The 57,671-nt window shown below is 68.3% G+C and carries 42 protein-coding genes and 1 pseudogene (2 of these 43 running past the window's edge); 28 read left to right on the top strand and 15 right to left on the bottom strand.

Annotation, left to right across the window (positions count from 1 at the left end):
• The 4 genes from FS787_RS17535 to FS787_RS17520 form a co-directional block, all read left to right on the top strand.
• Window positions 1-552 carry the end of an acyl-CoA carboxylase subunit beta gene (locus FS787_RS17535; RefSeq protein ID WP_144674453.1) on the top strand. 1,032 nt of this gene lie to the left of the window's left edge, so 552 of the gene's 1,584 nt are visible here — the last part of the coding sequence; its start codon lies beyond the left edge, outside the window; the stop codon is at window positions 550-552.
• Window positions 549-785 (top strand): acyl-CoA carboxylase subunit epsilon, encoded by a 237-nt coding sequence (locus tag FS787_RS17530; protein ID WP_144674451.1) that lies wholly within the window; start codon window positions 549-551, stop codon window positions 783-785. Before FS787_RS17535 ends, FS787_RS17530 begins: the two co-directional genes overlap by 4 nt.
• Before the next feature lie 68 nt (window positions 786-853).
• Window positions 854-2,548, top strand: a complete 1,695-nt coding sequence (locus tag FS787_RS17525; RefSeq protein ID WP_186329235.1) for a DUF885 domain-containing protein — start codon at window positions 854-856, stop codon at window positions 2,546-2,548.
• 433 nt (window positions 2,549-2,981) lie between these two features.
• On the top strand, window positions 2,982-4,448 hold the full coding sequence (locus FS787_RS17520) for a dicarboxylate/amino acid:cation symporter (protein ID WP_144674449.1): 1,467 nt from the start codon (window positions 2,982-2,984) through the stop codon (window positions 4,446-4,448).
• A gap of 122 nt (window positions 4,449-4,570) precedes the next feature.
• On the opposite strand, the gene FS787_RS17515 is transcribed toward FS787_RS17520, so the two are convergent.
• A complete protein-coding gene (locus FS787_RS17515; protein WP_144674447.1) occupies window positions 4,571-5,137 on the bottom strand; it encodes a hypothetical protein in 567 nt (188 codons plus the stop codon).
• 224 nt (window positions 5,138-5,361) lie between these two features.
• Here FS787_RS17515 and FS787_RS17510 point away from each other — a divergent pair, with 224 nt between their 5' ends.
• Genes FS787_RS17510 through FS787_RS17500 form a run of 3 tightly spaced genes read left to right on the top strand, consistent with a single transcriptional unit; the run spans window position 5,362 to window position 9,082 of the window.
• Window positions 5,362-5,754, top strand: coding sequence for a YbjQ family protein (locus tag FS787_RS17510; protein ID WP_144674445.1), 393 nt, complete (start codon window positions 5,362-5,364; stop codon window positions 5,752-5,754).
• Between the two features lie 27 nt (window positions 5,755-5,781).
• On the top strand, window positions 5,782-6,537 hold the full coding sequence (locus FS787_RS17505; protein WP_186329234.1) for a TetR/AcrR family transcriptional regulator: 756 nt from the start codon (window positions 5,782-5,784) through the stop codon (window positions 6,535-6,537).
• A gap of 1 nt (window position 6,538) precedes the next feature.
• The gene (locus tag FS787_RS17500) at window positions 6,539-9,082 is read left to right on the top strand and encodes an MMPL family transporter (RefSeq protein ID WP_144674443.1); all 2,544 of its coding nucleotides are present in this window, start codon (window positions 6,539-6,541) and stop codon (window positions 9,080-9,082) included.
• 126 nt (window positions 9,083-9,208) lie between these two features.
• Here the strand turns inward: FS787_RS17500 and FS787_RS17495 are convergent, their stop codons facing one another.
• Entirely contained in the window at window positions 9,209-10,690 is a 1,482-nt protein-coding gene (locus FS787_RS17495; RefSeq protein ID WP_144674520.1) for an HNH endonuclease signature motif containing protein, read from the bottom strand.
• 563 nt (window positions 10,691-11,253) lie between these two features.
• On the opposite strand from FS787_RS17495, the gene FS787_RS17490 reads away from it, so the two are divergent.
• The 3 genes from FS787_RS17490 to FS787_RS17480 all read left to right on the top strand — a co-directional run bounded on the left by FS787_RS17490 (window position 11,254) and on the right by FS787_RS17480 (window position 14,722).
• Window positions 11,254-11,931, top strand: a complete 678-nt coding sequence (locus tag FS787_RS17490; protein ID WP_144674441.1) for a nucleoside triphosphate pyrophosphatase — start codon at window positions 11,254-11,256, stop codon at window positions 11,929-11,931.
• 157 nt (window positions 11,932-12,088) lie between these two features.
• Complete coding sequence (locus tag FS787_RS17485; protein ID WP_144674518.1) at window positions 12,089-13,909, top strand: biotin carboxylase N-terminal domain-containing protein; 1,821 nt, start codon at window positions 12,089-12,091, stop codon at window positions 13,907-13,909.
• Between the two features lie 81 nt (window positions 13,910-13,990).
• Window positions 13,991-14,722: a glutamine amidotransferase gene (locus FS787_RS17480; protein WP_144674439.1), complete on the top strand. Its 732-nt coding sequence runs from the start codon at window positions 13,991-13,993 to the stop codon at window positions 14,720-14,722.
• 276 nt (window positions 14,723-14,998) lie between these two features.
• On the opposite strand, the gene FS787_RS17475 is transcribed toward FS787_RS17480, so the two are convergent.
• Entirely contained in the window at window positions 14,999-16,411 is a 1,413-nt protein-coding gene (locus tag FS787_RS17475) for an MFS transporter (RefSeq protein WP_144674437.1), read from the bottom strand.
• 335 nt (window positions 16,412-16,746) lie between these two features.
• On the opposite strand from FS787_RS17475, the gene FS787_RS17470 reads away from it, so the two are divergent.
• Genes FS787_RS17470 through FS787_RS17460 form a run of 3 tightly spaced genes read left to right on the top strand, consistent with a single transcriptional unit; the run spans window position 16,747 to window position 21,957 of the window.
• Window positions 16,747-18,135: an MFS transporter gene (locus FS787_RS17470; RefSeq protein ID WP_260982631.1), complete on the top strand. Its 1,389-nt coding sequence runs from the start codon at window positions 16,747-16,749 to the stop codon at window positions 18,133-18,135.
• Window position 18,136: 1 nt separating this feature from the next.
• The gene (locus FS787_RS17465; protein WP_144674433.1) at window positions 18,137-20,404 is read left to right on the top strand and encodes a molybdopterin oxidoreductase family protein; all 2,268 of its coding nucleotides are present in this window, start codon (window positions 18,137-18,139) and stop codon (window positions 20,402-20,404) included.
• Window positions 20,401-21,957: an FAD-dependent oxidoreductase gene (locus FS787_RS17460; protein ID WP_144674431.1), complete on the top strand. Its 1,557-nt coding sequence runs from the start codon at window positions 20,401-20,403 to the stop codon at window positions 21,955-21,957. The genes FS787_RS17465 and FS787_RS17460 overlap by 4 nt, the downstream gene beginning before the upstream one ends.
• Window positions 21,958-22,042: 85 nt before the next feature.
• Here FS787_RS17460 and FS787_RS17455 read toward each other — a convergent pair whose 3' ends face one another.
• Window positions 22,043-23,098 carry a DNA polymerase IV gene (locus tag FS787_RS17455; RefSeq protein WP_144674516.1) on the bottom strand — a complete coding sequence of 352 codons (1,056 nt, stop codon included), beginning with the start codon at window positions 23,096-23,098 and terminating at the stop codon, window positions 22,043-22,045.
• A 152-nt stretch (window positions 23,099-23,250) separates the two neighbouring features.
• On the opposite strand from FS787_RS17455, the gene FS787_RS17450 reads away from it, so the two are divergent.
• The 3 genes from FS787_RS17450 to FS787_RS17440 all read left to right on the top strand — a co-directional run bounded on the left by FS787_RS17450 (window position 23,251) and on the right by FS787_RS17440 (window position 24,941).
• Window positions 23,251-23,445: a DNA-binding protein gene (locus tag FS787_RS17450; RefSeq protein ID WP_144674429.1), complete on the top strand. Its 195-nt coding sequence runs from the start codon at window positions 23,251-23,253 to the stop codon at window positions 23,443-23,445.
• Between the two features lie 92 nt (window positions 23,446-23,537).
• Window positions 23,538-24,170, top strand: a complete 633-nt coding sequence (locus tag FS787_RS17445) for a hypothetical protein (protein ID WP_144674427.1) — start codon at window positions 23,538-23,540, stop codon at window positions 24,168-24,170.
• A 66-nt stretch (window positions 24,171-24,236) separates the two neighbouring features.
• Window positions 24,237-24,941 carry a hypothetical protein gene (locus FS787_RS17440; protein ID WP_144674425.1) on the top strand — a complete coding sequence of 235 codons (705 nt, stop codon included), beginning with the start codon at window positions 24,237-24,239 and terminating at the stop codon, window positions 24,939-24,941.
• Between the two features lie 34 nt (window positions 24,942-24,975).
• Here the strand turns inward: FS787_RS17440 and FS787_RS17435 are convergent, their stop codons facing one another.
• The gene (locus FS787_RS17435; RefSeq protein WP_144674423.1) at window positions 24,976-25,521 is read right to left on the bottom strand and encodes a flavodoxin domain-containing protein; all 546 of its coding nucleotides are present in this window, start codon (window positions 25,519-25,521) and stop codon (window positions 24,976-24,978) included.
• A 266-nt stretch (window positions 25,522-25,787) separates the two neighbouring features.
• Here FS787_RS17435 and FS787_RS17430 point away from each other — a divergent pair, with 266 nt between their 5' ends.
• Window positions 25,788-26,633 carry a right-handed parallel beta-helix repeat-containing protein gene (locus FS787_RS17430; RefSeq protein WP_144674421.1) on the top strand — a complete coding sequence of 282 codons (846 nt, stop codon included), beginning with the start codon at window positions 25,788-25,790 and terminating at the stop codon, window positions 26,631-26,633.
• Window positions 26,634-26,726: 93 nt separating this feature from the next.
• On the opposite strand, the gene FS787_RS17425 is transcribed toward FS787_RS17430, so the two are convergent.
• Window positions 26,727-28,142 (bottom strand): NAD(P)H-quinone dehydrogenase, encoded by a 1,416-nt coding sequence (locus FS787_RS17425; RefSeq protein ID WP_144674419.1) that lies wholly within the window; start codon window positions 28,140-28,142, stop codon window positions 26,727-26,729.
• 164 nt (window positions 28,143-28,306) lie between these two features.
• Here FS787_RS17425 and FS787_RS17420 point away from each other — a divergent pair, with 164 nt between their 5' ends.
• Window positions 28,307-29,125 (top strand): purine-nucleoside phosphorylase, encoded by an 819-nt coding sequence (locus tag FS787_RS17420; protein ID WP_144674417.1) that lies wholly within the window; start codon window positions 28,307-28,309, stop codon window positions 29,123-29,125.
• A gap of 86 nt (window positions 29,126-29,211) precedes the next feature.
• On the opposite strand, the gene FS787_RS17415 is transcribed toward FS787_RS17420, so the two are convergent.
• Complete coding sequence (locus FS787_RS17415) at window positions 29,212-29,688, bottom strand: Rrf2 family transcriptional regulator (RefSeq protein WP_260982626.1); 477 nt, start codon at window positions 29,686-29,688, stop codon at window positions 29,212-29,214.
• A gap of 137 nt (window positions 29,689-29,825) precedes the next feature.
• Here FS787_RS17415 and FS787_RS17410 point away from each other — a divergent pair, with 137 nt between their 5' ends.
• Window positions 29,826-31,580 (top strand): phospho-sugar mutase, encoded by a 1,755-nt coding sequence (locus FS787_RS17410; RefSeq protein WP_144674413.1) that lies wholly within the window; start codon window positions 29,826-29,828, stop codon window positions 31,578-31,580.
• Between the two features lie 30 nt (window positions 31,581-31,610).
• On the opposite strand, the gene nirD is transcribed toward FS787_RS17410, so the two are convergent.
• On the bottom strand, window positions 31,611-31,988 hold the full coding sequence (nirD, locus tag FS787_RS17405) for a nitrite reductase small subunit NirD (RefSeq protein ID WP_144674411.1): 378 nt from the start codon (window positions 31,986-31,988) through the stop codon (window positions 31,611-31,613).
• A 270-nt stretch (window positions 31,989-32,258) separates the two neighbouring features.
• Here nirD and nirB point away from each other — a divergent pair, with 270 nt between their 5' ends.
• The 6 genes from nirB to FS787_RS17375 all read left to right on the top strand — a co-directional run bounded on the left by nirB (window position 32,259) and on the right by FS787_RS17375 (window position 39,286).
• Complete coding sequence (gene nirB, locus FS787_RS17400; RefSeq protein WP_144674408.1) at window positions 32,259-34,955, top strand: nitrite reductase large subunit NirB; 2,697 nt, start codon at window positions 32,259-32,261, stop codon at window positions 34,953-34,955.
• 2 nt (window positions 34,956-34,957) lie between these two features.
• Window positions 34,958-35,992, top strand: coding sequence for a uroporphyrinogen-III C-methyltransferase (cobA, locus tag FS787_RS17395; RefSeq protein ID WP_144674406.1), 1,035 nt, complete (start codon window positions 34,958-34,960; stop codon window positions 35,990-35,992).
• Between the two features lie 77 nt (window positions 35,993-36,069).
• Entirely contained in the window at window positions 36,070-37,176 is a 1,107-nt protein-coding gene (locus FS787_RS17390) for a uroporphyrinogen-III synthase (RefSeq protein ID WP_144674514.1), read from the top strand.
• Between the two features lie 149 nt (window positions 37,177-37,325).
• Window positions 37,326-38,195, top strand: coding sequence for an FAD-dependent oxidoreductase (locus FS787_RS17385; protein WP_144674404.1), 870 nt, complete (start codon window positions 37,326-37,328; stop codon window positions 38,193-38,195).
• An 86-nt stretch (window positions 38,196-38,281) separates the two neighbouring features.
• Entirely contained in the window at window positions 38,282-39,001 is a 720-nt protein-coding gene (gene deoC / locus FS787_RS17380) for a deoxyribose-phosphate aldolase (protein ID WP_144674402.1), read from the top strand.
• A 54-nt stretch (window positions 39,002-39,055) separates the two neighbouring features.
• Window positions 39,056-39,286: a hypothetical protein gene (locus tag FS787_RS17375; RefSeq protein ID WP_144674400.1), complete on the top strand. Its 231-nt coding sequence runs from the start codon at window positions 39,056-39,058 to the stop codon at window positions 39,284-39,286.
• A 72-nt stretch (window positions 39,287-39,358) separates the two neighbouring features.
• On the opposite strand, the gene FS787_RS17370 is transcribed toward FS787_RS17375, so the two are convergent.
• The 3 genes from FS787_RS17370 to FS787_RS17360 all read right to left on the bottom strand — a co-directional run bounded on the left by FS787_RS17370 (window position 39,359) and on the right by FS787_RS17360 (window position 48,984).
• Window positions 39,359-40,189: a metal-dependent hydrolase gene (locus tag FS787_RS17370; RefSeq protein WP_144674398.1), complete on the bottom strand. Its 831-nt coding sequence runs from the start codon at window positions 40,187-40,189 to the stop codon at window positions 39,359-39,361.
• Between the two features lie 6 nt (window positions 40,190-40,195).
• The gene (gene mfd / locus FS787_RS17365; RefSeq protein ID WP_144674396.1) at window positions 40,196-43,894 is read right to left on the bottom strand and encodes a transcription-repair coupling factor; all 3,699 of its coding nucleotides are present in this window, start codon (window positions 43,892-43,894) and stop codon (window positions 40,196-40,198) included.
• A 167-nt stretch (window positions 43,895-44,061) separates the two neighbouring features.
• Complete coding sequence (locus FS787_RS17360; RefSeq protein WP_260982625.1) at window positions 44,062-48,984, bottom strand: peroxidase family protein; 4,923 nt, start codon at window positions 48,982-48,984, stop codon at window positions 44,062-44,064.
• A 466-nt stretch (window positions 48,985-49,450) separates the two neighbouring features.
• Here FS787_RS17360 and FS787_RS17355 point away from each other — a divergent pair, with 466 nt between their 5' ends.
• The 3 genes and pseudogenes from FS787_RS17355 to FS787_RS17345 all read left to right on the top strand — a co-directional run bounded on the left by FS787_RS17355 (window position 49,451) and on the right by FS787_RS17345 (window position 51,727).
• Window positions 49,451-50,947 (top strand): SDR family oxidoreductase, encoded by a 1,497-nt coding sequence (locus FS787_RS17355; protein ID WP_144674392.1) that lies wholly within the window; start codon window positions 49,451-49,453, stop codon window positions 50,945-50,947.
• Between the two features lie 49 nt (window positions 50,948-50,996).
• Entirely contained in the window at window positions 50,997-51,494 is a 498-nt protein-coding gene (locus FS787_RS17350; RefSeq protein WP_144674390.1) for a DUF2505 domain-containing protein, read from the top strand.
• A gap of 3 nt (window positions 51,495-51,497) precedes the next feature.
• Window positions 51,498-51,727 (top strand): annotated as a pseudogene (locus tag FS787_RS17345) (SCO4848 family membrane protein).
• Between the two features lie 124 nt (window positions 51,728-51,851).
• Here the strand turns inward: FS787_RS17345 and sufU are convergent.
• The 4 genes from sufU to FS787_RS17325 all read right to left on the bottom strand — a co-directional run.
• Complete coding sequence (gene sufU / locus FS787_RS17340; protein WP_144674388.1) at window positions 51,852-52,322, bottom strand: Fe-S cluster assembly sulfur transfer protein SufU; 471 nt, start codon at window positions 52,320-52,322, stop codon at window positions 51,852-51,854.
• A 12-nt stretch (window positions 52,323-52,334) separates the two neighbouring features.
• Complete coding sequence (locus FS787_RS17335) at window positions 52,335-53,639, bottom strand: SufS family cysteine desulfurase (RefSeq protein WP_395940367.1); 1,305 nt, start codon at window positions 53,637-53,639, stop codon at window positions 52,335-52,337.
• A gap of 105 nt (window positions 53,640-53,744) precedes the next feature.
• Entirely contained in the window at window positions 53,745-56,438 is a 2,694-nt protein-coding gene (locus FS787_RS17330; RefSeq protein WP_144674384.1) for a LuxR family transcriptional regulator, read from the bottom strand.
• Window positions 56,439-56,498: 60 nt separating this feature from the next.
• Window positions 56,499-57,671 carry the final stretch of a LuxR C-terminal-related transcriptional regulator gene (locus FS787_RS17325; RefSeq protein WP_144674381.1) on the bottom strand. Its footprint extends 1,563 nt past the window's final position, so the window shows 1,173 of its 2,736 coding nt (coding positions 1,564-2,736); its start codon lies off the right edge, out of view; its stop codon occupies window positions 56,499-56,501.

The following is a 57,671-nucleotide window of genomic DNA, read 5'->3' as shown; positions in this document are numbered from 1 at the left end:
GCCGCCTCAGAGAAGGCTGCCCGCTTTGTCCGGCACTGCGACGCCTTTAACATTCCGATCATCACGCTTGTGGACGTCCCGGGCTTCCTGCCGGGCAAGGACCAGGAGTTCCAGGGCATCATCCGCCGCGGCGCGAAGCTCCTCTACGCCTACGCCGAGGCCACCGTGCCGAAGCTGACCGTTATCACCCGCAAGGCCTACGGCGGAGCGTACATCGTGATGGGCTCCAAGAAGCTGGGCGCGGACCTCAACCTGGCCTGGCCCACCGCCCAGATCGGCGTGATGGGCGCGCAGGGCGCGGTCAACATCCTGTACCGCCGCGAGCTCGCCGCGGTGGCGGAGACCGGCGGCGACGTCGAGGCCAAACGTTCCGAGGTCATCCGGCAGTACGAGGAAGAACTGCTCAACCCGTACCAGGCCGCGCAGCTCGGCTATGTGGACGCGGTCATCGCCCCGTCCGAGACCCGGGTGCAGATCATCAAGGGCCTGCGTGCCCTGCGGGACAAGCGGGCCAGCCTGCCCGCCAAGAAGCACGGGAACATCCCGCTGTGACGCCCGGAACCGAGCCCGCCGAAACCGCGCCGGCGGAGCAGCCCCTGATCGCCGTTGCCAAGGGCGACCCGACGCCGGAAGAGCTCGCGGCGCTGGCCGCCGTCGTCCTCTCGCTGGACAGCGGCGCAGCGCCGGCACCGGAAAAGCCCGGCGCCCGGCACTGGATCCGCCGTCAGCAGCTGCAGCTCGCGCCAAGGCCGGGTCCCGGCTCGTGGAAGCGCAGCCGGGGTTAAGACAAACTCGCGGGCGAAAAGTTCAGCAACCCTTTCATAACGGCGGCAGCCCGGCTAGTGTCTTTCGGGTGACTATCGAAACCACTGAAAACACATCAGCCGTGCGCCCGCAGACCGCTATCGATGCCGTCGCCGACGCCTTCACGGACACCCTCATCCGGCTTAACCCGAGCTTCGCCACCGAACTCGGCCTCCCCGGACATGAGACCGAATACCAGGACTTCTCCCCCGCCGGGCACCGGGAGTTCGCTGCCGCCGCGCGGGAGGCCCTCGCCGCGCTGGACGGACTGGAGCCGGTGGACGACGTCGACGCCGTCACCCTGGACGCCATGCGCGAGCGCCTGGGCCTGCAGCTGGAACTCCACGAATCCGGCTGGGACCTCGGCGAGCTGAACAACATCGCCTCGCCCGCCCAGGAGATCCGGGCGATCTTCGACCTGATGCCGACGGACACCGCCGAACAGTGGGACCACATTGCGGGGCGTGCGCACAACGTCCCCGCCGCGCTGGACGGTTACATCGAATCACTGCGCTCCGCGAAGGAGGACGGCAAGGTGGCCGCCGCGCGGCAGGTGAAAATCGTCATCGAGCAGACCACCAAGCACGCCGCCGAGGACGGGTTCTTCGCGAAGCTGGCCGCAGGCGCCAAGACCGCGGACGGACCGCTGCCCGAGGACGTGCAGTCCAGGCTCGACGCCGGCGCTGCCGCCGCCAGGGTGGCCTACTCCCGGCTGGCCGGATTCCTGGAGTCCGAGCTGCTGCCCGTGGCCCCCGAGAAGGACGCAGTCGGCCGCGAGCGCTACTCGCTGGCCTCCCGCGCCTTCCTCGGCGCCACGGTGGACCTCGAGGAAACGTACGCCTGGGGCGTGCAGGAACTCGACCGCCTGATCGCCGAGCAGGAGCGGGTGGCCGAGGAGATCCGGCCCGGTGCCACGATCGAGGAAGCCAAGGAGGTCCTGAACAACGACCCCGCGCGGCAGCTCAAGGGCACCGACGCCCTCCAGGCGTGGATGCAGGAGCTCTCGGACAAGGCCGTGGCGGACCTCGCGGGCGTCCACTTCGACATCCCGGACGTCATGAAGACCCTGGAGTGCAAGATTGCCCCGACCGACGAGGGCGGCATCTACTACACCGGCCCCTCGGACGACTTCAGCCGTCCGGGCCGCATGTGGTGGTCCGTACCGCCGGGAGAAGACACCTTCACCACTTGGGCCGAAACCACCACGGTCTACCACGAGGGCGTCCCCGGCCACCACCTTCAGGTCGCCACCGCCACCTACCGCCGCGAACTGCTCAACAAGTGGCGCCGGAACGTCTGCTGGACCTCCGGGCACGGCGAAGGCTGGGCGCTCTACGCCGAGAAGCTCATGCAGGAGCTGGGCTACCTCAAGGATCCGGGCGACCACATGGGCATGCTGGACATGCAGCGGATGCGCGCGGCCCGCGTGGTGTTCGACATCGGCGTCCACCTGGAACTCGAGGTTCCCGCGCGCTGGGGGTCCGGCACCTGGACCCCGGACAAGGGCTACGAGTTCCTGAAGCAGAACCTGGCCATCAGCGAGGGCCAGCTCAACTTCGAGTTCACCCGCTACCTCGGCTGGCCGGGCCAGGCGCCGTCGTACAAGGTGGGCCAGCGGCTCTGGGAGCAGATCCGCGCCGAGCTCGAATCCCGCCCGGGCTTCGACCTCAAGGCCTTCCACACGAAGGCCCTCAACATCGGCTCCGTAGGCCTCGACACCCTGAAGCGCGCGCTCCTGGGGTAGGTCGGGTCCCGTGTGGTGCAGCGGCACGGCCGCCTTCCTCCGCGTGCTCGCTCGTTCTCCCCACCGTCTCCCTAGCCTCGCAAGCTCGGCCAGGGAACCCTGACGGCGTGGGCCCTCGCTTAGACGCACGCTTCCGGAAGACTGCCGCGCCGCTGCTTGCTGCTCCCCGAGCCGTTCGCGGTGCCGGATGCCCATCCCCGGGGACATGCGCGAGTTGGCAGTTCGCGGCAGTGTTCTTCGGAAACATTGCCAGAACTGCCGACTCGGCGCGGACCGGGGAGACAATCGCCACACCGGAGGCTGGAATAACTTCACAAACGGGTGGTTTTGCGGCGTGGTTCCGGGGATCCGGATGTCGGGACCGAATGCTGGCCGCGTAACATTTCTCAACATCCTTTCGTCGTGATAGTTGCACTGGTCCTAGCGTGATCCGGTGACCACTCAGACAAGCACCCCCGCACCTGCCGGAAAGACCGGCATCCAGTTGCCCAAATGGGCCGGCTCGTTCGGCTTCCAGATCATTGCCGCCCTGATCGTGGGCCTGGGCCTTGGCCTCGTGGCCAAGTACACGGGCAGCACCAAGGCGGACCCGAACGCCCTCGGCGCCACCCTGCAGACCATCGGCTCGAGCTACGTCTCGCTGCTGCAGACCGCCGTTGTGCCCCTTATCTTCACCGCCGTGGTCAGTTCCATCTCCAACCTGCGCGCCGTCTCCAACGCCGCCCGGCTGGCCTGGAACACGCTGCTCTGGTTCGCCATCACCGCGCTGATCTCCGTGCTGATCGGCATCGGGCTGGGCGTGCTCCTGCAGCCCGGCGCCAACACCGGCCTCACCGGCGAAGGCGAGGCACCGTCCAAGGTGGGCAGCTGGTGGGCGTTCCTGACAGGCCTGTTCCCGAAGAACTTCCTGGGCCTCGGCGCCAGCACCACGATCACGGAGGACGTCGCCACCACCACGGTGAGCTTCAACGTCCTGCAGATCCTGGTGATCGCCGTCGCCGTCGGCATTGCCGCGCTGAAGGTGGGCAAGGCGGCCGAGCCGTTCCTGAACCTCAATGCCTCCGCCCTCGCCGTGATCCAGAAGGTCCTCTGGTGGATCATCCGGATCGCCCCGATCGGCACGGTCGGCCTGATCGGCAACGCCGTGGCGATCTACGGCTGGGACACCATCGGTTCCCTTGGCAAGTTCACGTTCGCCATCTACGTGGGCCTGGCCCTGGTGCTGTTCGTGGTCTACCCGGTCCTGGTCCGCACCCACGGCCTGTCCGTCCGGCAGTACTTCTCCGGCGTCTGGCCGGCCGTGCAGCTGGCCTTTGTCTCCCGGTCCTCGGTGGGCACCCTGCCGCTGACCCAGCGCGTGACCGAACGCAGCCTGGGCGTCCCCCGCGGCTACGCCTCCTTCGCCGTCCCGCTCGGCGCCACCACCAAGATGGACGGCTGCGCCGCGATCTACCCGGCCATCTCCGCGATCTTCGTGGCCCAGTTCTTCGGCATCCAGCTCGACTTCACCCAGTACCTGCTGATCGCCCTCGTATCCGTGCTGGGCTCGGCCGCGACCGCCGGCACCACCGGCGCCGTCGTGATGCTAACCCTGACGCTCTCCACGCTGGGGCTGCCGCTGGCCGGCGTCGGGCTGCTTCTGGCGATCGATCCGATCCTGGACATGGGACGCACCGCGGTCAACGTGGCCGGGCAGGCCCTGATCCCCACCATCGTGGCCAAGCGCCAGGGCATCCTGGACGAGTCGCTGTACAACGCGCCGCGCAACGGTGACCCGTTCAGCGACGAAGTCGACGGTACAGTCGACGCCGACACGACAGTCGCCGGCTCGGCCGACGGCGGTTCTTCCGGCACCGCAGCGTCGCCGGAAGGCCGCGAACTGGCCGACGCCAAGGCCTGACCGCCGCTCCAAGCCACCACAGAAGAAGTCCCCGGGAAGCTCCCGGGGACTTCTTCTGTTAGGAAGCGCCGTTGAGACGGGTCGCCTGCCAGCCGGGGGCCCGGACGGCGGCCCGATAGGTCCTAGTGTCCGCCGCCCCCAATGACCCCCTTCTCCACGGCCTTGTTGACGGCGTCAGCCTCGGCCTGGGTCAGGGTGCCGTCGGTGACAGCCTTGTCCAGCTTGGTCTTCAACGCCGCGGCGCGGTCAGCCTGGGCGGCGGTCCGCAGTTCCTCCAGCGCCGCGGTGACCTTGGATTCCTCAATTCCCAGCGACTCCGCCAGCGACTTGGCGAGGGCCGCGTCCCGCGCTGCGCGGTCCGGCTTGGTGCCCTCGGCGGGCGGTGTGGTGGGCTTGTTGGCTTCGCGGAAGGCCTGCAGCGCCTCTGTCACTTTGGCCTCCTCCACGCCAAGTTTGGCGGCCAGTTCGGCAGCTTGGGCGCCGCCGCGGTCCCCGCCCCTGCCGTGGCCATGGCCATGGCCGCGCATTCCGTCGGCGCCGGAGGTTCCGGGCGCCGCCTCTGCCGAGGCGCTGGGGGTCGGCGTCGGAGTGGTGGTGGCGGCGGAAGCCATCCCGGTGACTCCAAGCCCGGCGCCGAGGGCCAAGGCCCCGGCCGAAATGGCGAGCGTCATTCTATTGGTGCTTGACATGTGCTGTCTCCTGGTTCGGCCGTGCTGCCACGGCTCGTAGCGGTGATTGTCTCGTTCAAGACGTGATTCCAGTCTGCGCGGGCCGCTTCAGCGGGAGCTGTTCGGAAGCTTTCATGTTCCTGTGAAGGTTCCGGAGCCTCCCGTGCACCTGGTTCGGAAGACTTTCCCCGGCTTATTCGCCGGTTTACGGCTCCGGACGGCCCCGGACTGGGTACGCTCGGGTCATGCTGATCGTGACCTCCGATGACATCCCCGGCCACAGGATCGACGCCGTGTTCGGCGAAGTGATGGGTTTGACCGTCCGCGCCCGCGATATCGGGGGCCAGGTCATGGCGGGCTTCCGCTCGATCGGCGGCGGGGAACTGCCCGAAATGACCCGCATGCTCTATGAAAGCCGGCAGGAGGTCATGGCCCGGATGGTCAAAGAGGCGGAGCAGCGCGGGGCCAACGCCATCGTGGCCATGCGCTTCGACAATTCGCAGCTGGGAACCACCTGGACCGAGGTCTGCGCGTACGGCACGGCCGTCTTCGCCATCCCCCTCCCGGAAGGAGAGCCGGGCGCCACCGGGCAGTCCGTTTTCCTGACGACGCCCGACGCCGATAAAAAGTTGCCCTGAGTGCAAACATGCACGTAGTGTAATTGCGTGTCCGCATCCCCGTCTCCCAGCACAACCGCGCCGCCGGCATCCCCCGCGCCCGCTGAACCACCGTCAGTACTGTCGCGCCGTGAGCTGAACAAAGCGGCCACCCGCCAGGCCATCACCGACGCCGCCTTGGCGCTGCTCCGGTCCAACGGCCCCGGGAACTTCACGGTGGAGGACATTGCCGACGCCGCCGGCATCTCCCGCCGCACCTTCTTCAACTACTTCGGCAGCACCGAAGCGGCCATCGCCGCCGTCACTTTCGGCTTCCTGGACAAGGCACTCCAGCAATTCCGGCTGCGTCCCGCCGGAGAACCGTTTATGGAATCGGCCCGCGCCGCCCTCGTGGAGCTCGCAGACCCCATGACAGTGGCTCCGCTGGCCGAGCTGTACAGCCTGGGCCAGGCCAATCCGCAACTCAGCCGGTCCGAGCTGGAAGCCTGGGACCACTGCACCGTGCAGATCATCAGCGCGGCCCGCGAGCGTACCCGCGGGGCTGCCGGCGTCGAGCTCGATGAGCTGTACCTCCGAGCCCTGGCCGGTTCCGTGATCTCGTGCGGCAAAGCCGCCATGGACGTCTGGTTCTCCCGGTGCGGCGGATCCCTCACGCCGGAGTCCCTGTCCAGCCTGCGCCAACTCCTGATCGATTCCATGACCCTGCTGGGCTCCGGGTTCGCCCGCCCTGACACCACTCCGGCAGCAGCCACGCCGGCTGCGACCCCGGCCGACACCTCCGCCCCTTCCCCAGATCGGCACTGACATGGCCCTATTGCTCTACCGTCTCGGCAAGTTCTCTTACCGCCACCGCTGGTTGGTCATCTCCCTGTGGCTCGCAGTGATGGTGGCGGTGGGCGGCGCGGCCGCCGCCTTCCACGGCACCCTGTCCAACAACTTCCAGATCCCGGGAACCGAAACCCAGCAGATGGCGGACAAGCTCAAGACTGAGCTTCCCTCCTCTTCAGGCGGCTCCGCCAGCGTTGTTTTCGAAGCCAACGGCGACGAGTTCAGCCAGGCGGGCAAGGAAGCCGTCACCGCGGCGCTGACCAAGCTCAAAACCCTGCCCGACGTTCAGGGCACGGTGGACCCGTTCGCCACCCAGGCGCAGCTGGACAAGGCCGCCGCCGACCTCGCGGCCGGTAAAGAGCAGTCCGCCGCCGGCAAGGCACAGCTGGAGAAATCGGCCGCCGAACTCGCAGCCGGCAAAGCCCAGCTGGCGGCTGCCGAACAGCAGATGACCGCCGCCGGTATGCCCCCCGCTGCGATCGAGCAGCAGCTTGGCCAGCAGAAGGCGGCCCTCGCCGAAGGACAGGCAAAGCTCGACGCCGGCACCAGGGAACTGGAGGCCGGCGAAGCACAGCTGGCGCTCGGCGCGCGGCAGCTGGAGGCCTCCCAGGGTCTCCGCTTCGTCTCCGAGGACGGAAAGGCCGCGATCGCGCAGGTCCAGTTCAAGACCTCGATCAACGGCCTCAGCCCCGAGGTCCGCCAGGAGGTCCAGGACATCGTCGGCGAGGTTTCCGCCGCTGACGTGACAGCCCTGCCCAGCAAGGAAATCAGCGAGGACATCTCCGAGCTCTTCGGCGCCGCCGAAATCATCGGCATCGCGGTGGCAGCTTTGGTGCTGATCATTATGCTCGGCACTCTGATCGCCGCCGGCCTTCCGCTGCTGATGGCACTGGTCGGCGTCGCCGTGGGGGTGGGCGCCACGTTCGCCCTGAGCGGCGCCGTGGACATGAGCTCCATCTCCCCCATGCTGGCGCTGATGCTCGGCCTGGCCGTCGGAATCGACTATTCCCTGTTTATCGTCAACCGGCACCGCGGCCAGCTGCTCTCCGGGATGGACCACGAGGAGTCAGTGGCGCTGGCCACCGGCACCTCCGGAAATGCCGTGCTCTTCGCCGGCCTGACCGTCATCATCGCCCTCGCGGCCCTGGTCGTTCCGGGCCTTCCGTTCCTTGCCGTCATGGGCCTGTCCGCCGCCGGAACGGTGGCAGTGGCCGTCGTCGTCGCCCTGACCCTGACCCCGGCCGTCCTCTCCCTTGTGGGCCGGAAGCTGATCTCCAAGCGGGCGTGGGCCAAGGCCGAAAAGCACAATGCCGCTCCCGGCCACGAAACCGAGGACCGGGCCAGGGATGAATACCGCAGCAGCCACGGCTGGGGCGGCATTGTCACCAAGCACCCGTGGCTGGCGCTGCTGGCCGGTGTTGTACTGCTGGGAGTTGTGGCGTTGCCCGCCAGCCAGCTGCGGCTCGCCCTGCCGGACGCCAGCTCCGAGCCGGTCGCCTCGCCGGCGTTCCAGGCCTACGACGTCACGAAGCGCAGCTTCGGCGAGGGCATGACCGGCCCGATCATCGTGGTGGGCGACTTCCCCGCGGGACTGACCGACGCCGAAGCCCAGGCCAAGCAGTTCGACGTCGCGGACATCCTCCGCGAGACGGAGAACGTCGCCGCCGCCGTGCCACTGGCGCTGAGCGAGGACCGCCGCACCGCGGTGTTCCAGGTCATTCCCAACGAGGGGCCGGCCAGCGCCAGCACGGTCCAGGTGGTCTCCGAGCTGCGCGCCGAAAAGGACCAGATCAAGGACACCACCGGCGTCAGCATCGGCCTCACGGGACAGACCGCCGGCAACGTCGACGTGTCCACCAAGCTCGGCGATGCACTGCCGCCGTACCTGGCCATCGTGGTGGGGCTCTCGCTGATCCTGCTGCTGCTCGTGTTCCGCTCCATCTGGGTGCCTCTCCTGGCCACCGGCGGATTCCTGCTCTCGCTCGCCGCCGCGTTCGGCGCCGTCGTCGCGGTCTACCAGTGGGGCTGGCTGGGGGGCATCTTCGGCGTCGAGAACCCGGGCGCCGTGCTGAGCTTCCTGCCGATCATCCTGATCGGTGTGCTGTTCGGCCTGGCCATGGACTACCAGGTGTTCATCGCCTCCGGCATGCGCGAGTCCTACATGCACGGCGAATCGGCCAAGCATGCAGTCCGCTCGGGCTTCAGCCACGCCGCGGCCGTGGTCACGGCGGCCGCGATCATCATGGTCAGCGTGTTCTCGGGCTTCATCTTCTCGCACCTGAACATGGTCCGCCCGCTCGGCTTTGCCATGGCCTTCGGTGTGCTGATTGATGCCTTCGTGGTCCGGATGACGATCGTCCCGGCCGTGATGTATCTGCTGGGCGAAAAGGCCTGGTGGCTGCCGCGCTGGCTGGACCGCATCCTCCCGGACGTCGATGTGGAAGGCGCCAAGCTGCGCAAACCTGCAACCTCGACGGCGGACATCGGCGAGCCTGAGCCCGAGGAAGTCGCCGCGCGCTGACCGGCACGGCGGGCCCGAAGGACCCGCCGCCGCGACGCCCCCACTCCAGCCGCCCGACGATCGTTTGGATCGGCGGGCGGCTGCGTTGTGTGCTCAATGGGTCGCACGTGACGGTCGTGCCGCAACTCAGGCCGCCAGCGAAATCGCGGACTGTGCCCGCCTGGCTGTCTTCAGGCGGTGTCGGAGTTTGCGGCGGTGGTGGTTGGGGTCGGCGGCTGGTCCGGCAATTCCCAGCGGTGGTGGCCCGGTCAGTTGGGTGCCGGGCAGTTGGGTGCCGGGTAGTTGGGTGCCGGTCAGTTGGGTGCCGGGCAGTGGGGGTGCGGTGGAGTGGTAGGTGTGGCCGGTGGGGGTTTGGACTTCGATGCTGTGTCTGGGGCCTGGCCGGGGTGAGACGGTCCAGCCGGTGGTTTCTTTGGTGTGGTTGCAGGCTTCGCAGAGTCCGGTGCCGTTGGCCTGGGTGGTGGGTCCGCCGCGGTGCCAGGGGATGATGTGGTCGAAGTGGCGGATCGGGGCGTCGCAGTACGGGGTGCGGCAGGTGTCGTCGCGGGCTTGGATGTAGCGGCGGAGTCCGGGCGGGAAGAGCCGGGCGCGGGAGTCCAGGGCGGTGAGTTCGCCGGTGCCGGGAGCGGTGTAGAGCCGGCGGAGCCAGACATTGAAGGCTTTATCCTTGTCCCTTGCCGTGCCCGTGCCCGCTGTTCCCGCACCGCCCTCGGTTCCCGTGCCGTGTTCTGGTTTTTGGCGTGCGCGGGCGGCTTGTCCTCCATAGGTGAGGAGGTTCCGGGCCCAGGTGGCGGGGACGATGCCGTAGCCGGGGAGCCGGGCGGGTTCGCTGTCGCCCTGGAGGAGGGTGCGGTCGGTCATGACGAGCTGGATTTCGATGCCGGTGATCCCGCCGGGGGTGCCGGTGATGCGTTCGACCAGGGCGTCGGCTTTGAGCTGCCCGCGGGTGCGGGGGTCCCCGTTGTTGCGGGCGCTGTCGGCGTGCCGGGTCAGGGCGGCGTGCACGGCGACGCCGGCGGAGACGGGGAGCAGGGCGGTGACGTAGCACATGGTGTCCGGGGCCGGGCGGAGGGTCACGGTCCGGTCGGTGGCGGCGTGGGCGGCCCGCTGCGTGACGGTGCGCGGGTCCCGGCGGTACGCGGCGGCCCGCGCCGCGGCAATGATTTGCCGGTCTCCGGCGCCGTCGAACGTCCCGGTGTCGGCGGCGAGCTCTTCGTCGACGGCGGTGCGGTCCTCCGCGGACAGGCAGGCGGTTTCTTTCACGAACTGGGTGGCGCGCCATTCGTTGAGCTGCCCGGCCTCCAGCGCGGCGAGGGCGTGGGGCATTTCGGTGACGAGGGCCTTGGCCAGGCCAAGGAGCCGGCCGCCCTTGGCGGGAGATTCGCGCCGGGCCAAGGCGATCTGCGCGCCGACCCCGGCCCCGAGCTCGGCCGCGGGCATGCCGGCGTCGGCCTGTTCACGGCGCTGGAGCAGGTCGAACGCGACGGTCAGCCGGGCCTGACGGGCAGCCAGAGCGGACTTCTCATCTTCCAGGCCCCGGATCTCAGCAATCAACGATGCCCCGTCCAGCTCAGCACCGTTCAGGCTGGTCTCATCCAGTTCCCGCATCTCCGGCTGAGCCCCATCCAACTCCGGCACCACGCTGCGCCGCGCTGCGGCCGCCTCTTCATCTGCCACACCCTTACCGCAACGACAGTCGCAATTACCCCCGGCTGCTGCCGGTGCTGCCATGGCTGTCTCCGTGCCGTTCATGGTTCAAGTCTCCCGGAGAGCTATGACATTATTGATGGCCAGCCGCAGCCGGTCAGCTGCCTTGGCGGCCATGGGCGAGGTCCCTATGCCTGAGGTGCATGTCGGCGCACGGCGAAGAATCACCGCCACTTCCAACCGGGTCGTGACATCATCCATCGCTGCACTGAGCTCGTCCAGCCGCCGGATAGCTTCAAGCAACTCTGCTGCGCAGCCCGTGGGCTCGGGCATTTGATCAAGCGCGGCACCGCACCGCGCGATCAGGCCACGGAACGCGTCTCCCTCGTCCTGGGCTGGCCCCTTGCTTGGCCCATGACCTGGCCCCCGGTTTAGCCTCTGGTTCCTTTCCATGAACCAACTCTCCCAGCGACCTCTGACAAAAATGCACGGCAGCATTCAGCCCCGGGAACTAGGCTGGAGCGGTGACCCGCCTCATTCTTGCCTCCCAGTCCCCCGCCCGCACCAAGCTGCTCACCGACGCCGGCATCCGGCACGAGATTCTCGTCTCCGATGTTGATGAGGACGCCGTCCAGGCCCGCTACGGTGTCACGGATCCGCACGACACCGCTCTGCTGCTGGCCCGGGCCAAGGCCGAGGCCGTCGCCTCCCTGCCCGAAGCCGACGGCGCGCTGGTGATCGGCTGCGATTCGGTGTTCGAGTTCGACGGCGAGGCGCACGGCAAACCGTACACGGCCGACGTCGCCCGGGAGCGGATGCTCCGGATGAGCGGCAGCAAGGGCGTGCTGCACACGGGCCACTGGCTTGTCGACTGCCGCGACACCGAAGAGTCCGGGGACTCCGGGGCGGCCGGGTCCGGCGCAACCCTCGGACACGTCACCTCCGCCGAGGTTTACTTTATGGAGATGGCCCCGGAGGAAATCGACGCCTACATCGCCACGGGCGAGCCGCTGCAGTGCGCCGGCTCCTTCACGATTGACGGCTACGGCGGGGCCTTCATCCGCAAGGTCGACGGCGACCCGCACGCCGTCGTCGGGCTGTCCATTTCCACCCTCCGCGGGCTGCTGGGCCAGGCGCAGGTGGGCATCACTGAACTGTGGACCACCGGCGCCGCAGATCCCGCGCTGCTCCGGGCTGAGTGAGCTAATTCGCAGGCCTTTGTAGCAACCCTACAAAGGCTGGGCGCTTTACGCGCGGAATCCGCAAGTAATATCGGCGGAACCCACAAAACCGCGCTAGGCTCCCTGAAGGAAAGAAGGAGACGCCTTGTCAGCAAATTCGGAGCAGTCCGCAAATCCCGTGCAGCGATCAGCCAACGAAGGCACCGCCGCAGTAACCCATCCGCTGAGCAAGGTGCTGATCGCCAACCGCGGTGAAATCGCCGTTCGCATCATCCGCGCCGCTCGCGATGAAGGCATCGCCTCCGTGGCGGTCTACGCGGATCCGGACCGCGACGCCGTGCACGTCAAGCTTGCCGACGAGGCCTACGCGCTGGGCGGCAACACCGCCGCCGAGTCCTACCTTGTGATGGACAAGCTGATCGAGGTGGCCCACCGCTCCGGCGCCGACGCAATCCACCCCGGTTACGGTTTCCTGGCCGAGAACGCAGAGTTCGCCGCAAAGGTCATCGACGCCGGCATCACCTGGATCGGGCCCTCCCCCGCCGCGATCTCCGCCCTGGGCGACAAAGTCCAGGCCCGCCACATCGCCGAAAAAGTCGGCGCCCCGCAGGTTCCCGGCACGGCCGACCCGGTGGAGTCGGCTGAGGAAATCCTCGAATTCGTCGACAAGTTCGGCCTGCCGGTCGCCATCAAGGCGGCCTTCGGCGGCGGCGGACGCGGCATCAAGGTGGCACGCACCCGCGAGGAAATCCCCGAACTGTTCGAATCCGCCGTCCGTGAGGCCGTCGCCGCCTTCGGACGCGGCGAGTGCTTCATCGAGCGCTTCCTGGACGCCCCGCGGCACGTCGAAACCCAGTGCCTCGCCGACGCCCACGGCAACGTGGTGGTGGTCTCCACCCGCGACTGCTCGCTGCAGCGGCGCAACCAGAAGCTCGTCGAAGAGGCCCCGGCCCCGTTCCTCACCGAGGAGCAGAACCGCCGGCTCTACGAATCCTCCAAGGCCATCCTCAAGGAAGCCGGCTACCTCGGTGCCGGCACCTGCGAATTCCTTGTCGGCCAGGACGGCACCATCTCCTTCCTCGAGGTCAACACCCGCCTCCAGGTGGAGCACTGCGTGTCCGAGGAAGTCACCGGAATCGACCTTGTCCGCGAACAGTTCCGGCTGGCCCGCGGCGAGGAACTCGGCTACGGCGACCCCGAGGTCCGCGGCCACTCGATCGAGTTCCGCATCACCGGCGAGGATCCGGGCCGCAACTTCATGCCCGCCCCCGGCACCATCACGCGGCTGTCCAACCCCACCGGCCCCGGTGTGCGGATCGACTCCGGCGTGGAACAGGGCGACGTCATCAGCGGCAACTTCGACTCCATGCTCTCCAAGCTGATCGTCACCGGCGCCACCCGCGCCCAGGCCCTGCAGCGGTCCCGCCGCGCTCTTGAGGAGATGGTGGTGGAGGGCATCCCCACCGTCATTCCGTTCGACCTCGCAGTCGTCAGCAACCCCGACTTCGCTCCCGCCGAGGGTCCGTTCAAGGTCCACACCCGCTGGATCGAGACGGCCTTCGTCAACGACATCCCCGCCTGGACCCCCACCGGAACGGACGCGGAAACGCCCGACGCCGGCGAACGCCAGCGCGTCGTCGTCGAGGTCGGCGGCAAGCGCCTGGAGGTTGTCCTCCCGGCGTCGCTGGGCACCGGCGGGGGCTCAGCCAGCGCCAAGCCGGCCAAGACGAAGAAGCGTGCCCGCAGCGGCGGCGCCGTCGCGGCTGCCAGCGGCAACGCGCTGACCTCCCCCATGCAGGGCACCATCGTGAAGGTGGCCGTCGGCGAGGGTGACCTCGTTGCCGAAGGCGACCTTGTGGTTGTGCTCGAGGCCATGAAGATGGAGCAGCCGCTCACCGCGCACCGCACCGGAATCGTGATCGGGCTGACCGCCGCCGCCGGCGAGACGGTCTCCGCCGGCGCCGTCATCGCGCTGATCGAGGACGCTGCCGCCGAGTAACTGCACCGGAGGTCGGGACACGCAGGCGGGACGCGGGCGCGCCTCTGGCGCCCGCGCGTCCCGCCCGTGCAGACTTGGTCTGTGAAACCATTCCTGCTCCTCGCCTCCCGGGCCGAGGACGCCGCCGCCGAGAACGAGTACGAGGCCTACCTGCGCTACTGCGGACTCGAGCCCTCGCAGCTGCGGCGCATCCGGATGGAAGCGGGACCGCTGCCGGACCTGGACCTCTCCGACTACTCGGGCGTGATTGTGGGCGGCAGCCCGTTCACCTCCAGCGACCCCGCCCGGCACAAAAGCGATGTCCAGCACCGGGTGGAGCGTGAGCTTGCCGCCCTCCTGGACGGGATCGTGGCCCGGGACTTCCCGTTCCTGGGCGCCTGCTACGGGGTGGGCACGCTCGGCCGGCACCAGGGGGCCGTGATCGACCGGACCTACGGCGAGGGCCTCGGCGGTGTAACCATCAAACTGACCGACGAAGGTCTGGTGGATCCGCTACTGCGCGGGCTGCCAGAGACCTTCACGGCCTTCACCGGCCACAAGGAAGCCTGCACGCTCCTGCCCCCGCATGCGGTGCTCCTGGCGAGTTCCGCCGCGTGCCCCGTGCACATGTTCCGGATCAAAACCAACCTGTACGCCACCCAGTTCCACCCGGAGCTGGATGCCGAAGGGCTGATCACCAGGATCGACATCTACCGCCATGCCGGCTACTTCCCGCCCGAATCGGCCGAAATGCTGATGGAGGACGCCCGCGGGTTCTCCGCCACGGAACCGATGAAGATCCTCCGGAACTTCGTGGAGCGCTACGCGGGCTAGCCCGGACATACCCGGCCCCGCCGCCCCGGCTCCCCGGCGCGCCCCGCCGCCCCGGCTCCCCGGCGCGCCCCGCCGCCCCGGCTCCCCGGCTCCCCGGCGCGCCCCGCCGCCCCGGCTCCCCGGCCCGCCGTCGCCCCTCCGCCGGCCGACGTTCCTGCCCGGTTGCTTTCCGGCACGCGTCCGCCGACACGGAAATGCCCGGCGTGTTCAGCGAACACACCGGGCATTTCGGTTAGCAACCGGGCGGGAGCGTCAGCCCCGGGCCGGGAACCTGCGTCAGGCTACGTTGTTGGTGTAGTCCAGGTCGCGGGTTTCCTTGCTCACGAACAGGGCGATCAGCGTCAGCACCGCCATGGAGGCGAGGTAAACACCGACCAGCATGGGGCTGCCCTTCGCCATTTCCCAGAGCCAGACGGCGATGAACGGGGCCACGGCCGCGCCCAGGATGCTGGAGAAGTTGTAGCTGATCGCGGAGCCGGTGTACCGGACGTTGGTCGGGAACAGCTCCGGCAGCAGCGCACCCATGGGCCCGAAGGTCAGCCCCATGAGGGAGAAGCCGAGGATCAGCAGTGCCATCGTGCCGACGAACCCCGCGCTGAACAGCGGGACGAACAGCAGGCCGAAGGCGAAGATGCCGAAAGTCACGGCGATCAGCATCTTGCGGCGTCCGTACTTTTCGGCCAGCGGCCCGGAGACCAGGGTGAAGATGCCGAAGAACACAACGCCGGCAATCAGCATCCAGAGGAAGTCGTTGCGGGAGTAGCCCAGACCCGGGACAAACGCGGCCGCGGCGGCCTCGGTCATCGGCTTGCCGGCCTTCTCCGCTGCGGCCTTGGCGGCATCCAGGCTGGAGGCGCGGGTGCCGTAGGTCAGCGTGAAGGTGGTCATCAGGTAGAACAGCACGTACGTGGCGAGCATGATGAACGTGCCCAGGATCAGCTGGCGCCAGCTGGTCTTGAAGACCCGGGCCAGCGGCAGCTTGGCGACCTCGTTGGATTCGATGACCTTGGTGAAGGCCGGGGTCTCGATCAGCTTGAGCCGGACGTAGAGGCCGATGATGACCATGACGGCGCTGAGCAGGAACGGCACACGCCAGCCCCATGCCATAAATGCCGCCGGCGACAGCGCATAGCTGAACACCAGGAAGATCACGTTGGCAATGATGAAGCCGATCGGCGCACCCAGCTGCGGGAACGTGCCGTAGATGGCGCGCTTGTTGGCCGGGGCGTTCTCCGTGGCCAGCAGGGCCGCGCCGCTCCATTCGCCGCCAAGGGCCAGGCCCTGGGCAAAGCGCATCACGACCAGCAGCGCCGGGGCCCAGAATTCCCAGCCCGGGACGAGCGCCGTCGGGAGGCAGCCGATAAGGAAGGTGGCGATGCCCATGGTCAGCAGCGACGCCACCAGGGTGCCCTTGCGGCCGAACTTGTCACCGAAGTGACCGAAAACGATGGATCCGAGCGGACGGGCGATGAACGCGACACCGAACACTGCGAACGAGCTCAGCAGCTGGGTGGTTTCATTCTGCCCGGGGAAGAACAGCCGGGGGAAAACGAGCACAGCGGCGGTGGCGTAAACGTAGAAGTCGTAGAACTCAACGGTAGTGCCGACCAGGCTGGCGACGATGACGCGGCCGCGCGAGTTCACCTGTTTGGCGGACCCATGCTCCGTGGTTGTAGCAGTGGATGACATGTAGTAGCGCTTTCATGAAGACCGGACTGGTGCTGCTTGAAGCCGCCCGGGTGAGGATACGTATGCTTACATATTAGTTCCGGGCGTCCAGTCAATGGACAAATGTTCCACTATTTGGACATAGAGCGTTGTCTCACGTGGTGGTCATCACACTATGCCCCGCTTCCGGGCCTCACCCCGTCACAAACGCGCCGATAGGCAAACGTCACAGCACGTTAACAAACAGCGACGGTCCCGGAAACGCGGCCTCCCTAACTTGGAAGGACAACACCCCCAAGGAGGTCCCCGTGACTGCTGAACGCACCGCAGCTGCCCCAACCGGCGTTTCCCCCGGTATTTCCCCTTCCATTTCTGCTGGCACCACCCTCGGCGGCCCCGCCCTTGAATTCCGCCCCGGCCGCTGGATTGCCAACTGGGACGCGGAAAACAAGGAACAGTGGGAGACCCAGGGCCGCTCCATTGCCCGGCGCAACCTGAACTGGTCCATCTTCGCCGAGTTCCTGGGCTTCGTGGTCTGGCAGCTGTGGTCAATCGTGGTGGTCCAGCTCCCTGCGGCCGGCTTTACCTTCACCACCTCGGAAATCTTCTGGCTGATCTCCATGCCCAGCCTGGTGGGCGCCACCCTCCGGATCCCCTACACCTTTATGGTCCCCCGCTTCGGTGGCCGCAACTGGACAATCGTTTCGGCCCTGCTGCTGCTCATCCCGTCGATCGGGCTGGCCCTGTGCGTCTCCAACCCCGGGACCCCGTTCGGCGTCATGCTGTTCGTAGCGGCCCTGGCAGGCTTCGGCGGCGGCAACTTCGCCAGCTCCATGGCCAACATCACCTTCTTCTACCCCGCCCGCGAGAAGGGCTGGGCGCTGGGACTGAACGCCGCCGGCGGAAACCTCGGTGCCGCCGTCGCACAGCTTGCCGTCCCGATTGCCATCACGCTCCTCGCCGCCGGAACCGTGAACCTGCCGATGGCCGGCTGGATGTGGGTCCCCCTCATCCTGGTCGCCGCCTTCGGCGCCTGGAAGTACATGGACAACCTCACCAGCGCCAAGGGCGACGTCGCCGGCTCGCTCGCCGCGCTCAAGGAACCGCACCTGTGGATCATGGCGCTGCTGTATATCGGCACCTTCGGCTCGTTCATCGGCTTCGCCGGTGTGTTCCCCAAGCTCATCAAGGACTACTTCCCGGCGTTCTCCTCCATCGAAGTCGGCACCGTGGCGCTGTCCCTCGCCTTCCTCGGCCCGCTGGTCGGCTCGCTGGCCCGCCCCTACGGCGGACGCATGGCGGACCGCATGGGCGGCGCCCGGATGACCGTCGCAGCCTTCGCCGCGATGGCCGTCATCACCCTGACCATGGTCTGGACCCTGCCGCTGAAGGACTTCTGGCTCTTCCTGGGCCTGTTCCTGCTGCTCTTCACGGCCAGCGGCTTCGGAAACGGGGCCACGTACCGGATGATCCCCATCATTTTCGCCACCTCCAGCCGGGCCGCAAAGTCAGGCGCCAGCACCGTCACCACCCAGCGCCTGGCCTCCTCGGCCCTCGGCCTGATCTCGGCCATCGGCGCGTACGGCGGGTTTGTCATCCCGCAGGTCCTCAACGCCTCCAACAGCGCCAGCGGCTCCTACACCCCGGCGTTCTACGGCTTCGTCGGCGCGTACGTGGTGATGCTGGCCGTCTGCTGGTTCTGCTACATCCGCAACGCCAACCGAAACGCGATGGGACACGTCTAACATGACCAACGGCGCCGCCACGCACTGCCCCTACTGCGCCCTGCAGTGCGCCATGACGCTGAGCACCCCGGCGGCCCCGGCCGCAAAAGGAGTGACCCCGGCTTCACAGCCGGGGTCAGACCCCGTGCGGGAGCAGCGGGCCGCACCCCTCCTCGACATGGCCGGACGCGACTTCCCCACCAACCGCGGCGGCCTGTGCCGCAAGGGCTGGACCTCGGCGTCGCTGCTGAACCACCCCGGCCGCGTCACCGAACCGCTGCTCCGGGGCGCCGACGGCGTCCACCGCCCGATCGGCTGGGATGAGGCCCTGGACCGCATCACGGCCGCGGTGAAGGCAACCCGTGCCCGGTACGGAGCGGACGCCGTCGGAGTCTTCGGCGGCGGCGGGCTGACCAACGAGAAGGCGTACCAGCTGGGCAAGTTCGCCCGGCTGGCGCTTGGCACGTCACGGATCGACTACAACGGCCGGTTCTGCATGTCCTCCGCCGCCGCGGCCGGGATGCGCGCGTTCGGCCTGGACCGCGGCCTGCCCTTCCCGCTGGAGGACCTCGATTCCGCCAGCACCATCCTGATGCTCGGCTCCAACGTCGCCGAGACCATGCCGCCCTTCGTCCAGCACCTGCAGGGCGCCCGCGACGCCGGGGGCCTGATTGTGGTGGACCCCCGCCGCTCCGCCACCGCCGCGTTCACCTCCGACGGCGGCGGCCTGCACCTGCAGCCGCTGCCCGGCACCGACCTCGCCCTGCTGCTGGGTCTCGCCCACGTGGTGATCCACGAGGGCCTCGCCGACGCCGGCTACATCGCTGCCCGCACGGCAGGTTACGACGCCCTGGTCCGCAGCGTGGCCTCCTACTGGCCCGAGCGCGTACAGTCCCTCACCGGCGTCCCGGCGGGGCTGATCCGCGACACCGCCCGCCGGCTGGCCGACGGCTCCCGCCGGGGCGGCAGCTACATTCTCACGGGCCGCGGCGTGGAACAGCACGTCGACGGCACGGACACCGCCACCGCCGCCATCAACCTCGCCCTGCTGCTGGGCCTCCCCGGCGCCGCACGCAGCGGCTACGGCACGCTCACCGGCCAGGGCAACGGCCAGGGCGGCCGCGAACACGGCCAGAAAGCAGACCAGCTCCCCGGCTACCGCAAGATCACCGACCCCGCCGCCCGCGCCCACATGGCCGCCGTGTGGGGCGTCCCTGAAGCGCTCATCCCCGGCCCGGGCCTGCCCGCCGTACAGCTGCTGAAGTCCCTGGGACAGCCCGACGGCGTCCGCTGCCTCTTCGTGCACGGCGCCAACGTGGCGGTTTCCGCGCCGGACGCCAACGCCGTGATCGCCGGCCTGCGGAACCTGGACTTCCTGGTGGTCTGCGACTTCTTCCTCTCCGAGACCGCCGCCGAGGCCGACCTCATCCTGCCGGTCACCCAGTGGGCCGAGGAGGAAGGCACCCTGACCAACCTCGAGGGCCGCGTCCTCCGCCGCCGCCGGGCCCTCGCTCCCCCGCCCGGGGTGCGCAGCGAGTTGTGGATCATGACCCGGCTGGCCGAAGCCCTGGACGCCCCCTCCACCTTCAGCGAGGACCCGGAGACCGTGTTCGAGGAGCTCCGCCTGGCGTCCCAAGGCGGCCTGGCCGACTACTCCGGGATCGACTACGCCATGCTGGACCGGGGCGAAGCGGCCTACTGGCCCTACCCCGCCGGCAGCACCGGGACTCCGCGGCTGTTCCTGGACTCCTTCGCCCACGCGGACGGGCGGGCCGTATTCACTCCGGTGACACCCCGCCGTCGTATGTCCTCTTCGGCGTCCGGCACCGCGTCCGCGGACCGGACCGGCGCTGGACGTGTTGGAGCGGACGGCCTCGGAGCGGACGGCGCCGGAACGGCAATGACGCTGGTCACCGGGCGCCTCATGGAGCACTACCAGTCCGGGGCGCAGACCCGCCGGGTGGCCGCGCTGGCCGCGGCCCAGCCGGAAGCGAGGCTGCAGATCCACCCGGCGGCCGCCGCCGCCCAAGGCATCGCCGACGGCGACGTCGTCTCGATTTCCAACGGGCGCGGCGAGGTCTCCTGCCGCGCCGAACTGAGCACGGACATCCGGCCCGAAACGGTGTTCCTGCCGTTCCACTTCCCGGAACTCCAGAGCGCCAACCGCCTCACGGAAGCAGCCACGGATCCCATTTCCGGGATGCCGGAGTTCAAGTTCAGCCAGGTCTGGGTCAAGCCCGGCGCCGCCACTCTCCGCGCCGGTGAACTGCAGAAGGAAGGTGCGTCATGACAGAGCGCATTGTTGTTGTGGGCTTCGGTCCGGTGGCCGCGCGGCTGGTCGACGAGCTGCTGCCGGCGGTCCGCAACGGACTCGCCCGCCTGACGGTCATCGGCGAGGAGGCCGAGGCCGCGTACAACCGTGTCCTCGTGGCGGACCTCGGGGTCGGCCGGACCACGGCGTCGGCCCTGGCCTTGTCCGACGCCGCCGCCCTGATCGCCGACGGCGTCGACGTCCGGCTGGGCGTCCGTGTCCGCCGCGTGGACCGCGCCCGGCAGCAGCTGATCCTCAGCGACGGCACCTCCCCCGGGTACGACCGGCTGGTCTTCGCCACCGGCTCCCGCCCGGTGATCCCCAACCTCACCGGGCTCAACCCCGACCCGGCGGCGCCGGTGCTGCCGGCCGGCGTGACTGCGCTCCGGGACCTGCGCGACGCCGCGGTGCTGCAGACCGCGGTGGCCGGCGGCAAGCGCGTGGTGGTCCTCGGCGGCGGCGTGCTGGGCCTGGAGACGGCCCTCGCCGCCGCCGAGGAAGGCGCCACGGTGACCGTGGTGCACAACGGCCCGCACCCGCTGGGCCGCAACATCGACCGCGGCGGCGGCGCGGTGCTTGCCGCGTCCCTGCGGAACTGCGGTGTCCGGGTGGCCGGCAACGCCCGCTCCACCGGCGTCGAACACAAAGCGCCCGACGGCGGTTTCTCGGCGCTGCTGCTCGATGACGGGTCCGCCATTGACGGCGACCTGCTGGTGCTCTCCTGCGGCGTCCGGCCGAGGACCGAACTCGCGGAAGGCTGCGGGCTCTCGACGGCCGCCGGAATCCTGGTGGACCACAAGCTCCGGGCGCACCACGAACCGCACATCTTCGCGATCGGCGACTGCGCGGAAGTGCGCTGCCCCGACCCGGACTGCGTCGAATGCCGCACCGCGCGCGGTCCGTCCGGGCTGGTGGGCCCGGGCTGGCGGCAGGCCGAATGGCTCGCCGAATACCTCACGCTGCTGGCCGCCGGATCTCCGGAGGCTGAGCTGCTGCCGGCACTGCCGGCGGAACTGCCGGGCGTTATTGTGCTCAAGGCCCGCGGCATGAACATGGCCGTGGCCGGGGATGTTGCCGCGGAGCCGTGGGACGAGGAGGTGCTGTCTGCGGGGGCCGCGGACGGCCGCCCGCGGCTGCAGATCGCCCAGTGGGCCGATCCCGAGCACGGCCGCTACGTGAAGATGACCACCCGCGCCGGGGTGCTCGAAGGCCTGGTGGCCGTGGGCATGCCCCGCTCGGCGGCCGAGCTGGTGCAGCTGTTCGAGCGCGGCGCGGAGCTCCCGGCGGACCGGTCGCTGCTGCTGCGATTGGACGGCCCGGACCAGGCGGCGGCGTCCGGCGCGGCCGACCCCGGGCGCACGGTGTGCCGGTGCGCCGGGGTGAGCGGGACCGCCATTGCGTCCGCCGTTTCCGGTGGCTGCGGGACGGTGGCCGAGGTTTCCGGAGCCACCCGTGCCGGGACGGGGTGCGGCGGCTGCCATGACGACATCAAGGGGATCATCGAAAAACACTTTCAGGGGGCCGCAGCCTGACACCGGCCCGGCGCTGGCATCAGCCCCGGTAACCTCTACCCCAGTCTCCCCCTGCGCCGAATCCCGCAGCCCACCGTGGAAGCCGTCACCACCTGCCGCGGGTCGGCGTATGTCCCTTGCGCGCGTCGTCGGGCATGGCCATTTCGGCCCGCAGGCCCAGGAGCCGGATCGGACGGCCCGCTTCGATTCCGGCTGCGAGGTCCAGGGCCCGCGCGAGGATTTCGTTCCGGTCGAAGGTCTCGGGAATCTTCCTCGCGTGGGTTTTGGTGAAGAACGGCGCGTACCGCACCTTGAGGGTCAGCCCAATCACGGGCCGTCCTTCGGCCACAACATCCTCAAGGACACGCGCGGTCAGATCCCTCACGGCGTCGTCCACCTGGGCGGGCTCGGTCAGGTCGCGCTGGAAGGTGGTCTCCCGGCTGTGACCGCGGGCAACCCACGGGGTGTCGTCCACAACGCTGGAGCCGTCACCGCGCCCCAGCTCCGCGTACCAGGGACCCATCCTGGGGCCGAACTCCGGGACCAGGTCCTGGGGGTCGGCCGCGGCGAGCTCGGCGACGGTGTTGATGCCGAGTGTGGCCAGCCGGCCCGACACCTTGGTTCCGACGCCCCACAGGTCCTTGGTGGGCAGACTGCCCATAACGTCGAGCCAGTTCCCGGAGGTGAGCCGGAAGACGCCGGCCGGCTTGCCGAAACCGGTGGCCACCTTGGCCCGGACCAGGGTGTCACCGATGCCCACGCTGCAATGCAGCTGCGTCCGCTCCAGGACAGCGGCCTGCACCTGCCGGGCGTAGGCTTCCGGATTCTCTGTTTCAATACCCACAAATGCTTCATCCCAACCCAGCACCTGCACGGTGGCGCCGGGCTGCGCGCGCAGGGTAGCCATCACCGTCTCCGACGCCGCGAGGTAAGCCTCGTGGTCGACGGGCAGGATCACAGCGTCGGGCACCTTCCGGGCCGCAATGCGTAGGGGCATCCCGGAACCCACGCCGAACGCTCTGGCTTCGTAGGATGCGGTGGACACCACGGCCCGTTCCGTGGGGTCACCCCTGCCGCCGACAATGATCGGTTTGCCCGCAAGCTCCGGCCGCCGGAGCACTTCGACAGCCGCGATGAACTGGTCGAGATCGACGTGCAGCACCCACCGGATTCCGCTCACGGCACCAGTCTGCCCTAAACATCCCCGGCAGGCACCGGCTCCCCACCGCTTGGCCGGGGTAACGCCTCTCGCAGCCGCAGTGTGCCGAAACCGCCACACTGGTTCTCAGTGCAAAGTCGGCCTATGGTCGACGCATGACAACCCCGCTGGACGCCCTCCCCAAGATCGGAGCGCCCGCCACGCGTGCCCTGAACGGTGCCGGCTATGTATCGCTAAGCGAGCTTGCCGGCGTCCCGCGGTCCGAGCTGGCCGGGTTGCATGGCGTGGGGCCCAAAGCACTGCGGATCCTGGAGCAGGCGCTTGCGGAACACGGACTCGCGCTGAAGTAACGGGCCCTTCTCCCCTTGCCAGTCCCTCTGCCCCGGCGTGTACTGAACCCGTGCATGGAAACTAGGTTCGGTTCATCCGCAGGAGGTATCCCATGAACGTCCCGGTCATTCTGGCTGTCGGCGCGATCGCCGTGGTCGCCGTCGTAATGTTTATGACGCGTGAGAAGGAGCCCCAGCAGCGGGCCGCGGCGCTGCAACGAACGGGGGCGGCCGTTATGGCCGTGTTCACGGTCCTCGCGTCCATCTTCATTGCCGGCTACGCCCTGCAGGATCCGGGCGGAAATGCCGGGCTGCTGATGACTCTCGTGTGGGTTGTGCCGATGCTCGTCCTCGCCGTCGCGGCCTGGTTCTGGCCGGCGCCCACCGCTCCCCTGCTGCTAGCCCTCGCTTCAGCGTTCATCGCCGCATGCGTGTGGCTGGCCTTCGATCCGGCGGCCCTGCGCGAGTTCCTCAGCGAAAACGGACCCGTCATCGCCGTCAGCGTCGTCGCCCTGGCGTTCCCGGCCGCCGTGCTCGGCCTGCAGCGCGCGGCCCTGGGCGGCTGGCTGCTCGTGGCCCTGGGTGTTTTGCCGCTGCTCATCACGGTCATCGGAAGGTTGGGCGGGGTTTCATCGCTCGCCGCGGCAAGCGTGGTTCCGCTGATTGCGGGGATCAGCTACCTTGTCTCCGCCCGGATGGCGAGCGGCAGCACGTCGCCGGGGAACCAGCGGGCGGCAGCTGCGTAGGAACGGCCGGACATCAGCGCGTCACAGGAATCGGGCCACGCGCCCATGGCGGGTAGCATCGGGGCCATGAGCGCCGACGACGACGACATCACCGAAGAGCTATTGGCTGACGCCGCGAAGCTGACCGGGCTGAGCCTGGAACTGCTGGGCCTCGACCCGCACCCGGATGACATGACTCCGGAGCAGCGGCTCCAGTTCGAGCCGGAGGACCTGGACGAAATGGCCGCCGTTTCGCCGGAAGACCGTCAACAAGCCGTGAGCCAGACCCGGCTGCTGGCAGGGCTCCTGTGGAACTCGTCAAGCATCCTGATCGACCAGCTCTTCCGCGATCTGGGAACGCTGAGCAGTCTCGACGGGGTCACCCCGTCAGACATCGCCGGGACCTCGGTGCTGTCCTCGCTGCCGCCCCAGTTCGCCGCCAGCTACGACGCAAAATTCACCCAGAAGTTCATCGTCGTCGCCGCCGACGTCACGGCGGCCTTGGTCCGGGGCTGGACCGCGCCGGGGTGCCTCGCCGGTGAACTCGCCGTCCGTTGCCTGCTCGATCAGGCGGAGATCACCGAGGATATCTACGAACTCGACCTCCCGGACGACTGGCGGGAGCAGGTCGAGGAAGTCCTGCTGGAGGACGCGGACAGCCAGGCACTGTACTCGGACAACCTCGACGTTCTGGAGGACGACGCCGACGTGTTGGGTGTCGAGCACTGGTTCGAGCCCGTCAGCGCCGGGGATACGGTTCCGCCGTACGCCTGGTCTGAGCCGACACCCTGAGCCTGAGCCGACGCCCTCCGCGCGGTCCGACGCCTCAAGCCGGACCCGACGGGGCCGCCAGGCGCGCCAGGAAGTCCTCGGTGAAACGCTGGACGCCGTCCCATTCGGTGTAGACGTAGTCACGGGAGGTGTCCGTGTCCAGGGAGCCCTTGTCGCCGGCGATCTTCTTCATAACGTGCTTTTTGATGAACCCGTAGTGGGTGTAGAGCAGGGCACCGGCGAACAGCCCGACGTGCGCCGGCCGCCAGCCCGTTTCCTCTTCGAACTTCTCCACGTAGCCCTCGGCCTCGGCCTCGTCCCCATGGGCGGCCAGGCTGACCGACACCAAAGCCGACTGGAGCCGTTCGAGCTCTCCGCGGTTCTTCTTCACAAAGTCCGTGACGTGGCCTTCGTGTTTGCCCATGTGCACGGACGCCGCGACGATGACGCCGTCGTAGCCGTCCGGGAGGGTGTCGCCGGAGCCCTTGAGATCCACCGCGTCAGCGAGGTGGCCGTGGGCCCGGATCAGTTCGGCAATGTACTCCGCGATCTGGGCAGTCTGTCCTTCGACGGTCCCGTACGGGATATAGATGTTGGCCATGGTTCATGGTGTCCGGACCGGCCGCCGAAGGGCTAGGGCCGAACGTCCCCGGGCCCCGTGACGCCGCCGGTGGGGCAAGACCAAGTAGTGGGCGGGGGGAAAACGAGTAGTCGGCAGCACAGCGGCACGCCGTTCGATGTTTTATGGTTGCCTGACGTCCTGTCGCTCCGGTCCTTGTGGATCCGCGCGGCAGGGACGCGGGGCCGAGAGCGGCTTCCGCCCATTCCAAGTTCTGGGGGACACTTTTGAAAAAGCCATTCCTTGCTGTGCTTCTTGCTGCCGGCTTCGCGGGCGCCGGCATCGCTGCGCCTGCGGCCTCCGCCGCGGCACTCCATTCCGTGTGCGCCGAGGGGTGCAGCTTCACGTCCCTTCAATCAGCAGTGGACGCGTCCCAGCCCGGGGATACCATCAGGGTAGAGGGCGACCTGGCGGTCTCCGGCACCACCACCGTGAACAAGGCCGTCACGGTCACCGGCACCTCCGGAGCCGCCCTGACGCAGACCTCGAACGCCATCACCATCCTGATGGCCGCAGCCGGGTCCAGCCTGACCGGCCTGACGATCACGAGCGACGTGCCCTACGCAAGGGAATTCGTCCAGGTGGGCGCTGCAGACGTCACCATCTCCGGCAACACCATCCACGGCCCCGCCCAGGCATTGCCGATGAGCGGCTGGACCGGAAACCGGGCCGTTGTCACCCAGGGCAACATCACTAACCTGACACTGAGCGGGAACACCTTCCACTCGCTGCGCAGCGGGGCATATCTGAACCCGAACGGCAGCGGCCTCATCGAGGGCAACACGGTCTACAACACCAAGGGCGATTTCCTGATCGATAACGCCAACTTCACCTTCACCGGCAACCAGCGCGGCGATGCCTCGAAGCCGAGCGAGTGGGGTTTTGTGGTCTTCGCCAACACCAGCGCAGACCGCTACCCGTCCATGACTGCCCTGAGTTCGGCGAACAACGGCATGTCGGCCTGGGACCAGCGGACCGGTGAGAAAGCGGTGGCGCCCTTGACGGCCGGCGACTGCAAGGACGCCGGGTGGAAGACATTCAGCCCAGCCTTCAGCAACCAGGGCCAGTGCGTGAAGTCCACGAAAACCCAGTAGGCGGAGTACCCGGAGCCTGCGGTATACGTGCGCTGGAGGCAGATCAGGGCGATTGCCTCACGGTGATTCGCCCTGATCTGCCCGCGCTGCAGGCTACATGTGGACGTGCAGGCGCCGGGCCGCTTCGGAGATGGAGCCGCTCAGCGAGGGGTACACCGTAAAGGTGCTGGCGACGTCGTCGACGTGCAGTTTCTGGGTGACCGCGAGGGAGATCGCGAAGATCAGCTCGGACGCGTTCGGTCCCACCACAACGCCGCCGATCACGGTGCCGGAACCCTTGCGGGCGAAGATCTTGATGAAGCCGTCCCGGTGGTTGCGCATTTTGGCGCGGGCGTTGCTGCGCAGCGAGAGCTTCACGACGTCGGCCTGGTACTTGCCGGACTCGATCTCCGCCTCGGAAACGCCCACGTTGGCGATCTCGGGCGAGGTGAAGATGTTGGACGCTACCTGGTGCAGCTTCAGCGGGGTGACGCTGTCGCCCAGGAAGTGGGCGATCGCGATCCGGCCCTGCATGGCGGCCACGGAGGCAAGCGCCAGCACGCCGGTGCAGTCGCCGGCGGCGTATATGTTGGGGGCGGTGGTGCGGGAGACGCCGTCGACCTTGATGTGCCCGCTCTCGGTGAGCGCCACACCGGCCTCCTCGAGGCCGATCCCGGCGGTGTTGGGGATGGACCCGACGGCGACCAGGCAGTGGCTGCCGGTGACCTGGGAGCCGTCGCCCAGGGTGACGATGACGCCGTCGCCGGTGCGCTCCACGGTCTCGGCCCGGGCCCGGGAAAGGACCTTGACGCCGCGGCGTTCGAAGACGCCCTCCAGGACCTCGGCGGCGTCGGTATCGGAACCGGGCAGCACGCGGTCGCGGCTGGAAATCAGGGTGACCTTGGAACCAAGGCCGTTGTAGGCGGAGGCGAACTCGGCGCCGGTCACGCCGGAGCCGACCACAATCAGGTCCTCGGGGAGTTCGTCCAGGTTGTAGATCTGCGCCCAGTTCAGGATCCGCTCGCCGTCCGGGCGGGCGGTGGGCAGCTCACGCGGGTGGGCGCCGACGGCCAGCAGGATCGCGTCCGCCTCGATGATCTCGGTGCCGTCGACCGTGAGGACCTCGATGGTGTGGTTGTCCAGCATCCTGCCGGAGCCGATCATGATCCGGACGTCCTGGTTCTCCAGGCCCTTCTGGATGTCGTTGGACTGCTGACGGGCCAGCCGCAGCAGCCGGTCGTTGATGTGCTTGAGGTCCGCGCGCATCGTCGGGGTGCAGTCGCCGCCGTCGAGATCGAACTTGACGCCGAGCTCACCGGCCTCGCCGACGCGGGTCATCAGGTCCGCCGTCGCAATCAGCGTCTTGGACGGCACGACGTCGGTCAGCACCGCCGAGCCGCCGAGGCCCGCGCGTTCGATGATGGTGACCTTCGCGCCGGCGGAGGCGGCGACCATGGCGGCTTCGTAGCCGCCGGGCCCTCCGCCGAGGATTGCGATGCGGGGCGAGCTGAAATCGGGATGCGTAGTCACAATCAGCCATTGTCCACCATCCGGACCGGCACCACCAAGAATCCGGGGCAAGCCCGGCACGGGCGCCGCGGCGGGAGGGCGCCGCGCACCGCGGTGAGAGGGCGCCGGACGCGGGGCCCGGCAGGGTGCTGGGCAGCACGCCGCGGGCAGGATAACTTGTACCGGTGAGTACAACAGAATTCCTGAACACAGACCCCTTCGACGCCGCCCGCGCCGCCGCCGACTACATTGCCGAAGAGACGGGCGTAGACGCACACGACGTCGCCCTGGTGCTCGGCTCGGGCTGGGGCGACGCCGCCGAACTCATCGGCGAGACCACCGCCACCCTCTCCGCGGATGAAGTCCCCGGCTTCTCCTCCCCCTCGGTGGTGGGCCACGTCGGCACCATCCGCTCCGTGCTGACCAAGGAGGGCAAACGCGCCCTGGTCCTTGGCGCGCGCACCCACTACTACGAGGGCAAGGGAGTCCGCGCCGTTGTCCATGGTGTGCGCACCGCCGCGGCCGCCGGCTGCAAGACCCTGGTCCTGACCAACGGGTGCGGAGGCCTCAACGAGAACTGGACACCCGGCACGCCCGTGCTGATCAGCGACCACCTCAACCTCACCGCCACCTCACCGCTCGAAGGCGCCACGTTTGTGGACCTTACCGACCTGTACTCCCCGCGCATCCGCGGGTTGGCCCGCGAAGTCGACCCCTCGCTGGATGAGGGTGTCTACGCCCAGTTCACCGGCCCGCACTACGAAACCCCCGCCGAGGTGCAGTACGCCAAGCGGATCGGCGCGGACCTGGTGGGCATGTCCACCGCGCTTGAGGCCATCGCCGGCCGCCACGCGGGCATGGAGGTCTTCGGCATCTCGCTGGTGACCAACCTCGCCGCCGGCATCAGCCCCGTACCGCTGAGCCACGAGGAAGTCCTCGAGGCCGGCCAGGCTGCAGGCCCGCGCATCTCCCGCCTGCTCGCGGACATCATCGCAAAGCTCTAAAGGCCAGGCTCTGGTGGCCTGGCGCCGGTGTCCTGGCGCTAAGGACCCGGCTCTAAGCGCCAGGCTCTGACGGCCTGGCTCCGGGCTCAGGTCCCGGGCACCAGGTAGCGCACTGCCTTCTCCTTGTCCTCCGGGAAGCGCCGTTCCATCGAGTCCGCGATCCCGGCAATGGTCTGCCGGGCCAGTGCCTGCCGCCAGGCGAGCTCGGCCTGGCGCATGGCTTGGGAGATCAGGCAGGTGCGGACGAAGTTCTGCTCCGTGTCGGCGTCGGGGACGCCGGCCAGGATGCCATCGCAGCGGAACACCGGGTCCGGGCCCTCCAGGGCCAGCACAATGTCCAGGACGGTGACGCTTTCCGGCCTGCGCGCCAGGTGGAACCCTCCGCGCGGGCCGGAGACGGAGTCGAGGATCCCTGCGCGGACCAGCGCCTGGAGCTGTTTGTTGAGGTAGGGGCCCGGAAGCTTGTAGTACTCCGCCAGCCGGGCGCTGTTGACTGCCTCGCCGGCCGGTGTCCACGCCATATTGACGCAGCTGTGCACCGCCCATTCCACTCCACGGCCCATCTTCATATTCCAGACGTTACGTGTCCGGAAAATTGGCTGTCAAGGGCCACCGGTTAGGGCATCCGTGATCGATCTGTAAGGCGCACTCTCGCTTGTCGAGGAAGGCATCCACGCCGTTTGGCGCTAGTTTGGTTCCTATGACGTCTTCTGATGCCGAACTCACCCGCCTGCTGAGCGAAGCCCGCGCCTGGGCCGCCCAGGACCCGGATCCCGCCACCGCCGCCACCCTGACCGAGTTGGTCCGGCTGGCCGACGGCGGCTCCGCCGCGGCCCGCCAGGAGCTCACCGACAGCTTCAGCGGAACCCTGCAGTTCGGTACCGCAGGCCTCCGGGCCGCGCTCGGCCCGGGCCCCAACCGGATGAACCGCGCGGTGGTGCGCCGCGCCGCCGCCGGGTTCACCGCCTTCCTGACGGACGCCGTCGCCCAAGCCGCCCCCGGAACCCGGCCGCGCGCCGTCGTCGGCTTCGATGCCCGCTACAACTCGGACATCTTTGCGGAAGAAACCGCCGCGATCCTCACCGCCGCCGGCGTCGAGACGTTCCTGATGCCGTCCGCTTTGCCCACACCGCTGCTCGCCTACGCCGTGCGGGCGCTGGAGTGCGACGGCGGCGTGATGGTCACGGCCAGCCACAACCCGCCCCAGGACAACGGCTACAAGGTCTACCTGGGCCGGCACGCCGTCGAGGAGAGCGGATGCGGCGCGCAGATCGTGGCGCCGTACGACGCCCTGATCGCCGCCAGGATCGAAGCCGCCGGCGAGCTGTCCGGCATCGCCCTGGCCACGGAGGGGTGGACCACCCTGGATCCGTCCATCGCGGCCGAGTATCAGGCCGCCATCGCGGCGCTGGCCGTCCCGGAGCACTTCCCGGCCCGCGACCTCAAAATCGTCCTGACCCCCATGCACGGCGTGGGCGGCGGGACCGCAGTGGCGGTGCTCAACGCCGCCGGCTTTGCCGACGTCACGTTGGTGAGCGAACAGGCCGAACCGGACCCCGACTTCCCCACGGTGGCCTTCCCGAACCCGGAAGAGCCCGGGGCCCTGGACCTGGCCCTCGAAACCGCCGTCCGCGTGGACGCTGACATCGTGATCGCCAACGACCCCGACGCCGACCGCGCCGCGGTGGCCGCGAAGGATCCGGACACCGGCGCCTGGCGCATGCTGCGCGGCGACGAGGTGGGCGCCCTACTGGGCGCGCACATCGTGGCGCGGCTGGCGGCCGGCGGCACCGGCACCGCCGGAGAAAACACAGCCGGCGTGTTCGCGAATTCCATCGTGTCCTCGCGGCTGCTGGCGCGGATCGCTGCGGCGGCGGGCTATGCCCATGAGGAAACCCTCACCGGCTTCAAGTGGATCGCCCGTGTTCCCGGGCTGCTCTACGGCTACGAGGAGGCGCTGGGTTACTGTGTGGCCCCCTCCCTGGTCCGGGACAAGGACGGGATCTCCGCCGCCGTGCTGATCGCGGAATGCGCGGCAGCGGCCAAAGCCGGGGGCAAAACGATCTTCGACACCCTCGACGAGCTGTACCTGGTTCACGGACTGCATGCGAGTGACCAACTCAGCATCCGGGTCGCTGACCTGGGCCTGCTGGACGCCATGATGAACCGGCTGCGCGTCAGCCCGCCGGAATCCTTTGGCGGCTCCGCCGTGGAAACCGCCACGGACCTCGCCGTGGGCAGCGCCCAGTTGCCGCCCACCGACGGCCTGCTGTACCTCACGAAAGACGGCAGCCGCATCATCATCCGTCCCAGCGGAACCGAGCCCAAGCTCAAGTGCTACCTCGAGGTCATCCGCAACGTCGGCTCGGCCGCCGAACTGCCGGAGGCTCGGCACGAGGCGCGCGCCGCGCTGGACGCCGTCCTGGCTGACGTCCGTGAGGCGCTGGGGCTGTAGCCGGGCCTGTACCTTCCGGCGCGTCGGCTCCTAGAGCTCGACCTCAATGTACCCGCCCACAATCCGGGTACCGAAGGTTTGGAGCCGGAGTTCCGGGGCGCCCAGGCACTCCCCCGTCCCAAGGTCATAGACCTCCTTGTGCAGCGGCGAAGCGAGCGTCGGGCGGGAGCCGCGGGATCCGGTAATGCCGCGGGCCATCACGTACGCCCCGGTGGCCGGATCCTCCTGGGCAACGGCGTAGACCTCACCGGGCACCGTGCGGAACAACGCCACCTGGCGGCCGGCAATCAGCGCGGCCTCACCCCAGGCCGGCTCCAGATCCTCCACGGCGCACACGCGGTGCCAGCCGGTCCCATGGCTGGGGTGTTCCACAAAGCTCCGTGCTGCGCTCTCAAGTACGGCAGTCATTCCGGCCCCTTTCCGATACATCTCTCACGGGCCCAGGCGCTCCTGCGGCCACATACCCAAAGCTAGGTCCGCGGTGTTTCAACGGCATGCAGTGAATGTGTCCGGCGGGTAAAAGAGACCTCACGCGGCCCGAAACGCGTCCGTGATGCAGAAGTTAAGATCACGAAACATAAGTGAAACTGAAGCGAAACTGCGCTTGCCTAGTCTGGCTGGACACCTCGATTGAGAAGGCTGCAGAGCACCGACTGCGGCCACTGCGAAAGGCCCACCGTGACCGGACAGACTTCAAGCCACCAGAACCAGGGCGCAGGGCGCACGCCAACACCGCGCCGCGTTGTGGTTGCCGGCGGCGGCCCGGCCGCCCACCGTTTCGCCGACGCCATGCAGGCCCGGGGCCTCGACGGCTGGCACGTCACCGTCCTCACCGAAGAAGCGCACCTCCCCTACGACCGGGTCGCGCTGAGCAAAGCCCTCACCGACGCCGACGTCGACCTCACGCTGGGCACCGCCTCGATGTGGGACCACGAATCACTCTCCCTGCAGACCGGCGAGCGCGTCACCGGCATCGACACTGCCGGCAGGACCGTGACCACGGCGGCCGGCACCGTGTACCCGTACGACGAACTGGTGGTCGCTACCGGCTCCGACGCCGCCCGCCTGCCGATCCCCGGCTCCGAACTCACCCACGTCTACCGCACGCTGGAAGATGTCCGGGCCATCAACAAGGCCATCACGGATCTGACGGAGAAGCTGGGCCGCAAGGTCAACGCCGTCACCATCGGCGGCGGGCTGCTGGGCCTTGAATCCGCGGCAGGCACCGAGCAGCTCGGCGCCACCCCGATTGTCATCAACGGCTCCCCCTGGCTCATGAACACCCAGCTGGACGAGGGCGCGGGCCAGGCCCTGGGCCGCCTGATCGAGGCCAAGGGGTTCACCGTCCACGGCGGAGTGTTCCCCTCCGAGGTCCTCTCCGACGACGACGGCCAGGTCACCGGCGTGCTCATGGCCGACGGCCGCATCATCGACGCCGATCTGGTGATCGTCGCGATCGGCGTCAAACCCCGCGACGAGTTGTTCCGCGCCGCCAACGAGACGGCACCCCTGTTCGACCTCGGTCCGCGCGGCGGCGTGGTCATCTCCGACGGCTGCGAAACACAGGTCCCCGGCATCTGGGCCATCGGCGAGGTCGCCAACTTCGGCGGCATGTGCCTGGGCCTCGTGGCACCCGCCAACACCATGGCGGAGATTGTCGCGGACCGGCTGCACGGCGGCGACGCGACCTTCCCCGGCTTTGACACCGCCACCAAGCTCAAGCTCTCCGGCGTCGACGTCGCCAGCTTCGGCGACGCCTTCGCCAGGACCGGGCACGCACTCGAAATCGTCTACGCCGACCCCGCCCGCGGCGTGTACCAGAAGATCGTCACCACGGACGACGCCAAGACGCTCCTGGGCGGCATTTTCGTCGGCGACGCGGCGCCCTACACCTCCCTGCGCCCCATGCTGGGACGCGAACTCGCCGCCGAACCCGGCGCCTACCTCACCGCGGCCGGCGGCGGAGACGCCGGGGTCGATGTGCTGGAGACCCAACTCCCGGACGACGCCATCCTCTGCTCCTGCAACAACGTGGCCGCCGGCAGCATCCGCGACGCCGTCAACGGCTGCGGCGCCTGTGAGGGCAACGCGCCGGTCCGGGAACTCGGCGAACTCAAGGGCTGCACGCGCGCCGGCACCAGCTGCGGTTCCTGCGTGCCGATGCTGAAGAAGCTGCTGGAAGGTGAACTGACCAAGTCCGGCGTCGAAGTTTCCAAGGCCCTCTGCGAGCACATCGCGCTGTCCCGCCAGGAACTCTTCGACGCCATCCGGGTCCTGGAGCTGACCTCCTTCGAGGAGATCATGGCCAGGTACGGCACCGGTTCCGGCTGCGACATCTGCAAGCCGACCATCGCGAACATCCTGGCCAGCCAGAACAGCGCCTACGTCCTGGACGCGGGCCGCGGCACCCTGCAGGACACCAACGACCGCGCCCTGGCCAACATGCAGAAGGACGGGACCTACTCGGTGGTGCCGCGCATCGCCGGCGGCGAGATCACGCCGAAGAAGCTCGGGGTGATCGCCGCCGTCGCCGAGCAGTACGGGCTCTACACCAAAATCACCGGCGGCCAGCGGATCGACATGTTCGGCGCCCGGCTGGAGCAGCTGCCGGAAATCTGGAAGCTGCTGGTGGACGCCGGCTTTGAATCCGGCCAGGCCTACGGCAAGAGCTTGCGCACCGTAAAGTCCTGCGTCGGCTCCACGTGGTGCCGTTTCGGGGTCCAGGACTCGGTGGCCATGGCCATCCGGCTTGAACTGCGCTACCGCGGCCTCCGCAGCCCGCACAAGCTGAAGATGGGCGTCTCCGGCTGCGCCCGCGAATGCGCGGAGGCCCGGGGCAAGGATGTGGGCGTGATCGCCACCGCGGACGGCTGGAACCTGTACGTCGGCGGTAACGGCGGCGCCACCCCGGCCCACGCCCAGCTGCTGGCCAAGGACCTCGACGATGAAACCCTGATCAGGTACATCGACCGCTACTTTATGTACTACATCCGCACCGCCGACCGCCTGCAGCGCACCGCGCGCTGGCAGGAGGAGCTCGACGGCGGCATCAAACACGTCGAGGACGTGGTGGTGCACGACACCCTGGGCATCGCCGCGGACCTCGAGGCCGCCATGGCCAAGCATGTGGACACCTACGTCGACGAATGGGCCGATACCCTCAAGGATCCCGAGCGCCTGCGCCGGTTCCGCTCCTTTGTGAACGCCCCGGACCAGAAGGACGATTCCATCACGTTCGTCTCCGACGACCGGGGCCAGATGCGCCCGGCCACGGCCGAAGAAAAGGCGCTGGCCCTCCAGCAACCCGTGCTGATCGGCTCTTCGATTCCGGTCCGTGCCACGGCCCCGGAACTGCTCGACAAGAACGAGGTATAGCCATGCAGCTCAGCATCGATCTCACCGGACGCGAAGTCCTCGTCACCGGCTCGGACGCCGCCTCACACCAGGCGGTCCGCCGCTACCGGGCCGCTGGCGCCGTGGTCTCCCGGCTGAGCAGCCCGGCCGGTGCCCGGCATGACGGTCCGCTGCCGGAGCGCCCCTTCCTGGTCGCCGCGGTCGACGACGGCCAGCCCGGCTGGGAAGCCCTGCTGGACCGCTGCCGTGAAACCGGCATCCCGGTCGCCGCGGAACCCGCCGCCGGGCCCGCCGGCCAGGTCACCCTGGTCGGCGGCGGACCGGGCACCTCCGAGCTGCTGACCGTCGCCGCCGTCAACGCCCTGCGTGACGCCGACGTGGTCTTCTACGACCGGCTGGCCCCGTACCAGGAACTGCCCGCGCTGAGCACGGCCGAACTGGTGGATGTGGGCAAACGCCCCGGGCACCACCCGGTCAGCCAGTCCGGCATCGAGGATCTTATGGTGGAAGCCGCCCTGGCCGGGAAGAACGTGGTCCGGCTCAAGGGGGGTGACCCGTACGTGTTCGGCCGCGGCGGCGAGGAAGTGGCCGCCTGTGTAAAGGCGGGAGTTCCCGTCCGGGTGATCTCCGGTGTCACCAGCGCCATCTCCGTCCCGGCCGCGGCCGGGATCCCGGTGACGCACCGCGAGGTCAGCCACATGTTCACCGTGGTCTCCGGCCACGCCCCGCTGACCGACAAGGAACACACGCACCTGGCGGGGCTGGGCGGGACGATCGTGGTGCTGATGGGCATCGGCACCCTGCGCCAGCTCGCCGCCGGCCTGCGCCGGGCGGGAATGCGCGAGGACATGCCGATGGCCGTCGTCGAGCGCGGCTACCGCCCCGGCCAGCGGACCACGATCGCCGAGCTGGGCACTATTACGACGGCGGCCGCGGACTGCTCCAACCCGGCCGTGCTGGTGATCGGTGACGTCGTCCGGGTGGCCGAGGCCAACCGGGGCTGCGCGGAGGCCGAAGCCGAGCTCGACCGCCTGGCTGCTTCCCTGATGGGGGCGTGAGGGCCGTGAGCGCGCTCAACGCCATCACCCCGGCGCTGCCCGGCACTGGACCAGTACCCGCAACCGCCGTCGAAACCATGCCGGAGGCCGCGGAGCTGCCGCTGGAGGGCTTCCGGATCGGCGTGACATCGCACCGCCGCTCCCAGGACCTGATCGAGGCCCTGGAACGGCGCGGCGCCGAGGTGCTGCACGCCCCGGCGCTGAAGATCGCCCCGGTCCAGGAGGACCTGAGCCTGATCGAGGACACGCGGGCCATCATCGCCGCACGCCCTGAGCTGTGCATCGCCACCACCGCCTACGGCATGCGGCGCTGGTGCGAGGCTGCGGACACCTTCGGGATCGGCGAGCAGCTGCTGGAAACCCTCGGCGCCACCCGGATGTTCGTCCGCGGGCCCAAGGCCCGCGGCGCCGTCCGCGCGGCCGGACTGGCCGACGTCGGGATCAGCAGCGACGAAACCACCGCCACGCTGGTGGACATGCTCCTCGCCGAGGGTGTGCGCGGCAAGACCGTCGCCGTGCAGCTGCACGGCTACACCGACGTCCGGCAGCTCGAACGCCTCCGGATGTCCGGGGCAACGGTCCTGACAGTGACGCCGTACCGCTGGGTCAAGCCCGACGGCGCGGACCGGCTGCCGCGGCTGATCGAGGCCGCCTGCAGCGGGAACCTGGACGTGCTGACGTTCACCAGCGCCCCCGCGGTGGACGCGATGTGGAGCACCGCGCACGAGATGGGCCTGTACAAACAACTGGTGGAGAGCCTCAAGACCACCGTGGCCACCGCCGTCGTCGGCCCCATCACGGCGCAGCCGCTCATAGATGCAGGCCTCCAGCCGCTGGTCCCGGACCGGTTCCGGATGGGTGCCCTGATCCGGCTGGTCGTGGAGCACCTGGCCCTGAACCACGTCCGCCGCCTGGAGACGGCCTCGGGCCGGGTGGAACTGCGTGGCCGGTCGCTGCGGATCGACGGCGAGGCCGTGGAACTGGCCCCGGCGCCGCTGTTGCTGCTGCGCGCGCTGCTGGGCGCGGGCGGTGCCGTGCTGTCCCGGGAGTCGCTGTCCGAGCTGCTGGAGCTCCGCGGGTCCGTCCATGCCCTGGACATGACGGTCAGCCGGCTGCGTTCCGCTCTGCCGGACGGCCGGCTGGTGGAAACCGTGGTGAAGCGCGGCTACCGGATCCGGGTGTGACCCACGCCATTACTGGCCGGTAAACATTGGCGAACGGGCGGCGAAAATCCTGCAACACCGGGGAAACACGCCGGAAAGATCAGCCGCCTACGCTGGGGACCATCAAGCAGTCAGGCCACACCACGGGCCACCAGCGAAAGGGCCTCACCATGTCCGCCACCTCCACCGTTTCAGCCGACTCCACCGACTCCGCAGCCCGGCCCCGGATCGTCATCGCCGGGGCCGGTCCGGCCGCGCGGGCCCTCGTCCGCGAACTCACCCGGACCCCTTTCGCTGGCGGCATCACGGTGCTCAGCAACCGGGATGACGCGCCCGATGAGCTCCTGGAGATCGCCGCACTCCCGCAGGTCTCCGTCCGCTTCGGCCAGCCGGCCAGCTATATCGACCCGGACAGCCGCTATGTCACGACGGCGGACGGCCTGGAATTCAGCTACGACCAGCTGGTCATCGCTACCGGGTCCTCCCCCGCCGGCGCCCCGCTGGCAGGGGAAGGCCGGTGCCTGAACTACGCCACCATCGACGACGCCGCCCTGCTGGGCGAGGCCGTCAAGGACGTCACCCGGGTCCTTGGCCGGCGCCCGCTGGGCATCCTGGTGGGCACCGGAACGGCGGCCGGTCAGGCCGAGGCCGTGCTGCGGGCCCGCGGCGTCCGCCCCATCCGCACCACGCAGCGGCCGGCCGCCGTCGTTCCCACCCTCGCCGGCTCCGCCCTCGCGGCCGCCGGGGTGGTGTTCGAGGACGGCTCCAGCATGGCCGGGGATCTGGTGGTCCTGGCCGATGAACCGATTGCCCGGGACGCCCTCGCCGTCAGCGCCGGGCTGAAGACCGCCCGGCAGGGCGGGATCGTGGTCGGCCGCGACTTCCGCACCTCCGTCCCGGGGATCTGGGCCATCGGGGATGCCGCCGTGTTCGACGGCGTCCGCCTGGGACTGCTGGTGGCTGCCTCATCCGCAGCGTCTGTCTGCGCCTCCCAGCTGCTCCAGGCCGGGCTGGCGGAGCCCCTCGCGGAGGCCGCCTGAGACCTGGCGGCCGCCCTCCGGGCGGTCCCGGCGCGGCAGGCCCGTTGTGGCAAGATAGACACCTGAGAAGCCACGAAGGGACCACCATGAGCAACGAAGCCGCCGCGACCGGGCGTAGCGCCACCTCCGAACCCACCGGCAATATTGCCTCCTACATCGACCACACCCTGCTCAAGCCTGAAGCCAGCGAGGCCGAGGTCCTGAAGGTGTGCGCTGAGGCGGCCGAGTACCGCTTCAAGTCCGTGTGCGTGAACCCGGTCTGGGTCAAGACGGTCAAGAAGGCGCTGAAGGGATCCGGCGTGCTGACGTGTTCGGTTGTGGGCTTCCCGCTGGGCGCCACGCCGAGTGACGTCAAGGCTTTTGAGGCCCGCGGCGCCGTACTGGACGGTGCCGAGGAAGTTGACATGGTGATCAACATTGCCGCGGCCCGGGCCAACGACAAGGGCGCCCTGGTGGATGACATCACCGCCGTCGCCGACGCCGTGCACGAGGGCGGCGCCATCCTGAAGGTCATCATCGAAACGGCGCTGCTGGATGACGCCCAGAAGGTGCTGGCCTGCGAAGCCGCGGTGGAAGCGGGCGCCGATTTCGTCAAGACCTCTACCGGCTTCAACGGCGGCGGAGCCACCGCCGACGACGTCGCGCTGATGCGCCGCACCGTGGGCCCGGACCTGGGCGTCAAGGCCTCCGGCGGGGTACGATCGCTCGCCGACGCACAGGCTATGATTGCTGCAGGTGCAACACGTATTGGCGCCAGCTCCGGCATCGCGATCGTCAAGGGTGAACAGGGTTCCTCCGCGTACTGACCGCTATCCGGCAGCAGCCACAGTTTTGAGCCCCACGGGGCCGAGGAGGAATGAATGTCCAGCAAGACCACCACCGCCACGACGCCGCAGAACGAGAACAGCCTCGGCTCCAGCATCATCCTGTTCGCCCTGATGATGGTCCTCTTCCTGGCTTCCATCTACTCGCTGAGCTTCCTGACGCTGGGCAACCCGTGGCCGATGGCCGCCTGCCTGGGCCTGTTCGCCCTGGCCTTCTGGATTCCGCAGACCATCACCGGCCGCTCGGACTCCGCAGGCGAATTCTAAGCACCAGATACTTTAAATGACTGAAGCCCCGGATTTCCGGGGCTTCAGTCGTTTAGGCGGGTATCTAAAGGGCTACGCCGCGGCCAGCAGAGCGAACAGGCCGTTGATCAGCCCGGTCCCCAGGGCGACGGCGGCGGGCCAGTGCACCTTGGCCAGCGCCAGCGCCGCGCCGAACATACCGACCATCGCGTAGGCGCTGACGGGGATCAGGACGAACCATTCCCGCCGCGAGCCGGCACGCCCCAGCAGCGGGATGGAGAACGCCCCGTTGGCTTTCCAGACGTTCCTGAGCAGCGGCAGTTTCCGCAGCAGCTTCGGCGGCTTGATCACGATGGGCCACAGCAGCGGCACTCCCCCGGTGGTGATCATGTCCCCGACGATGTGGACCAAAACCCCGGTCAGCATCGAGACCGGCAGCCAGGTCCACTGATCGGGCGCGAACCAGGTCACCAGCCCTGCCATGGTGAGGGCGAAGACCCAGTTGCTGATCCAGCCGTACTTCGGGAACAGCTTGAGGGCCTTCGCGGCGATGTTGATCATGAACATGCACAGCAGCCCGGCGCCCACGGACAGCAGCCCCCAGTCCGTCTGCAGCTGGAACTGCCCGGCCAGCGCCGCGAGCAGCACAAAGAACGCCGCACCCAGCAGGGAGTGTGTGCCCTGCCGGTGCCCGCCGGAGACGTTTTCGATCCCGACGGCGATCACGTTCGACAGCGGCGGCAGCGCATGCGCCACGGTGCTGGAGCGGTGGTCCCAGTCGCAGACCAGGGCCGTTCCCGCCGTCGCCATCCCGCCGATCACAATCCCGGTCGCGTCGAGCGGATACCAGCCCAGCGTGTACGGCCCCGTCGAGGCAATAGCCACCCACGCCGCGGCTCCCGACGCGGCGTGGTGTCCTCCCATCAACGGTTAGCTCCCCGTCGGGGAGACGGGTACCGCGGCGTCGGAGAAGATGTTGCGGATGACGCCGTTGGCCCATTCGAGGATCTCGGCGTCCTGCAGGTCGCGGCCGCCGATCCTGGCGGTCTTGGGCTTCGGGATGAGCACCGCGTCCAGGGCGGGCTTGGACTGCGAGCCGGAGTACATCCGGGTGAGCCGCATGAGTTTGGACTCCGGCAGCTGCGCCGGGGAGAACTTGATGAAGTTGCCCTGCAGCGCGACGTCACTGAGCCCGGCTTCGCGGGCGCCCACCCGGAAGCGGGCGACGTCGATCAGGTTCTTCGCGGGCAGCGGCAGTTCGCCGTAGCGGTCCACGAGTTCGGCGAGCACCTCCTCGATCGCCTCGTAGCTGATGGCCGAGGCGAGCTTGCGGTAGGCCTCGAGGCGGAGCCGTTCGCCCGGGACGTAGTCGTGCGGCAGGTGCGCGTTGACCGGCAGCTCGATCTTCATTTCCGCGGCCTTCTCCTCAGCGTCTCCCCGGTACTCCGAGACGGCCTCGCCCACCAGACGGATGTAGAGGTCAAAGCCGACGCCCTGGATGTGGCCGGACTGCTCGCCGCCCAGCAGGTTGCCGGCACCGCGGATCTCGAGGTCCTTCATGGCCAGCTGCATCCCGGCGCCGAGCTCGTTGTGGGTGGCCACGGCTTTGAGCCGTTCCAGCGCCACTTCGCCCAGCGGCTTCTCCGAGGGGTACAGGAAGTAGGCGTAGGCGCGTTCGCGGCCGCGGCCCACGCGTCCGCGCAGCTGGTGCAGCTGGGAGAGCCCGTACTTGTCCGCCCCGTCCACGATCAGGGTGTTGGCGTTGGAAATGTCCAGTCCGGTCTCGATGATGGTGGTGCAGACCAGGACGTCGAAGCGCTTTTCCCAGAAGTCCACGATGATCTGCTCCAGCCGGCTCTCGGACATCTGCCCGTGTGCCACCTCCACTCGGGCTTCCGGCACGAGCTCCCGGATCTTCGCGGCGGTGCGGTCGATCGTGGAGACCCTGTTGTGCACGAAGAACACCTGGCCCTCGCGCATGAGTTCGCGGCGGATCGCGGCGGACGTCTGCTTGTCCGTGTACGGGCCCACATAGGTCAGCACCGGGTGCCGTTCCTCCGGCGGGGTGGCCAGGGTGGAGGTCTCGCGGATGCCGGTCAGCGACATCTCCAGGGTGCGCGGGATCGGGGTGGCGCTCATCGCCAGGACGTCCACGTTGGTGCGCATCTTCTTCAGCGCCTCCTTGTGCTCGACGCCGAAACGCTGCTCCTCGTCCACGATCACCAGGCCGAGGTCCTTGAACCCGAAGTCCTTGGACAGCAGCCGGTGCGTGCCGATCACCACATCCACGGAACCGGCCTTGACCCCCTCGGCGGTCTCCTTGGCCTCCTTGCCGCTCTGGAAGCGGGACAGCGGCTTGACCACCAGCGGGAACCCGGAGAACCGTTCCGTGAACGTCTCGTAGTGCTGCTGGGCCAGCAGGGTGGTCGGCACCAGCACGGCGACCTGCTTGCCGTCCTGCACCGCTTTGAACGCTGCCCGGACCGCGATCTCGGTCTTGCCGTAGCCGACGTCGCCGGAGATCAGCCGGTCCATGGGGATTTCGCGCTCCATGTCCGCCTTGACCTCGTTGATGGTGGTCAGCTGGTCCGGGGTTTCCACATACGGGAATGCTTCCTCGAGCTCACGCTGCCACGGCGTGTCCGCGCCGAAGGCGTAGCCGCGGGAGGCCATCCGGGCCGAGTACAGCCGGATGAGTTCGCCGGCGATTTCCTTGACGGCCTTGCGCGCCTTGGACTTGGTGCTGGCCCAGTCCGCGCCGCCCATCTTGCTCAGCGCCGGCGTGTCCCCGCCGACGTAGCGGGTGACCTGGTCCAGCTGGTCGGTGGGCACAAAGAGCCGGTCGCCCGGGGCGCCGCGTTTGGACGGCGCGTATTCCAGGACCAGGTATTCGCGCACACCGTCCCCGCCACCAGCTACCTTTCGCTGGATCAGCTCCACGAACCGGCCGATGCCGTGCTGTTCGTGCACCACCGAGTCCCCGGCCACCAGCTGCAGCGGATCGACGGCGTTCCGGCGCTTCGAGGGCATCCGGCGCATGTCCTTGGTGGAACCGGCGGAGGTGCGGCCCAGCAGGTCAGCCTCGGTCAGCAGGGCCAGCTTGAGCGGCTCCAGGACAAAACCGCGTCCGACGGCGGCCGTGGTCACCTCGATCAGCCCGGCCTGGGGTTCGTCGTCGAGGGTGTCCACCCGGGCGCACGGGATGTCGTTGTCGTGGAAGAGTTCGGCGAGGCGCTGGGCGGGGCCGGGGCCTTCGGTGACGACGACGATGCGCCACTGCTCGCGCACGTGGGAGCCGATGAAGTCCATCATTTCGGCGACGTCGCCCTGGTAGCCGCGGGGTTCGCGGGCGTGGAGGTTGAGGACGTCGACGTCGGGCAGCAGTTCCTCGTCGGTGGCCAGCGAGGTGATGGACCACCAGGACACCTCGTGCGCGAGGGCTGCCGAGCGGGTTTCGGTGAGCGAGCGGAAGCTGGCCGAATGCAGGGCCGCCGACGCCGCTGAACCCAGGTCCAGAGGCGCGGTACCGCCGTCGGACGCCGTGGACCACGCCGCCTCGAGGAATTCCTCGTTCGTGGCGGCGAGGTCATGGGCGCGGGTCCGGACCTTCTCCGGTTCGATCACCACCGCCATGGAACCGGCCGGGAACTGGTCCAGGAACGGCACCATGGCGTCCACCAGCACCGGGGCCAGCGATTCCATGCCCTCCACGGCGATGCCGCCGGCGATCTTCTCCAGCATGTCCGCGGCGGCCGGAAGCTGCGACTTCAGCGTCGCTGCGCGAGACATCACGGAGGGGGTGATGAGGATTTCGCGGCACGGCGGGGCGTGCAGTTCGGTGGGGTGGTGCACGCCGGGCGCTGTCAGCGAGCGCTGGTCGGCGACGGCGAACCAGCGCATCTGGTCCACCTCGTCGCCAAAGAACTCCACCCGGATAGGGTGGTCCTCGGTGGGCGGGAAAACATCCAGCATGCCGCCGCGGACGGCGAATTCGCCGCGCCGGGTCACCATGTCCACCCGGGCGTAGGCGGCGTCCGCGAGGCTGCGGACCACATCGCTGAACGGAACCTCCTGGCCCACTGTCAGGGTGACCGGGACCAGCTCTCCCAGTCCCGCCACTATCGGCTGCATTACGGCGCGCACCGGGGCCACGACGACGCGCAGCGCGCCGCCCGTGGACGTTTCGGGGTGCGCAAGCCGGCGCAGCACCGACAGGCGCCGGCCCACCGTGTCCGAGCGCGGTGAAAGCCGTTCGTGCGGGAGGGTCTCCCAGCTGGGGAACTCGGCGACGGCGTCGGCGGGGAGGAACGCGCGCAGCGCTTCGGTGAGGTCCTCGGCTTCGCGGCCGGTGGCGGTGACTGCCAGGACGACCGGCGCGCGGCGGCTGCCGCTGCCCTCCGCTGTGCTGTCCGCATCCACAGTGTTTTCTGCTGTGTTATCCGCTAGCGCGGTTAGCCCGTCCGCCATTTCAGCGAGCAGCGCCGAGCGCAGGCCGGCGGGGGCGCTGATCTGGTAATCCTCGCTGCGCGCGGCGAACCCACGGGCGGCTTCGGCCCGGACGCGGGCAAAATTCCGGTCTTCGGTGAGGACACGGCGCAGACCGGTGAGTGAGGGGCCGTTGAGGCTCATGGCGGAAGCTCCTGGAGGGATCACGGGGATGCAGGCAACACGAATAGCCGAAATTCGCGAGAATCCCGGGTGCTCCCAGCCTACCGCCCCCGTCACGCCGGCGGCACGCACAAAGACAGGCCCCGGAAGTTCCGGGGCCTGTCTTTTATGCTGCTTGGAGAGTGCTGCTAGCCGAGGTACGCGCCCCTGGCGGGGGTGTAATTGATGTTCCCGCCCTGGAAGCGCTGGGTGCACCCCCCGCCGGCCAGGCCGCAGTTCTCGCCGGTGACGGGGTAGCCCAGCCGGCCGTTTTCATAGCCGAGGCTTCCCCACAGGGTCCGGATCGCACCCCATGTCGCCTGTGCTCCGGTGGCCGGCGACCAGTGGATGTCGCCGCCCTGGAACCGCTGGTAGCACCCGTTGTTCTTGATGCCACAGACCTCGCCACCTGTCGGGTAGCCCAGCTTGCCGTTCTCATAGCCGAGGCTTGCCCAACGGGTCTTGATGGCTCCATAGGTGGCCTGCGCCCCCGTGGCCGACGTCCAGTGGATGTCGCCGCCCTGGAACTTCTGGTAGCACCCGTTGTTCTTGATGCCGCAGACCTCGCCACCTGTCGGGTAGCCCAGCTTACCGTTCTCATAGCCGAGGCTTGCCCAACGGGTCTTGATGGCTCCGTACGTTGCCTGCGCCCCCGTGGCCGACGTCCAGTGGATGTCGCCGCCCTGGAACTTCTGGTAGCACCCGTTGTTCTTGATGCCGCAGACTTCGCCACCTGTCGGGTAGCCCAGCTTGCCGTTCTCGTAGCTGAGGCTTGCCCAACGGGTCTTGATGGCTCCGTAGGTTGCCTGCGCTCCGGTGGCCTGCGACCAGTGGATGTCGCCGCCCTGGAACTTCTGGTAGCAGCCGCCGTCCTTGATGCCACAGACCACCGGTCCGGTGGCTGCGCCCAGCTTCGGCGTAATGGCTGCCCGGGCAGCGATCAGAGGTGTCGCTATCGCAGCCGGACCGGTGAGCGCCGCAATGGGTGTCACCACATTCGATGCCGCGGACCGCGGGCTGGTGCCACCTGCATTGACTGCCTCAACCTGGAAGTTGTAGGCGGTGCCGTTGGTCAGGCCCACCACCACCAGGCTTGTTTCCGTGGCGGCGATCCCTTCGACGGTCCTGACATCGGTGGTACCGGTGCGGACCACGATGTTGATCGACTCGGCACCGTCAGGTGCCGCGAAGCTCACCGTCGCCGTGGTGTTGCCGCCAACTGCCGTGGGGGCAGCGGGGGCAGCGGGCGCCTCGACAACGACCGGGACAACGTCGATGGTCTGATCGGAGAACCGCAGCTTCTCAACGTTGGTGATCCGGTCGGTGCCATCTTCCGCCCTGCCGCCCACATGCTCCACGGTGGTGACGCCGTTGACGGTGGCGATGTCGTACTCGTCCATGGCCCCGGAGAACGCGGCCGTGTCAACATCGGCTTCGCCCGGGGTGGAGAGGATCTCCCGCACGATCTTCACGTTTCCGGGATCGATCCGGCCCGCCATGATGTCGGCCTGGATCTCGGTCAGGCTTGTTACGGTCCTGACCTGGGCACCCTGGTCGTCAACAACACTGAGCCGGACGTTGAGCCACTTGTCGCCGTCGATGATGTCATCGGCGCCGTTGCCCCAGATCTCGTCGCTGCCGGAGCCGCCGATGATGATGTTGCCGGCGCCGAATTCGGTGGCACCTGCAGGCAGCAGGCCCGCCAGTCCGTTGATCCGCGCAATGCCTGCCGCGTCCAGCGTGTTAGTCAGGCCTTCGACGTTGACCTCGGTGTTGGGAACGGACGGAACCTCGTCGTCGCCGCGGAGCACGTCATTCTTGTCCCAGCCCGACAGGGCCTCGACAAGGAGGAAGCGGTCCTTGAGGGCGTTCGGCCCGTCAACGATGATCTGGCGCATGTCCGAATCGGCCGCTTCGATCGAGCGGGCGTGTGTGACCCAGTCGAAGCCGAAGACACCGTGGTTGCGTTCGATGCCGGGGCCGGCGACCATCACGTCGTCGCCGCCTTCGGCGTCGTAGTCGTCTTCACCGGAATCACCGATCAGGACGTCGTGGCCCGGAGCGTTGATGTCGTCGAAGAACGGTGCGCCGCTGTCACCCTGCAGCAGATCGTTGGCGTTTCCGCCTTCCTGCCAGTCATCGCCGCCGCCGCCGAACACTGCGTCCGGTCCGTCGCCGGAGAGGACCAGGTCGTTGCCTTCACCAGCGAACGTTTCGTTGCCGTTGAGGCCGCCGTTGGAGAAGTCGTCGCCCTCACCGGACATGATGATGTCCAGGCCGGGTCCGGCGTCGATCGCGTCGTTGCCGGGTCCGCCCTTGAGGACGTCGTCACCATGGGAATCCGTGACCCGGTCGTTGCCATCACCGCCGAGCACGACGTCGGCGCCATCGCTGCCTTCGATGATGTCGTTACCGCCGTTGCCCCAGATGGTGTCATTGTCGATGCCGCCCCAGATCCGGTCTGCCTCCACCGCGGAATTCGCGGGCAGCGCGTCGTCCCGTCCGTTGAACGTGGACTGGGCGTTGAGCCCGGCACGGTCAACAGTGTTGCTGACGCGGTAACGGATGGTGCCGTCCGCCATCCGCATCAGGAGCGCGGATTCGTCGCAGGCCGAGGCCGGATCATCGGCCACCGAGTTGCCGGTGGTGGCGGTGATGTTGGCCATCTCGAACTCGCAGTCCGCGACGCCGAACACGTCAGCCTTGAGGGCCGATGCATCGGTGTTGCGCATGATGAGCTCGGAGAGGGAGTTGCCTTCCAGCTGGGTCCGCAGGTTCAGGCCCGAAGTGCGGGAAAGGTAGTACAGGCGGTCCCCGTCCTGGAGGTCCGTCATCTGGCGTTCAAAGATGTAGTTGAACGTTGAGCCCAGCAGTCCGCCGAAGAGGTTCTGGTACTCGGCGAGCCCGCCCACCCAGAGGTCGACGTTGTTCAGGCCGGTAGCCGCTGTCTCCCAGGCGCCCGTGCTGTTGACGAACTCGAAGGAGTCAGCCGGTGTGGCGGCGTCCGCCGTGTCCATATCGAACAGCCGCTGCGCAGCCGCCCGCTTGTCCACGATCGACGTTGCGGCCGTGATGGTCGGGTGCGTGCCGTAGGCGGCCATGAAGTTGACCACGGAATCCGGGTGCTTCAGGTTCTGGCCGAAATCCACCCAGCTGGTGTAGGGCTTCAGCGAGGACTCGCCGGTGCTCTTGAACAGCTGGGAGCGGAAGTTGTTCAGGGACGGGATGCCGGTGTCCCGGCCGCGGGCCAGGTTCAGCGAGGCAAGGTCCAGGGGCAGGCCCAGGACGTTGTTCCGCAGGGTGTCGGTCACGAACTCGTCGAGTTCCGCACCGACCTGGTCCGTCATGCCCATGGCGATGGCCCCTGCCGCCTGCTTGGGGTTCAGGTTCCCCGCCGTGCTGGCGTAGTAGGCCGTCGGGTTGAGGAAGGCATCCAGCAGCGGCATACCGATGTCGGTGCCGTTGTTGGTCTTCCGGTCAATCGTCTCGGTCAGCATCGAGTGCCCGAACCGGTAGGTGGCGTGGGCGAACTCCGCGTGGATCGCGGGGTCGATTCCGGTGTCCGACTGGGTGAACACGTTGAACGGGTTGATGGCCGGCTGGATCTTGCGCGCAAAGTCCTCGAAGACGATGTGCTGGTATTCCATCTCCGTGACATAGCGTGCGGCCTGGAACAGGCGTTCACCGTTCCACGCCCCGTTGGGGAGCTTCCACTCGTTCAGGTCGATGTTCTGGGTCGTGACCAGGTCCTGCATGTAGCCCACCAGCCGGTTGTGCTCCGAGTGGAACACCTGGTGGATTGCCGTCAGGCCGATGTTCTCGTTGACACGTCCGTCGCCGGCGATGAAGTGTGCCGCCAGCTGCTCGTTGTCGTACGTATTCGCAGTAGCCAGCGGCTGGGTGACCGGGTTAAGGTCACTGTCGCTGTCGGCCGTCAACGGAGCACCGGTCTGGGAGTTGAACGGTGCCGCGTTGTGTGCGATGTCGTCCAGGAAGGCGATCCCGATGCGCTTGACGTTGGCCGGCGGTGCCACCGGGGTGGTCAGGTTGCCTTCAACCCGGCCTGTGGCGGTCTCGTACTGCGGGAGGCCGTTGGGCCCGCGCAGGAAGCGGCCGTACTGGTCGGTGGCGATCTTGGGAATGTCGGCGATGTCATAGTCGGACAGGTCCAGGCCCAAGAGCTCCCGTGCCTGCTTCTCGACGTGCGCCCAGGTGGCCATACCGCCCGGTTCGCCCTCGATCAGTTCTCCGGTGGCAACCGGCTTGTTGCCGGCCAGCGTGTATTCGCGCAGGAACACCTGGTGTGCGGGATGGGACGCGTAGGTCTGGCTCTGGTCCACCCACGGTGAATCCGTGTTGGTGGCGTCCTGGATGTCGTCCGCGTTGCCGAGGATCCCGTCGGGACCGGCCTGGTTCTCAGACCGGTTCAGCAGCATGAAGTTCGTACGCCCGCCCGGCACGTAGAGCGGATCGTCCTCGGCCAGCGGCATCATGACGTAGTTCTTGGTCTTCTTCGTGAAATCCACGCCGTGATCGAAGAACTGCCCGAACAACGCGAACATGCCGTTGTAGGGCGGCGAGAGCCCGAAGTCGGTGGTGACGTTCGGGATGTCCAGGGTCTCACCCTCGGCAACACAGCCATCAGGGAGGCCCGCACCATCACAGGGCACCGCCGTCGGGCTGTCGTTCACCGTGCGGTGCGCCTTGCCGGAAGCGGCAACAGCGGCCGGGTTGGTGGCCGTCTGGTCCACAATCACATTGCTGACGAAGCGAGGGTTGCCGTCCGTGACGTTGGTATTCACCGACTTGTAGCCCGACCCGGTAGCCGGCGTACGCCACTCAGGATCCGAGAGGCGCGGGAAAGCCCTGCTTGCGGACCCGAAATGATTCTGGCCCTCTACCAGGTTGTTCTCCGTGCCGTCTACGGTGCGGAGGCCGTAGGGCAGCAGCGGGTTGGCAATCTGGTTCGGGCCGGAGCCCATCAGCGGTGCGCCCGGGACATCGTTGCCCTGGGCGTCTTCCTTGGTGGCGTGGTTCTCAGCGATCTTGATCTGTTTCAGAATGAACCGCATGTCACCGGCATTGAGCGTGAATCCTTGACCGGTCGGCGCCGCGGAAACCGCCGGCGCCAGGACAGTCGGGACAACCCCCACACTGAGCAGGAGAGCGAGGGCACCGGCCGCGAACTTGCGCGTGACACCTGGTGCCTTCCCTCTGACTTGGGGGTTGCCGACCCCCCCTCGGATCTTGCGATGTTTCGCCATGATGTATACCTCCATCGAGTCATACCGGCTCCCCCCTGAATGTGGTCGCTCGGTGCACTGGATGGCCACAGCATCGTCGTGGGGCCTTTGGAAATTCTTGGGACGCGTGGGCCGCCGGATGCGGAGGGTGGTAGAGAAAGACGTAGTGTTCCCTGTGTCTGATGGGACGTGGCTGCTGAACGGGCTGCCCGAGGGGACTCTGCCGCGCCTGACGGGTCCGGCGCGGTGATTGCTAAGCTTGCTGTCCGAGCTGTACCACCTCCGAGGAGACTCCATGAGCGACAATCCACGTACGGTGCTGGTCACCGGCGCCACCGGCTACATCGGCGGGCGGCTGGTACCGCGGCTGCTCGAGGCCGGACACACGGTCAAGGTCCTGGTCCGGACGCCGGCGAAAATCGCCGGCGTGCCCTGGCTGGACGACGTCGAGGTGGTCCAGAGCAGCCTCGACGACGGCGATGCCCTGCGCGAAGCCCTGAACGGCGTCGACGTTCTCTATTATCTGGTCCACTCCATGGCGGCCGGGTCGGGCTTCGAATCCAAAGAAAAGGCGATGGCCGAGACGGCGGCGCGGGCGGCGGCCGACGCCGGCGTGGACCGGATCGTCTACCTGGGTGGCCTGCACCCAGCCGGCGCCGAACTCTCCACCCACATGAGGTCCCGCGAGGCCGTAGGGAAGGTCTTCCTGGACAGTCCGGTGGACGCCATCGTTTTCCAGGCCGGCGTCGTGATCGGATCCGGTTCGGCGTCGTTTGAGATGATCCGGCACTTGTCCGAGACGCTGCCCCTGATGCCCGCCCCCAGTTGGGTGCGCAACAAGATCGAGGCGATCGCGGTGCGCGACGTGTTGCACTACCTCGTCGGGGCGGCATCGCTCGACGGCCCGATCAACCGCACTTTCGACATCGGCTGCCGCCAGGTCCTCAGCTACGCGGGCATGATGCAGGAATACGCCGCGGAGGCCGGGCTCCCGCGCCGCGTGGTGCTGGCGCTTCCCATTCCCGCGCCCAAGCTCGCGGGCATGTGGGTCGCCTTGACCACACCCATTCCGCTCTCGATGTCCCTGCCGCTCGTGGAGTCGCTCCAGCACGACGCCGTCTCCCGGGAGCACGACATCGACGCGTACATCCCCCCGCCGGAAGGAGGACTCACCCCGTACCGCCGGGCAGTGGCCCTCGCCCTGGGCAAGGAGCGCGACGGCCAGGTGGAAACCACGTGGGCCAGCGCCGGGGCCGACGCCGATCCGCTTCCCTCCGACCCCGACTGGGCCGGCCACCTCGTCTATCTGGACGAGCGCAGCTACTCCAGCGACGTTGATCCCAAGCACGTCTGGACCATCATCGAAGGCATTGGCGGGCAGAACGGCTGGTACTCCATGCCCTTGGCCTGGCGCGTCCGCGGCTGGTTGGACAAGCTGACCGGCGGAGCCGGGCTGCTGCGCGGCCGGCGGCACCCGCACCTGCTGGCCGAGGGCGAAGTGGTGGACTGGTGGCGGGCGGAGCGGATCGACCGCGGCAGGCTGCTCCGGCTGCGCGCCGAAATGCGGGCGCCTGGCCGGGCTTGGCTGGAGCTGTCAGTGGAGCCGGAGGGAACCGGCAGCCGCTACCGCCAGCGGGCCATCTTCTTCCCCAAGGGTCTCAGCGGTCGCTTGTACTGGCTGGCGGTGCTGCCGTTCCACAGCCTGATTTTCCCGGCCATGTCGCGAAACATCACGGCCGCGGCGAAGGCCCTCCAGGATCAGGAATCGGAGCCTGCCGGGCACACCGCGTAGGATGTTTGGAGCCCGAAACGACCCGATCCACCCCCACGGAGGACCCCCTATGGCTTTGAGTGCATCCACCAACCTTCCGCACAGCGTTGACCGCGTCACCGCAGTTTTCGTGAATGAGGATTTCCTGCGCCACACGAGCGAGCTCGTGGGCGGCACCCTCGAATCCTTCGCCGTCGACGGCGACACGGCCGGCGCCTTCAGCACCACCACCGTGCGGACCATCCCGACCACCCGGATGCCGGACATTGCCCGGAAGTTCGTCGGCGAAAGCCTCAAGGTGACGCAGCTGGAGAAGTGGGACGCTCCCGCCGCCGATGGCTCCCGGCTCAGCAACATCACCCTGAAGGTCTCCGGCGCCCCGCTGGATGTCAATGCCGTCCAGCGCCTCGTCTCCGACGGCGGCAGCACCCGGATCGAGCTTGAGGGCACCGTGACGTCCTCGGTGCCTTTCCTGGGCGGCAAGATCGCCGAAGCGGCCGAACCGATGGTGGGCAAGGCCCTGAACATCCAGTCCAAGCAGGCCCAGGCCTGGCTCGAAAGCCACTAGCGCATGGAGCTGCCGGCAGTCCTGTCCGTCGTCCTAGTCGTGGCCGGGGTGTGGTCCCTCGCGGTCTGGCCGCAGTTCCTGCGCCGGGTGATGAAGGACCCCAGGACCCCAGGTCCCGGGACGCTGACGGCAAGGCCACCCGTTTCCTCACCGTCCACGTTGTCCTCGTCAGCATTTCCCTGTTGCTGGGGGCGGCGACGGCGGCCATCGGGATTGCCGGCCTCGTCGGCTAGCCGGGCTCTTCTTCTGGACGGGCCCTTCTTCTGGCCGGGCTTCGCCCGGCGGGCCCGAAGCAAAAACGGCCCGGCACCCGAACAGGGTGCCGGGCCGTTTTGTGTTGGCTGCCGTTTTGTTTGGCTAGGGTGCCGGTGTGCTGGGGGCGAGTGCCTGGGCGAGGGCATCTTCGGCGGCCACCCAGGAAATCATGGCGCACTTCACCCGGGCGGCGTATTTCGAGACGCCTTCAAAGGCTGACGCGTCACCGAGGATCTCAGGATCTGCGGCCAGTTTCCCGCGGGATCGCAGAACTTCGCGGAAATGGTCGATGACTTCCGTGAAGCTGCCCACCTCCATTCCCTCGGCAAGGTCGGTCAGCACGGAGGCCGATGCCATGGAAATCGAGCAACCGGCTCCGTCCCACCGCAGCTGGGCGACTTTTCCCTCCGACACCGCCACCCGGACCGTGATCTCATCCCCGCAGACCGGATTGAGCTGGTGGGACTGGCCGGACGACGCCCCGGCCGGAACGGGCGTCTCCGCCAGTCCGCTGCCGGTCCGCAGTTTGGCGTGTTCCAGAATGATCTGCTGGTACAGCTGTTCAAGGCTCATGCGCGGCTGTCCTTAAGCTCCAAAGTAGGCGCGGACCCCGGCGACAGCCGCGAGGAACGCGTCCACGTCGGACGTCGTGTTGTACAGGTAGGTGCTGGCGCGCGTGCTGGCTGTCAGGCCCAGGCGGCGGTGCAGCGGCTGCGCGCAGTGGTGGCCGACCCGAACCGCGATTCCCTTGCTGTCCAGGAACTGTCCAACGTCGTGCGCGTGCACACCGGCGACGTCGAAGGACGCCAGGCCGATCCGCTCCTGTCCGGCTGCCGGGCCGAGGACGCGCACGCCGGGAATGGTTGCCAGACCTTCGACGAGGCGTTGCCCCAGCAGCGATTCCCAGGCGTGGACACGCTCCATCCCGGTCTCGGTAAGGTAGTTCGCCGCGGCCGCGAGGGCGATGGCCTGGGAGACTTTCTGGGTGCCGGCCTCGAACCGCTGCGGGGCGGGCAGGAACGCGGCGCGCTCCATCGTCACCGTGGTGATCATTGATCCGCCGGTGAGGAAAGGTGGCAGCGCGTTCAGCAGTTCGGACCGGCCGTACAGCACACCGATGCCGGTGGGACCCAGCATTTTGTGTCCCGAGAGGACCGCGAAGTCAACGCCGAGGTCCTGCACGTCCAGCGGCAGGTGGGGCGCAGACTGGCAGGCGTCCAGCACGGTGAGGGCACCCGCCTGGCGGGCCATCGCCACAAGCTCCTTGACCGGGTTGATCGTGCCCAGCACATTGGAGGCGTGGCTGAAGGCGAGGACCCGGGTGGCCGGGCCGATGATGCCGCCGGCAGCGTCGAGGTCCAGCACGCCCGCGTCGTCGACCGGGATGAACCGGAGCCTCGCTCCGGTCCGTTCCGCCAGCTGCTGCCACGGGATGAGGTTTGCGTGGTGCTCCATCTCGGTGACCACAATCTCGTCGCCGGCGCCCAGGGCGAACCGTGCGGCCGGGGCACCCGCGCCGGGCAGGGACGAGTTCAGGAACGCGTAGCTGAGCAGGTTCAGGCCCTCGGTGGCGTTGGAGGTCCAGATGATCTCATCCGCTCCCGCGCCCAGGAAGGCTGCGAGTGTTTCGCGGGCATCCTCGAAGGATTCCGTGGCCTCTACAGCCAGCGAGTGGGCGCCGCGGTGAACGGCGGCGTTGCGCTGCTCGTAGAACTCCTGTTCGGCTTCAATGACGCTGAGGGGGTTCTGCGACGTCGCACCGGAGTCAAGATAAGTCAGGGGGTGCCCGCCCACGGACCGGGAGAGGACGGGGAAGTCGTTGCGGATTCGCAGCACCTCGTCGTCGGTCAGTGCAGGCGTGAGCACGGCCTGGGACTCTGACGTGGGCACAAAAACCACGCTGGCCTCCTCGGTTCGGGGTCAAATGGACTACTATCCATCATCCCACGGAACGGGACCGCGGATTCTGCTGCCGGCCCCGGGCCACCTGCCGCATCAGGGCGGGTGCGGATCGCCGCCCGGGTCCATCAGGTCACTGCGCCGGCTGACGCCCAGCTTGGCGAAGAGGCGGTAGAGGTGCCCTTCCACGGTCCGCTGGGACACGTGGAGCCTGCTGGCAATCTCGGCATTCGTGGCTCCGCCGGACACCAGGTCCAGGATTTCGGTTTCCCTGGCGGTAAGTTCCGCGTCCTGTTCCGGCCGAATGAGGTCGATGTGGGCAGCCATCCCGGCCGCGGTCATCCGGTTCTGGATCTTGCGCTGGACTGCGAGCAGCTTCCGCTTGTCGGTGGATTCCGCGAGGCACCGCTCGGCCTGCTGCGCGGCTTCGAGAGCCAGAAGCACGAAGCCGCCGCGCAGCGCCTTGTCGCTGATCTGGACGAGCTCGGCGTCGTCGGAGTGCAGCACGGCGAGCGCGTAGTCGTGCAGCATTTCCGCTTCCCGCCCCTCAACCCCGGAGCTGCTGACGGCCAGAGCGTCGGCGGCCCCTGCGTCTCCCCGGCGCACGGCAAGCCGCCGGATATCGGTCTCAATGCCCTGCAGCCCCTGCCGACTGGCCTCCGCAGCAAGACCCGCGAGCCTCCTGCCGGCCGCCCCTGCTCCGCCGGGCGCTCCCCCGGCCGCAGTTGAATACGCCTCGGCGAGCAGCGGAACGGACCCGGGCCCGCGGTACCGGGCCAGCCGGAAGGCGGCCGCATGCTCCTCGGCCTCCTGCGTGTGACCCACGGCCGAAGCGGCATAGGCGGCCAGGGCATGGGCAAAGGGCAACAACTCCCAGGGATCGGCAATCGTGAGTTCCTCCACACCGAGAACCAGTTCGGCGCTACCTTCGGGCATGCGCCCCTGACGGACGCGGGCGAGGCCCCTCATCAGGTGCAGGATGCCGCCGCTGAGCAACAGCCTCGACGGGTAGTGGGCCTCGTACTCATCGAGGGCTGCGGCGAGCGCCTCCCATTCCCCGGCCCAGTTCATGGTCAGGCTGTAGCGCACCAGGAGATCTTCATAGACAAGCGGCAGTGCCTTGCCGGCGCTTTGCGCTTCCTGCCAGGCCTCCCGGGCGAGCCCAAGACCCTCCGCCATCCTGCCTTTGGCGCAGAGCAGTTCCGCGAGCAGCGACTCAGCTGTCAGCTTGATCTCGGGGCGCTCCCCTGCGGCCGCAACCAGCTGGCTCAGTCCGCCTTCACCGTCCATCTGGACCCCGGAAGGCTGGCTTCCGGCAATCCCGGCCCCCACGGCCACCGTGGCAAGGTCAAGCCACGATGGTCCGATGGCGGCGTCAGGGTGGAAGGTGACCCGGCTGTTGTGCAGCGGACCGGCGTCGGGTGCTCCGGCGGGACCCGCCACGCCGGCGGAAGCACCGCCGCCCGGCGGAGCCTTCGACCGTCCCCGCAGGCGCGCGGATAACAGCGCCGCCAGATAACGGGACGTATCGTTCGGAACGGGTTCCGCGAGTTGCAGCAATTTTGCGGACTCGGCGCCGTCACCCAGCAGGTACCGCGCATAGGCCATCTGCAGCCGGGCTTCGGGAATCATCGCGTCATCGGATATGGCCTCCGCGGTCCTGAGCGCGGTCTGCGCGTCGAGGGCGACGTTGGCAGCGCAAGCCGCCGTGAGGAGCTCCTCCGCCGGTACGTCGGCTCCGCAGTCCAGGGCCCACCGGACCCGGTTCAGCAGGGCGTCCGGGGGCACAGATGGTCCGGTCGGCAGTGACACAAAACTGGCGCGCAGTCCTGCGCTTCTGCCGGCCGGAACCCAGCGGCGAATGATCTCGCCGATCAGGGGACTCGCGGCACGGACGGTGCGGTCGGCGCCTCGTGAGACGGTGATGATTCCGGCCATCTCCAGGGCGTCGACGGCTTTCGGGCCACCGAATCCCAACAGCTGGCCGAGGGAAAGCGGTCCCGCCAGGGCCACGATGGCGGCGGTTGTCCTTTCTTCGGGTGACATCGACCGCAGCTCGTGGCCGATCAGGTCCGCGACCGGGATATCGGACAAAACGGGTCGGGAGAGGAGGAACCAGATGCCACGGCGCAGCCCCAGGGCCCCGGTATCCCGGGCGTGTTCGATCAGGGACAACAGCATAAAAGGGTTCCCGGCGGAGGCATCGGCCAGGATCGCGGTGGCCCAGGGCGAGACATCGGCGCGGAGAACCTGCTCGCAGAGCTGGTGCACCTCGGCCCGCGTGAGTGGCTCCAAGTCGAATTTCGCGAGGATCCCGTCATCCCAGAGGGCCAGGAATTCCTCGGGGATAAGCAGTCCCGGCCGGCACGTGGCCAGGACGTTGGCGGCGCCGGTGGCGACGGCCTGGGCAACAAGCTGGGTGGTCCCGCGGTCCAGGCGCTGGGCGTCGTCAATGACGAACAGCGGCTTGCTGGGCTGCGCTTTGATGCTGTCTGTCACGGCCTTCACGACGGCGGCGAATGAGTCCAGATCCTGTGCCGGCAGCTCGCCAAGGTAGGGCGACAGCGCGCCAAAAGGCACCGCCGACAGTGCCGGTGTCGCTGCTAGTCGAATCACGGCCGTGTGAGGCTCCAGTTCGCGGATGACCGCCCTGGAGACTGCGGTCTTACCGGTGCCCGGGTTGCCGACGATGAGGGCACCGGACATCCCGCCATCGCGCAGGCAGCGGAGGATTTCCTTGACGACCCCGGACCGGCCGACCAGAGTGGCTGACTCGCTCAGCCCTTCCACCTGTGGCCCCTCCTGCGGCGCGGCGGATCCCACCGCCCGGAGGATAGGGAGCCGGGCCGGTTAGCCGAGGCGTGCGTGTTCCACAGGTCCGGAGATGACATCTTTGAGTTCCGACCTGCTTGCGACGTGCAGTTTCGCGTACACCTGGTACAGGTGCCCTTCAACTGTCCGGACAGAAACGTGCATCTCGTCCGCGATTTTCCGGTTGGATGTACCCGCGGCCGCCCTCACGGCTACCTCGGATTCCCTGGCTGTCAGTGTCGAGGTGAGCAGGGAAAGCACACCGTTCCTCGGGTTGCCGAATCGGTCCTCGAGGGACTGCTGCGTTCGCTGGGCCATCCGGAGGGAAATTCGGTTGCCCGCGTCGTTGGCGCAGCTGACTGCTTTCCTGGTCGTATCCCTGGCGAAGACCGCATGGCCGGCAGCATCGGCATCCTTGGACGTTGCCAGCAGTTCCTCGCTGTCGGAATTCTTCAATCCTTCCGCGAGCCGAGCGCACAGGCCGGCGAAGCGCCCGGAGACCTGGCCCGCAAGATCGGCGAGTTTCTGGCTTGCCTGGCGGTCTCCCACCCGGGCTACCGCGGCGAGGAACTGGAGCCCGGTGGTAAGCGCAGAGGCTTCGGTGTCACTGTCGGCTTCCTGCTTCAGCGCGCGCAGCGCCTCGGTCTTCTGGCCGATTTCCGCCTTCGCGGACAGCTCGAAGTACCGCGTCATCCGGTTCACCAGCCACGATGCCCTGGGCAGCGGGTCCTCAACGTCCACCAGCAGCGCCCCGGCCTTTTCCTCATCACCCTGCAGTGCGAAGGCATAGGCGCAGGCCGCAACTGCAAGTCCGGCGACCGCATCGGGATCGTGCATCCTCAGTTGCCAGACCCCGGACTGGAGGCGCTGCAGTGCCCCGGTAACGTCACCGCGATGGAGGTCGACGATTCCCTGTCCGATCTCAAACATACTGCCCAGCCGGGGCTGCGCGTCCCAGACCTCCGCGGTGGCCGCCATGAAGTCCGCGGCGTCCCGGAACTTTGCCGACAACAGCAGAATCAGCAGGAACCGTCCCCGGATGTCGCGAAGCAACGCGTCGGGCAGATCCAGGAAGCCGGCGGCAAGAAGGACCTGCCGGCCCAGCACCACAGCACCCAGGACGTCGCCGGTGACCGCCTTCGCTTCAGACAGCAGGCTCGCCGCCCGGATCTTGGCTTCGCTGCTCAGGTCCGTGGAATCCACGTCCTGGAA

Source organism: Arthrobacter sp. U41 (assembly GCF_007679325.1).
Classification (GTDB): Bacteria; Actinomycetota; Actinomycetes; order Actinomycetales; family Micrococcaceae; genus Arthrobacter.
This window is presented reverse-complemented; position numbering and strand designations above follow the sequence as displayed.

Excerpts from the sequence above, each read along its gene's own strand:
- FS787_RS17515 (WP_144674447.1), bottom strand. The coding sequence starts at position 5,137 with ATGTCAAGCACCAATAGAATGACGCTCGCCATTTCGGCCGGGGCCTTG.
- FS787_RS17510 (WP_144674445.1), top strand. The coding sequence starts at position 5,362 with ATGCTGATCGTGACCTCCGATGACATCCCCGGCCACAGGATCGACGCC.
- FS787_RS17500 (WP_144674443.1), top strand. The coding sequence starts at position 6,539 with ATGGCCCTATTGCTCTACCGTCTCGGCAAGTTCTCTTACCGCCACCGC.
- FS787_RS17495 (WP_144674520.1), bottom strand. The coding sequence starts at position 10,690 with ATGCGGGAACTGGATGAGACCAGCCTGAACGGTGCTGAGCTGGACGGG.
- FS787_RS17475 (WP_144674437.1), bottom strand. The coding sequence starts at position 16,411 with ATGTCATCCACTGCTACAACCACGGAGCATGGGTCCGCCAAACAGGTG.
- FS787_RS17465 (WP_144674433.1), top strand. The coding sequence starts at position 18,137 with ATGACCAACGGCGCCGCCACGCACTGCCCCTACTGCGCCCTGCAGTGC.
- FS787_RS17460 (WP_144674431.1), top strand. The coding sequence starts at position 20,401 with ATGACAGAGCGCATTGTTGTTGTGGGCTTCGGTCCGGTGGCCGCGCGG.
- FS787_RS17450 (WP_144674429.1), top strand. The coding sequence starts at position 23,251 with ATGACAACCCCGCTGGACGCCCTCCCCAAGATCGGAGCGCCCGCCACG.
- FS787_RS17445 (WP_144674427.1), top strand. The coding sequence starts at position 23,538 with ATGAACGTCCCGGTCATTCTGGCTGTCGGCGCGATCGCCGTGGTCGCC.
- FS787_RS17440 (WP_144674425.1), top strand. The coding sequence starts at position 24,237 with ATGAGCGCCGACGACGACGACATCACCGAAGAGCTATTGGCTGACGCC.
- FS787_RS17435 (WP_144674423.1), bottom strand. The coding sequence starts at position 25,521 with ATGGCCAACATCTATATCCCGTACGGGACCGTCGAAGGACAGACTGCC.
- FS787_RS17415 (WP_260982626.1), bottom strand. The coding sequence starts at position 29,688 with ATGGGCCGTGGAGTGGAATGGGCGGTGCACAGCTGCGTCAATATGGCG.
- FS787_RS17410 (WP_144674413.1), top strand. The coding sequence starts at position 29,826 with ATGACGTCTTCTGATGCCGAACTCACCCGCCTGCTGAGCGAAGCCCGC.
- nirD (WP_144674411.1), bottom strand. The coding sequence starts at position 31,988 with ATGACTGCCGTACTTGAGAGCGCAGCACGGAGCTTTGTGGAACACCCC.
- cobA (WP_144674406.1), top strand. The coding sequence starts at position 34,958 with ATGCAGCTCAGCATCGATCTCACCGGACGCGAAGTCCTCGTCACCGGC.
- FS787_RS17390 (WP_144674514.1), top strand. The coding sequence starts at position 36,070 with ATGCCGGAGGCCGCGGAGCTGCCGCTGGAGGGCTTCCGGATCGGCGTG.
- FS787_RS17385 (WP_144674404.1), top strand. The coding sequence starts at position 37,326 with ATGTCCGCCACCTCCACCGTTTCAGCCGACTCCACCGACTCCGCAGCC.
- deoC (WP_144674402.1), top strand. The coding sequence starts at position 38,282 with ATGAGCAACGAAGCCGCCGCGACCGGGCGTAGCGCCACCTCCGAACCC.
- FS787_RS17375 (WP_144674400.1), top strand. The coding sequence starts at position 39,056 with ATGTCCAGCAAGACCACCACCGCCACGACGCCGCAGAACGAGAACAGC.
- FS787_RS17370 (WP_144674398.1), bottom strand. The coding sequence starts at position 40,189 with ATGGGAGGACACCACGCCGCGTCGGGAGCCGCGGCGTGGGTGGCTATT.
- mfd (WP_144674396.1), bottom strand. The coding sequence starts at position 43,894 with ATGAGCCTCAACGGCCCCTCACTCACCGGTCTGCGCCGTGTCCTCACC.
- FS787_RS17360 (WP_260982625.1), bottom strand. The coding sequence starts at position 48,984 with ATGCGGTTCATTCTGAAACAGATCAAGATCGCTGAGAACCACGCCACC.
- FS787_RS17355 (WP_144674392.1), top strand. The coding sequence starts at position 49,451 with ATGAGCGACAATCCACGTACGGTGCTGGTCACCGGCGCCACCGGCTAC.
- FS787_RS17350 (WP_144674390.1), top strand. The coding sequence starts at position 50,997 with ATGGCTTTGAGTGCATCCACCAACCTTCCGCACAGCGTTGACCGCGTC.
- sufU (WP_144674388.1), bottom strand. The coding sequence starts at position 52,322 with ATGAGCCTTGAACAGCTGTACCAGCAGATCATTCTGGAACACGCCAAA.